Raw genomic sequence first — 43,975 nt, 5'->3', positions numbered from 1 at the left:
TGTGATCGTAACAGCAAAGAAAGGAACGAACTACACAGGTACAGCAGACGGAACATTTGTCATAGATCACGCTTACACAGCAGTAGCCGAGGTCAATGCATCCTGCGGAGCAGCAGGAGTAAAGGCACACTGGACAGATGAAAACGGTGCAGCATACCTCAAGAATGAAGAGGGAGCATATATTCCTGTAACAGCTGCCCAGCTTGCAATTGCAGTGACCGGAAATCACGACTATGGCACTGAAAATATACAGTGGTACTGGACGAATGACAATCAGGCGGTTGCAATATTTAAATGTGATGATTGCGGCGCAAAGACAACAGTCAATGCTGCTGTGGTGCCGACGAGAGTAGCTAATGGAATGAAGTATACAGCAACTGTGACCTTTGAGGAAGAAGAGTATTCGACATCAAAGACAGTACAGGATACGTATATCACAGCATTCTCCGAGATCACCGACTGGCAGTCTGCAAATACGACAGGCGGAGTTATCTTCAGCTACAGGTATAACTATGAAGGCGATACCGATCCTGTTTACGGATTTCTTTGCTACAGAGACGGTGTACTTGATAAGGATATGACAGTAGGAATGAACGGCGTAGCAAGCGTCATAAAGACGGCTGCAACCGGCACGATCGGAGCAAGTGACAAGGGTACAGGCATCTACCTGAGACCGTATATCCAGATTGGTGAAGAATACGTTTATGGCGAGCAAGTGTTTGTAAAGCACTCTGATTTGATGGATCAGAAGGCGTATGATGAAGCAACAACTGCAATAACAGGTTATGTCATGGCAAACAGCACCGGCGGTGTTATCTTCAATTACAGCAATACATATGGCGGAAATGAAAATGCAGAATATGGCTTCCTGTGCTATAGAGACGGCGTACTGAACAAGGATATGACTGTTGATATGGCTGGTATTGCAAGTGTGAAAAAGACAGCTGCTGAGGGAACGCTTGGAGCAAGCGACAAGGGAAATGGCATTTATCTGAGACCGTATATAAAGATCGGTGACAAGTACAAGTACGGAGATCAGGTATATGTAAAGCATTCCGAGCTTATGGCTCAAAAGGCATTTGATGAAGCGGCATCAAAGATCACGGGCTATACCATTGCAAATAAAAACGGAGGAGTTATCTTTAATTACAGTAATACATATAGCGGAAATGAAAATGCAGAATATGGCTTCCTGTGCTATAGAGACGGCGTAATGAACGAGAACATGACAGTTGGAATGGAAGGCATAGCAAGTATTAAAAAGACAACTGCCGAGGGAACACTCGGAGCAAGCGACAAAGGAAATGGTATTTATCTGAGATCATACATCAAGATCGGTGATAAATACAAGTACGGAGATCAGGTATATGTAAAGCATTCCGAGCTGCTCAAGCAGGAAACGCTGGCGGCAGCAACATCAAAGATAACAGGCTTTAAGGTAGCCAACAGCACCGGCGGTATCATTTTTAGTTACAAGAATACTTATGACGGACCAGAGAATGCAGTCTACGGTTTCCTGTGCTATAGAGACGGAGAACTGGATAAGGATATGACAGTCGGTATGGCTGGCGTAGCAAGCGTCATAAAGACGGCTGCAACCGGCACGATCGGAGCAAGTGACAATGGTACAGGCATCTACCTGAGACCATATATCCAGATCGGTGAAAACTATGTTTACGGTGATCAGGTCTTCGTAAAATTTTAAAATATGAATGCATAAATTCTATTCAAATTCTTTCAGGTAATAGTCAAGCAATACTGTTTGATTTGTTACAATAGATCGATCTATTTTTAAGAAAAGAGGTGTATTATGATGCAGTATGTTGAGGCTGAACTCGAAATAATCCAGTTCGATGCAGAGGATGTGATTACAACAAGTTGTCCTTCTCATATAGAGGGCGGTTGTGATTTCTTTTAATCTTAGCATTTGAACACGACGGAGGCTGTACGGCTATTATGGCTGTGCAGCCTTTTGCCAGTATTATATTAAAGGTGATAAAATGAAGATAATAAAAAACGGTGACAGCAGAGTCATCAATATAATTAACAAGAAAAAATTGAACATTGAGACGAATTACCGCCTTTCACTTTATACATATCTTTACGCAGAAAATGGAATACTTCTGATTTATAATACATTGACCTTTGAAGTCATGGAACTGACAGAGCGGGAGTGGAATTCGGTTCAGCAAATTAAGGACCTATCTATCGGATATGACTTTATCGTTTCTAACAGACTGGAACAGCTTGTAATGTCACGATATATAGTTGAGACCGATTATGATGAAATCAAGCACTATCAGGAAACAGTATTTCTTCTCAAAACAATGGCTGGGCAAAAAAAGGGAATCAGCAGTTATGTTATTTTACCGACCACAGGCTGTAATGCTCGTTGTGTTTATTGCTACGAAGAAGGATATGCTGTTAAAACGATGACAATCGAAACGGCAGACCGGCTTGTTGACTTTATCTGTGAAACAAGGTATAATGATACAGTAAAACTGCGTTGGTTCGGTGGAGAGCCGCTTGCTAACGCTGGTATTATACGATATATATGTAATGCATTGCGTGAGCGTGGAGTGTCGTATGAGTCGAGCATGGTCACGAATGCAAGTCTGCTAACGAAGGAACTGGCACATGAAGCAAATGAACTTTGGAATCTGAAAAAGGTGCAGGTCTCGCTTGACGGTGCGAAAGAGGACTATACTTCGCGTAAGAATTACTACAATCCCGAAAAGCACAACTATGATGTTGTTATGAAAGCAATACATTATCTCGCTGATGAGGGCATAAAAATTAGTCTGCGTGTTAATGTGGATTTTGACAATATTGAAAGGATTCCGGATTTTCTTCATAAGATAAAAGTCGAATTTGGTGACATGAAGAATATCTCGCTGTATATTGCTCCGCTGTTTCAGGAACAGCACGGAGAACGCTGTATTGAACTTTACAAAAGGATATTTGAACTGACCGAATTTCAAAATCAGCTTGATATTCCAAAAAGTTCAAAAGGCGAACATAATGCTGTTCGTCTGAGAATGAATTTCTGTATGGCTGACAGTATCGGAAAATGTGTAGTTATCACTCCCGACGGTGTTTTCAATAACTGCGAACACCTTCCCGAAGCTCAGACATGGGGGAATATATTCGACGGAGTAACAGACAAAGCAAAGTTTGATGAACTGAGTTCAGCTTCCAAAGTCGATGAAAAGTGCGCGAAGTGTCCTTTTCTGCCTGAATGTACTCCATTTTTAAAAAACGGTTGCCCAGGTTGGTTTGAGAAATGCTATGAATATCATTGTCTGAAAACTGAACACGCTATGCATAATCTGTTAAAGGGAGTGAATACGGAAACAGAAGATGATGACGAAGAAATATAAAATTGCAGACAAGGTCATCGAAGTGACCTCTATATACGAGAAAGTCCATGATTACTGTAAGGACTATGAAACCGATGAACAGGCTGATTTTTCTGTGATGACAACTGACGAAGATATTGTCTACGAAAAACATAAAACAGATTCGGAGTATGCATATGAAGGATTAGCATTACCTAATTTTTCCAAAGGAACTCTTGAAGAAACAGCTGTTTATCGAAAAATCGGAGAAAAGATGCCGAACTATGGTACGGTAATATTCCACGGTTCGGTCATAGCAGTTGACGGACAGGGATTCCTGTTTACGGCTAAGTCTGGTACAGGTAAGTCCACGCATACGGCTCTGTGGCGCGAATACCTCGGAGATAAGGCGATAATGATCAATGATGACAAGCCCATGCTGAAAATCACAGACAGCGAAGTTATCGCCTATGGTACGCCGTATAACGGCAAGCACAGGCTCGGCTGCAATATGTCAGTACCGCTGAAAGCGATATGTATACTTACCCGCGGCGAGAAAAACAGTATCGTCCGCATTGATAAATCAGAAGCCTATGCAATGCTTTTGCAGCAGGTCTACCGTCCACAGGATCCTCTGCAAATGGCTAAAACTCTCAAACTTGTGGACAAGCTGGCAGCGAGTGTTGAGCTATACAAGCTCGGCTGCAATATGGATATTGAAGCGGCGGAAGTCGCATATAACGCAATGAAAGGATAATCATTATGAAACTTAATAATGCATTTCTAACTCACGACGACGGTGACCAGAAGCTCCTCGTTTCTACCGGAGCAAGCAAGTTTTCAGGGCTTGTCCGCAGCAATGAAACAGCCGGATTTATCATAAGCTGCCTTGAAAAGGATACCACAGAGGCTGAGATAGTTGCTAAAATGCAGAAGAAGTACGACGGTCCAAAAGATGCTATGGAGCGCGACGTGAAGAAAGTTATCGCACAGCTTAGAAAAATCGGAGCTATAGATGGCTAATTCAACATTTGAAGAACAGCTTGCCAAAAATGGCAAGCTCATCTATACAAACAAAGGTGACAGCATGATGCCGCTCATAAAACAGGATAGGGATCTGCTCATCATAGAGCCCGTTCACGGCAGACTGAAAAAGTATGATGTTCCGCTGTATAAGCGGGACAGCGGACAGTATGTGCTTCACCGTATCCTCAAAGTTCGCAAAAACGATTATGTTATCTGCGGTGACAACCGCTGGGTCAAGGAGTATGGTATCCGTGACAGGCATATCATTGGTGTGCTGACTGCGGTTGTCCGAAACGGCAAGGAAATCTCTGTAAACGACTGGAAGTATAAGCTGTATGTGCATTTATGGTGTGATTTTTTCCCTGTTCGAGAACTTGTTCTAAAAGCAAAGGCTTTTCCAAGATGGTGGAAGAGAAAAGTAAAATGATGAAGAATAACGCAATAAAGTGGCTCTATTCGGTCACTGGCAGAAAAAAGTGGAACATTTTGTGGCTGATGATAGTGAATGCACTTCACGGCGGCAGCGGAGTTCTTTACGCATTACTGCTGAGAAATATCGTTGACAGTGCAGTTGACGGCGACAGGAGCGGTTTCAAGCTAAATGTCCTCTTGATAATACTCCTTGTGTTAGTACAGGTCGCAATGAGGACGATCATTCGCTGGCTGGAGGAGCTTTCCCGTGCCTCCCTTGAAAACCTTTTCAAGCAGAGGCTTCTGAATAATATCCTCACCAAAGACTTTGGAACCGTCAGCTCAGTGCATTCAGGCGAGTGGCTGAATCGTCTCACAAACGATACGGTAGTTGTCTCCCAAAACAGTGTTGAGATACTTCCCGGACTTGCGGGAATGATAGTAAAAATGGTCAGTGCAATGGTAATGATGATATTCCTTGATTACCGCTTTGCATTTGTGCTGCTTCCAGTGGGAATAGTTCTGTTCTTCGCCACATACGGCTTCCGAAAGGTATTGAAAAAGCTCCATAAGAATATACAGGAGCGTGACGGAAAGCTTCGTGTATATTTGCAGGAACGCCTCGGAAGCATGATGATGATACGCTCATTTGCAGCTGAAAAACAGATCGAAGCTGAGGCGCTTGACAAGATGTGCGACCACAAGGGCTCGCGCATGAAGCGCGTCCGTTTCTCGAATTTCTGCAATATCGGTTTCCAGACAGGTATGCAGGGAATGTATGTGGGCGGCGTTATTTACTGCGGCTATGGCATTCTAACGGGAGCTATCAGCTACGGAACACTCACCGCGATAACTCAGCTCATCTCTCAGATCCAGTCGCCATTTGCCAATATAACGGGCTATTTGCCTAAGTTTTATGCCATGACGGCGAGTGCAGAGCGCCTTATGGAGATAGAGGCTTTCGAGAACGACAGCGATGTTCAGCCTATGGATATTGATGAAACTCTCGATTATTACCGCAGCAGCTTCAAAGCAATGGGACTTGATAACGCAGAGTTTGCCTACTATCCGTCAGGCGACAGCGTTTGTCAGCTCACTAAAGAGGCTATGCCTGTTGTTCTCAGGGATATAAGCGTTGAGATAGGCAAGGGACAGTATGTTGCGTTCACAGGTCATAGTGGCTGCGGCAAAAGTACCGTTCTTAAGCTGCTCATGTGTATTTATAAGCTTGACGGCGGCAGGCGTTACATAACCGATAGATCTGGAAGTACAGAGGAACTTTCAGCGAAGTTTCACCGTCTGTTCGCTTATGTTCCCCAGGGCAATCAGCTCATGAGCGGAACGATACGCGATGTGGTTTGCTTCGCCGATAAGAGCGGACTTCATGATGACGAGCGTATAAATGAAGCACTGAAAATAGCCTGCGCTTATGAGTTCGTCAGCGAGCTTGATGACGGAGCAGATACTCTTCTCGGTGAGCGAGGAACAGGTCTTTCCGAAGGACAAATGCAGCGTATAGCCATAGCAAGGGCTATATATTCAAAATGTCCAATCCTGCTTCTTGACGAAGCGACTTCTGCTCTTGATGAGGCTACCGAAAGAAAAGTCCTTGAAAATCTCAAAAATATGACAGATAAAACAGTAGTAATAGTTACACATCGCCCTGCCGCTTTAGAGATTTGCGACAGGATAATGCGATTTACCGAAAACGGAGTGATAGAAAATGGAAAAGCGTGAATTTCGCAAGAACGCGGCTGATATGATATATCTTACCGCCTGCGTGATCAATAATAAAAAGCCCAGACAGGAGCGTATCGACAACCTTGATCTGCCGAAGCTGTTTGAGGTGTGCCAGAAGCATATTCTCACAGCTTGTGTTGCTTATGCACTTGAGTCAGTAGGCATTAAGGATAACGACTTCACACAGGCAAAGGAAAAAGCTATCCGTAAGAATATCCTCCTTGACGCTGAACGCGGAAATATACTCCGCAAGCTCGAAGCTGAAAAGATTTGGTATATGCCGCTTAAAGGCTCTTTGCTTCATGACTGGTATCCCAAGCTTGGTATGCGTCAGATGGCTGATAATGATATTCTTGTTGACAGCGAGAAAATGACTAAGGTACGCGATATTTTTCTTGAATCAAGATATATCTGTGAGCATTTCGGGCAAGGAAATCACGATGTTTATTTCAAAGAGCCTGTCCTCAATTTTGAGATGCACAGTAGTTTGTTCAGTTCAGCTCATATAGGGAATTTGTATGGTTACTTTAATAACGTTAAGGCTCGCTTAATAAAGGATAAGACTAACGATTACGGATATCACTTCAGTGACGAAGACTTCTATCTGTTCATGCTGGCACATGAGTACAAGCACTTTACAGGCGGCGGAACAGGTGTAAGATCACTTGTAGATACGTACATATTTCTGTGTAAGTTCAAAAGCTCTCTTGATTGGGGTTATCTCAATGCAGAACTTGATAAACTGGGTATCGCAGACTTTGAGCGCAGCAATCGTGAGCTTGCAATAAAAGTATTCACGTTGAAGCAGCTTACGCTTGAAGATAAAAGGCTCCTTGACTACTATGTTATGTCAGAAACTTATGGTAATATAGATAATGTAGTTCGAAATGGAGTAAAGTATCGTGGAAAAGGTTCGAAGATTCGGTACTTGATATATCGTTTCTTCCCACCAATCAGCTTCCTTGAAGGCTCTGTTCCGTGGGTGAAAAAGAGTAAGCTGCTTATACCGGTGGCATATATTTACAGATTCTTCCGTGGTGCGACTGTCAACAGAAAAAAGGTTGGCAGCGAGTTCAAACAACTTGGAAATCAATAAAGCATATGCATGATAATGATATAAAGCGCTGTTTGTTGCAGTGCCTTTTTATAATTCATCAGAACTTGACAAACATTAAATAGTATGATAGAATACAATCAATAAGTAATATAAATACATCCAAAAGTAATTACATATAAAGAAGGGTTAGCATGGAACATCTATTAGTCAGCCATTGGCATAAGAATACAAGATACGAAATACAGAGCATAAACGGCACTGAGTACATCGTTCCCTGCGAATACGGCTCGGTTTATGACCCAATCAAAAGCGAAAATGAAATGATGACCGACGCTTTGAACCTCGGCAATTACCTGACCGAGAACGACCTCGGACAGAATGAAATGGTTCTTGATTTTGTTCACAAATACGGATTACTCGGTATAATGCCTGACATTGCAGGCTCGGACATAGGCAAAAATGAACGTGTCATCGTTCGTGACAATATCTTTACCGATAGCGGAATCATAGAGGTGAATGAGTTTTCAAAGACATTCTTTCCTCTCGATAACATCGACATAATGGCTAAATCCAACCAGAAAGGTAAGCTCAGACTGTACTACCGAAGCCCGATATACTCGACAATGTTCCTGCGAAAGTATAAATACTGCGAGCCGCTTGAATGGCTGAAGAAATACTTCAAGTATCTGTACAGCTTTATAAAAGGGAAGGAATTCAAGCTGACGGAGTTCATGCCTCCTCGTCTGACCTACAAGATAGATGACAGGAATGGTCTGAACCTGCTGTGCGAGTACGATTCACTCAAGGCAATGATAGACTTAGCCTTCGCAAAAGCAGTAACCGACGATAAGAAGCCGCTCCGCACCTGCAAGCACTGCGGAAAGCTGTTCTACGCAGCCGACATACGCAGCGAGTTCTGCTCCGCAAGATGCCGCAATCAATATAACGTATATAAATCAAGAGCAAAGCATTGACGCTTTGCTCTTTTTCTTTTCAAAATTTTTGAGGATGCCTTGACAAATAAAAATGGCGTGCTATAATATAATTGAGAACAAGTAATAGTATATATCGGATATACAATTACAATTAATATAAAGCAGAGCAGAGTTCAATTGGTAACGCTGCTCATTCTTCTCAAAATTGCGTAATATGATATGTTGTATGATATATTACACATAAATACTACAAAGGGGTGACCTGAAATGAACAAGTAAAATAAAACAGTAACTTGACAATTGAATATGGGATCAGGAGTTACGTTGTTTCCGATGGTGGGGCGGTGAGCCGTACCAGCCCGAAGATGCGCGATGACGCGAAAGCCGAGCGGTAACATCTTCGGTTTCACACAGCGCAGGCGTGAAGGAGCGATGAAAGTCGGGAACGGATACTTACACTCAGCCACAGTCCGAGCGTGATAAGACCGTCGCAGGCAATGGGGGTGTGCCGGGGCAGCCGAGCATTTAAGTTGCCTATGAGTCCGATGTGCAGTCGGGCGGCTTCTGATTCGGTCAGGCAAGAGCGCGGCGGATACCACTGTGAAGCCGCAGCAGGTCCGTGATGTTTCGCGCGCTTTTGTACTGACCCGTTCGTGATGTGTCTGATCTATGTGCCAAAAACAGTCCAAATTGTAAAAAAGATACTGCTCCCACATTTTCATTCCGAAACGCTCATTTTTATCGAAAAACCATTCAAAATTGTCAACATAATAGTTTTGAGTGAAAGCACTTGCAAAGCTCTATTCTATGTGCTTTGTAGTCAATGACAGATCTTAGTGAGAAAAGGTCAGTTCTCGTTAAAACATTATCGCATTTCGGGATAGTAGTTTTAGGAGCGAAAAAGTATGCAAAAACAATGTGTTTTGCATAAAGGATACTGCTCCCACATTTTTCACTTGGGAGAGCAAATATCCGCCCGACACAGCCCACACAATTAGTTCGCACGAGCAGTTGCCCGTAACGAAAAAAGCTGTCGGCTGTGTCTGAGAAAAAAGAAGGAGATGGTTTTATAGGAAACGAATTAACGATCTACAACAGCGAGTACATTATGACAACTCCGCTGGAAAAGCAGGACTACATCATCTACAAAATGATGTACCCTGGGTTGTATATCCTTGCAGGAGCACCGAAGATAGGTAAGTCATGGTTTGCACTGGACTTGTGTATGTCGGTAGCAAATGGAGAGCAGTTTCTCAAGCACGATACGAATAAAGGTCAGGTATTGTATCTGAGTCTTGAGGACAACCTCCTGCGCTTGCAGAACAGGATATACGAGCTCACAGATGAGCCCTGTGAGAACTTGAACTTCGCAATCGAAGCGAAATCCATTGGCAACGGTCTGGAAGAAGAACTTGAAAAAAGCAAACAGGAACTTCCGAATCTTAAAGTTATAGTTATCGACACTCTGCAAAAGGTTCGCAGCAATACCGATGTCAACTACGGCTCTGACTACAAGGAGCTATCTGTACTGAGAGCGCTCGCGGATAAGCTGAAAGTCGCAATACTTGTCGTACACCATACGCGCAAGTGTTATGACAGCGATCCGTTCAATATGGTATCGGGCTCGACTGGAATCATAGGCAGCGTTGACGGAATCATGGTGATGATCGAAGAGCGTCGCGGCAGCGGTAAGGCAAAGCTGCACTGTGCAGGTCGTGACATTGAACACCTTGAATTGAATCTGGAGTTTGCAAATCACAGGTGGAATGTTGCTGATGTTGTGCCTGAGCGCAAGCCGGACCTTTTCTCTTTTGCCATACATGATCTCATGGTCGATGAAAAACATTTCACAGGTTCGGCGACTGAACTCTGCAAGCTTATGTACAAACACTTCAATCGTGAGTATGTCGCAAACTGGATGACGAGAAATCTTGTTCAGCACACCGAAGAATTAAAAGTGTACGGTGTGCAATTCAGTATGCGCAGAAGTCATGGCTCGCGAATACTTGAACTCGTTTATGACGAATCGGGTGACAGTAAAAACGGAACCCTGCTGTGGGTAGAAATTGCTGACCATGCCGGCACCCGAAACTCGGAAAACGTCTATTTACCTTTGTTTGAGGCGGGTGACGGTAAAAATGCGGGTGACGGCATAGGTGTCTCAGGGTGACGGTATAACGGTCTCGGGTGACGGTAAAGCCACGCACAAAACACGCCGTTTTTGCCGCCGACACACAAATCGGATAGTTATCCCACCTGCGACGGTGAAAGCGGTTGTCGCGCAGCGTCGAGCGAGTGTGGCGATTCCGTCACGATTCGTTACTGATTTATCCGCAGAGGAGAAAAGTAGCGGTGGTGACAAAAAATCTTCCCTTCTGGGAAGGCAAGCATAGCAGCTGGCATTCCGCCTGCCGCCTTGCTTGTCGGGGCGAACCCCGAACCCCCTTTAAATCATAGGCATATACAAACAAAAGTCAGGAGGTAGATAACATGAGAAAACGAAACACAACCATAGCGATACGCTGCACAGAGGAAGAAAGCAGACGTATCCATGAGCTTGCCGAGCGGCACGGACTGCGGCTCAATGACTTCGTAATTAGGAGTGCTCTCGGCAAGAAAATCGTTGTTGCAACAGGCATTGACGAGATAGTTCGGCAACAGAAAGCTATCGGGCGCAACCTGAATCAGATAGCTACGCTTGCCAACATGGACAGGCTGACTGCCGTGAACTTCCAGCCGCTCCTTGATGAGCACAGAAAGTTCACGGAGATGATTGGTCAGCTGCTTCGGGAGGTGAAATAGTGGCGACGGTAACAGCGATAAGCACTAAGCACGGCGGCGGTGGCAAGAAAAGTCTCGACTACATCTGCCGCGACGACAAGACCGAGGGCAAGAAATATGTGACAGCTCTCAACTGTTCGTTGCCCACAGCTTATCAGGAATTCAAAAACACCCGTGAGATGTACGGCAAAACTGGCGGCATTCGCTACTATCACTTCGTACAATCTCACCCGAGCGGCTATGAGATAGAACCAGCACTTGCTCATAAAATAGCAGTTGAGTTTGCAGAGCGTGCCTTCAAAGGTCACGAAGTTGTGGTGGCAACCCATACCGACGCCGACCATATACACTCGCACTTCATACTAAACGCAGTCAACGCCGACACAGGTTTGAAGTACCACTCGAACAAGTTCACACTGCAAGAACTGCGTCAGTTGTCGGACGAGATCTGTATGAAATATGGAGTGACAACTCTTACACAGCCCGAGCTTGGAAAGCAGACTCACGGTGTGACCACTGGCGAATACAGGTGTGCAATGCGCAGAGAAAGCTGGAAGATGGATCTCATCAATACCATTGACGCAGTCATGAAAAGAGCAAAGTCGAAGAAACAATTCCGCTTCTACATGAAGCAGTACGGCTACGATGTGAAATGGGAAGACAGTCGAAAGTACATCACATACACCTGTCCCAACGGCAGACGCTGCCGTGACAATAAGCTTCACGAAGCAAAATACAGAAAGGAGAACATGGTGTATGAGTTCGAAATACGAAGAAATGAGAGCAGCCTCCAAGCAGAACTTGCAGGAGGCTTCGGACGCACCGACAATGGTGTACGTCCCCGACAGCAACTGGCAAGCGACTATTGCACAGCTGAAATTGCTGACGGACTTATCAATAGAAACGAAGGCGAGAGCCGACGAGACTATGACATACGAGCAGATGAAACAGCACCTGCGAAATCAGAAAGTGATATTCGACCAGGTGCTGGAGAGTGCAGAGAAGGTAAGAGAGCTGACGTCGCAGAACGTGACGGCAGAGGTATCGAAGCTGAATCAGGCGGCGAAGGACTTGTCCTCACAGGCTGGGAAGCTGAACGAGCAGACCTTATCGCAGCTGAAATGCTCCGACGAGCAGAACAGGAAGCGCGGCTTCAGACTTCTCACAGCAGTGGCAGCGATAGAGCTTCTGCACCTGATTTCGTCAGCGGCATTGCTGCTGTGGCTACGCTGATAGAGGACGAGCCTGCCGACGATACCGAATACGCTCGGGAACACGTTGACCGAAAGTCTCTCGCAAAAGAGCTCCGTAAAAAGGAAGAGCTCGGTATGCACATGGGCTAAGTGACGGCTCGCTATAATAGGAAGTCATCGGTAGGTGTACCTTGAATCAGGGTACACTCAAGTATCAATTAATATACCTGAGTCGGCAAGCCGCAGACTCAGCAAAGGGGTGTCTAAAACGGACTGAGCTTATTAGGTGTTGTCAAAATGGCAGCACCTTTACAAAAATATACTTCAAAGGAGTAATGAAAAATGAACAATTATAATTTCACAGGAAACATGAACAAGACAAATAGAAGGAGTATGATCGAATGGCTGAAAAAGAGAATGAAAAGCTTTATTATTCAGAAAACAAGATCTCAGTTGACGGGAAGACTTTTGACGTGACGTTCACGTTCCCTCTTCCCGAAGATGTGAGCGAAACAGCTTATGATAAGATGAAAGAACTAATAAATAAGGAGAAAGCAGGCTAAAAAAGTTCTGGACTTTCAGACCGAATAGTGGTATACTATGTGTGTATCCTATTCGGTTTGATTCCGGAATCAGCTTCGGAACAGGAGGATATATGAAAACAGAATCAAACGCGAATAAAATAACAGCACTGTACTGCCGCCTCAGTCAGGAGGACTTGCGTGCAGGAGAGTCGCTGTCAATTGAAAATCAAAGATTGATGTTAAAGGACTACGCCGACAAAAACGGCTTCTGCAACTGCCAATACTATATTGACGACGGTTACAGCGGAGTCAGCGATAACCGTCCCGACTATCTCAGAATGCTGAAAGACGTTGAGAACGAACTCGTTGGAACAGTTATCGTGAAAGATCAGAGCCGACTTTCAAGAAATTACCTTGAGGCAGGCCGGCTCATGGATCTGGTATTCCCTGCTCACGACGTAAGGTTTATCGCTATTACGGACGGCGTTGACAGCGCACTGGGGAACAGTGACTGGTCGGGATTGAAGAACTACTTCAACGACTTTTACGCCCGAGATACGTCAAAGAAGGTGCGAGCTGTACAGCACGCTAAAGGCGAGCGCGGAGAGCGAGTGGGAGCAATCATCGCCTACGGATATATGAAGGATCCCGACGATCCGAAGCATATAGTCCCCGATCCCGAGACAGCACCTGTCATCAAACGTATCTTTGAGATGTACGCAAGCGGCAAGGGCGTCAAGAAGATATGTGCCGAGCTTGAAAAAGACGAAGTGCTGTCGCCAAGCGTTTACGCTTTCCGAAAAACAGGCAGCCGTGCCGGAAATCCAAAGCTTGACAAGCCATACGCTTGGACGATAAGAACGGTGCGCAATATGCTTTCCAATCAGATATATTGCGGAGATACGGTCAATTTCAAGACTTACACTAAGTCCTATAAGCTGAAAAAGCGTATCAAGAACTCGCCTGAGAATATGAGGATATTCCTTAACACGCACGAAGCAATCATTGACAGAGTTACATTTGATCTTGTCCAGAAGCACTTCGCAGGAAGAAAACGCGCTGATAAGCGCGGCGATATGGATAAGTACGCAGGCTACCTCTACTGCGCCGAGTGTGGAGCAAGACTGTATCTTCATCACGGAAAAACTCCAAAGTATAACACTTTCAGGTGCAGCCGATACGAAAGCCGAAAGAGTGATTGTACTGCACATTATATAAAGGAATCGCTTATCGATGACGTTGTGCTTCAATCTTTGAAGAAGGTCACTAAATTTGCAAGGGAGCATTCTGAGGAATTCTATGAAATGGCAATGAGCAACGGTGAAGCAGAATCTAAAGAAAAGCTCAAAGAAACTGAAAATTTGCGAAACGAGTACGAATCAAGGATAGCACAGCTTGAAAATGCGATCAGCACACTCTATATGGACAGAGTTACAGGCAGATTAACTCCCGAGCGCTACGACAGTCTTGCAGGTGGCTATGAGAAAGAACAGGCTGAACTGAAAGCAAAGCTTCATGAGCTTGATTCTAGGGCAAACGCCATAAATGCCCGTGAGAAATGTGTTCGTGACTTTATCGCCAGCGCCAAGAAGATCGTAAATGTCACAAAGGTAACTCCGTCAATACTCAGAGCCTTCATCAGCTGCATTGAAGTTTACGAAAAGCCTGAGAAGTATTCGAGGACTTGTACAAATCGTATCAATATCCGCTTCTCGTTTACTACGACAAAGGCTTTCGAGGTTGATGGTATAATGATTGGAAACGAAAAGATACCGACTGCGGTATAAAGTGAATCTCCGAGGGATAACTCCCTCGGAGACCAAATACATACAAATTGTTTGTTAAGGGAATGTTTAGAAGTGAAGGCGTCCCTTAAATGGGACGTCGAGGACGCCGTCCCCTACAATCTAATAGCTAACGGCTAAGGGCAATTGGCTGTTTTTTTCACATTCAAGTCCGAATTGTGATAGAAATTACACATAAAATTCTCAAAAACATTACATTTGCCGCAAATTAATATCACAAAGGGCTAATATAATATAATCACAGGCTGAGGGAGAACCTCAGAAAAATAATTGAAAAGGAACGTGAATAATATGAGTGAGTATAACTACAATTACAATAACCAGCAGAACCCAAACAATAACGGTGAGAATTATAACGGCTTCAGTACCGACAGCACTGAGGCTCCCAAAAAGAAAAAGCACACAGGTCTGAAGGTAACTGCCTTCATCATGGCTATGGCTTTAGTATCAGGCGGCTCAATCGGTGCTTACCGCTACTTTGCAGGCGAGAGCCTCTCAGGTGATTCAGTCATCGAGGAACTTGAAGACGACGCAGAGTCCACCACAAAGGAAGCTACAAAGGAACTCCTCGCTTCAAAGGCAGTAAGCCTTATCAAGCCACAGGAGGTCGGCGGAAACGCTCTCTCAAATGAGGAGATAGTTGAAAAGGTACTCCCCTCTGTAGTAGGTATCGAATCAACATTCACCACTGAGCAGACCATAAGCAGCGGTCTCGACGGCTTTGAGGACTTCTTTGATTTCGGTTTCGGCTTCGGAAACGGTTTCGGCAACGGCTTCGGCGGCAATGGCAGAAGCAGTGAGCCTGTAACAAGAGAATACAAGGGCACAGGTACAGGTGTTATAATCTCAGAAAACGGATACATCGTCACAAACGCTCACGTTATCTACGACGGCGAATACGGCGGAGAAAAAGCAGACAGCGTTTCAGTAGTTCTCGACGATGACAAGACATACGACGCTGAGATAATCGGTTATGATACAGACTGCGACCTCGCTGTTCTGAAAATAGACGCAACAGGTCTTACAGCCGCTGAATTCGGCAACAGCGACGAGCTCAGACTTGGCGAATCAGTTATCGCTATCGGCAATCCTCTCGGCTTTGAGCTCATGGACACCGTTACAGGCGGTATGATATCAGGTCTTAACAGAAACATCACTATCAATGACAAGGCTATGAACCTTATCCAGACCGATGCCGCTATCAATTCAGGAAACTCAGGCGGTCCGCTTATCAACAAGTATGGTCAGGTAATCGGTATCAACTCCTCTAAGATGTCATCTTCATATTCATCATCGGGAGCTTCTATCGAGGGTATCGGCTTCGCTATCCCATCAAACCTCACCTCGTCTATCATTGACGACCTTATGAAGTTCGGCTACGTAACAGGCAAGCCGCAGCTTGGTATCAGCGCTCAGACTGTATCCGAGACTGCCGCAAAGATGTACGACTGGCCGACAGGTATCTATGTTTATGCCGTAAACAAGGGCAGTGCCGCTGAAAAGGCAGGTCTCCGCAAGGGCGATATCATCACTGAGGTCGACGGTGAAAAGGTTGCTTCAAGCGAGGAGCTCATAGCTCAGCTCAACAAGCACTCCGCAGGCGAAGAGATCGAGATAACCTTTGTAAGAGACGACGAGGACAAGACCGTCAAGGTAACTCTCGATGAAAAGGTAGTCGATCAGTCAAAGGACGATGAGTCTGAAAAGAGCAAGTCAAAGAATAGCAGCAAGAACGAGGAAAAGTCCGAGGAAGAGGACGAAGACGAGGCTGACGAAAAGGACGACGAGGACGAAAAGAAGTCCGAGAAGAAGAGCAAGTCCGACAAGGCTGAAAAAGCCGAAAAAGCTGAAAAGTCTGACAAGTCCGACGAGGCTGAGGACGAGGAAAAATAAGCGCTTACCATTACTCCTTCATAATAAAATAACAGCAAAAAAGCTCCCTGTATAGGGAGCTTTGCTGTTATATACAATAAATCACCATATATTTCGGGGCGATGTGGGTGACTTCCTGCTGTGCAGGGAGATGTCCGCAGGACAGAGGGTACGGGTGCCTGTTAGGCATCGCCCCCCTACAAATGATACTTCTTAATAAAACATATGGGCGGCAATAAATGCCGCCCATTTTGCTTATTTCTTGAAAGCTGCGATAGACTGCTCTATCTTAGCCATTTTCTCCTCTGCCTTTGCAAGCTTAGCCTTTTCAGCGTCAATGAGCTGAGCAGGAGCCTTTGCGATAAAGCCCTGATTATTGAGCTTTCCGCTGAGGAAGTCTATATCCTTCTGAACCTTTGCCTTTTCCTTTTCGAGACGTGCTATTTCCTTCTCCTTGTCAACCAGCTCGTCCATAGGAATAAAGATACGAGCTGAATCTGTAACTGCATTTGCAGAATCGGGGATATCGAACTTGTCGCCTGTCTCAACTGCGGAAGCGGAAGCAAGCTTCTCGAAGAATACTGCACAGGAGTTGAAGAGCTCCTTGTCGGCAGTCTCGATGAAGAGCTTAGCCTTTACCGACGGCGGTACGTTCATTTCTGTACGTGTATTTCTTACAGCCTTGATAGCTGAGATTATCTTCTCGAAAGCCTTTTCCTCGGCTGTAAAGTCGATAGAAGCGTCGTATGTCGGGTAAGTTTCGAGGATTATCATGGACTTCTCGTTGTTGAGAACCTGCCATATCTCCTCAGTGATGAACGGCATGAATGGATGGAGAAGCTTCAGCATACCCTGCATAGCCCATACAAGAACTGCCTGAGCCTTAGCCATTGTCTCGCCGCCTGCCTGTATACGGGGCTTTGTGAGCTCGATGTACCAGTCGCAGAATACGTCCCAGATAAAGTCGTATATCTTCTGTGAAGCAACGCCAAGCTCGTACTTGTCGAGATTCTCGCCTACTTCCTTTGCAAGCTGATTGAACTTGTTTACAAGCCACTTGTCCTCTAATTCAAGCTCTGTTGGAAGTCCCTTGAACTCGAAGTCCTCGGGAAGGTTCATCATGATGAAACGTGAAGCGTTCCAGAGCTTGTTTGCGAAGTTACGGGCAGCCTTTACCTTGTCGTCGATATAACGCATATCATTTCCGGGTGAGTTACCTGTTGCGAGCATGAATCTGAGTGCGTCAGCGCCGTACTCGTTGATAACTTCAAGAGGATCGATACCGTTGCCAAGTGACTTGGACATCTTGCGTCCCTGTGCGTCACGAACCAGACCGTGGATAAGAACTGTATCGAAAGGTACCTTACCCATGTTCTCCAGACCGCTGAACATCATTCTGATAACCCAGAAGAAGATGATATCATAACCTGTTACGAGAGTATTTGTTGGGTAGAAGTACTTGAGGTCCTCTGTGTTCTCAGGCCAGCCCAGTGTTGAGAAAGGCCAGAGTGCAGAGCTGAACCATGTATCGAGAGTGTCGGGATCCTGTCTCATAGGCTTGCCGCACTTGGGACAAACCGCACTGCTCTCCTTTGTAACTACCATTTCACCGCACTCGTCGCAGTAGAATGCAGGTATCTGATGTCCCCACCATATCTGACGGGAGATACACCAGTCCTTGATATTTTCGAGCCAGTGGAAGTATATCTTGTCGAAACGCTCGGGAACGAACTTTGTATCTCCGTTCTTTACAGCCTTGATAGCAGGCTCAGCGAGAGGCTTCATCTTAACGAACCACTGAGTTGATACCTTTGGCTCAACTGTAGTTCCGCAGCGGTAGCAGGTACCTACGTTATGGCTGTACTCCTCTATCTTAACAAGAGCGCCTTCCTTTTCGAGGTCCTCAACTATCTTCTTTCTTGCCTCGTAGCGGTCCATGCCTGCGTATGCAGGATAATCGTCAACGATAGTAGCATCGTCGTTCATTACGTTGATAACTGGCAGCTTGTGGCGGAGACCTACCTCGAAGTCGTTAGGATCGTGCGCAGGAGTTATCTTAACTACACCTGTACCGAAGTCCATTTCAACATAATCGTCAGCAACGATAGGGATCTCTCTGTGAACGATTGGCAGTATAACTGTCTTGCCAACAAGGTCTGTGTAGCGCTCGTCCTTTGGATTTACGGCAACAGCTGTATCGCCGAGGAGAGTCTCGGGACGTGTGGTAGCCAGTTCAAGGTAGCCGTCGGAGTCCTTTATCTTATAGCGGAGGTGCCAGAAATGACCTGCCTGATCCTCGTAGGTTACCTCAGCGTCGGAAAGTGATGTGCGGCACTTGGGGCACCAGTTGATTATACGCTCGCCTCTGTAAATGAGACCTTTTTCATAGTACTTGATGAAAACTTCCTTGACAGCCTTAGAGCAGCCCTCGTCCATGGTGAAGCGCTCTCTTGACCAGTCGCATGAGGAGCCCAGCTTCTTGAGCTGCTCAACGATACGTCCGCCGTACTGCTTCTTCCACTCCCATGCACGCTTCATGAAGCCCTCTCTGCCGAGGTCCTCCTTGGTAACGCCTTCCTTGCGCATAGCCTCAACTATCTTAGCCTCGGTAGCGATAGCAGCGTGGTCTGTACCGGGAAGCCAAAGTGCGCTGTAGCCGCTCATTCTCTTCCAGCGGATAAGGATATCCTGTAATGTCTCATCGAGGGCGTGTCCCATATGGAGCTGTCCTGTGATGTTCGGAGGGGGGATAACTATAGTGTAGGGCGTTTTCTTCGGATCAGCCTCTGCACGGAAACAGCCCTTGTCGTTCCATGCGGCGTAGATACGGTCCTCAAAATCCTTTGGATCGTAAGCCTTTGCAAGTTCCTTTGCCATTTTCATTCTCCTTTTTGTGACAGTCAGCCGCCGTCACCGTATTTTTGTCGGTCAGAGCAAATAATAAAGCCCTGAACCGTTAAGGTTCAGGGCGAACTAAGTCCGTGTTACCACCTGAATTCGGGAATATCTCCCGCACTCTGCGAAGCCGCTAAGCTTCTTCCCCTGTAACGTGAGGAACACGCCGCATACTACTGAGCATAAGCCGTTGGCACGCGAAGCTCCGAAGCTACTTCCGCAAGCCCCTCATACTGCCTTTCACCATGCGGCAGCTCTCTGAAAATCGGGTATCTCACGTACTCCTCTTCATCATCGCCTTTGAATACTTTTCTATTATACATGATTATATTGCGTTTGTCAAGACCGATTTAGCCGTTAGACTTTAGCTGTTAGAACTAAGAGCTAAGAACTAAGATTTTGTAGGGGCTGCTTTAGGCTGCTCCCCTTAACTGAAAAAGCGGGCTACCGAGCCGTAAAGTAACGGCTCATATTTGGTAACCTGCGATTCCGCCAAAGGGGGCTCCCCTTGGCAGTCCGCATTTTACGCAACAAATATAAATAACATATTGTAGGGGACGACGTCCTCGGCGTCCCACAATTGCAATGAAACTGACGGGCTGTCGGGGACGCCAGCCCCTACATTCGGTCATTTGAAGTCGTTTTGTCAGGCGCGGACTGCCAAAGGCAGCCCCTACATTCTCCATTCTCAATTCAGCGACGTTCCCTACAAAAAAACGCAAATTTTCTCATTTTCCCCTTGCAGTCCGCCCGAAACTGTGATATAATATATGTATCTATGTTTGAAAGGATTTGAAACTATGATAATACTTGACGAACTCAGAGTCGAAATGACGGGCTACCGCAAGGAAATGGCGGAGCTTGCCGACGTTCTGAATATAGAAGCCGCCAAGAAGCGCGTTGCGGAGCTTGGCGAGGAAACTGCAAAGGAGGGCTTCTGGGACGACCTCGAAAACTCCCAGAAAGTGCTCAAGGAGCAGAAGTCTCTCGAAAAGAAGATCGAAAAATACAACCAGCTCAACGAAAATCTTGAGGATATCATCACTCTTATCGAGCTCTCTATCGAAGCTGATGACGAGAGCGATATCGAGGAGATTAAGAAGGAGTCCGACGTATTCAAGACCAAGCTTGAGGACGAAAAGCTGGCTACTCTCCTTACAGGCGAGTACGACAACTCCAACGCTATCCTCACATTCCACGCAGGCGCAGGCGGAACAGAGGCTCAGGACTGGGCAGAAATGCTCTACCGTATGTACAACCGCTGGGCTGAGCGCCACGATTTCAAGGTGGAGCTTCTCGACTACCTCGACGGCGACGACGCAGGTATGAAATCCGCTTCTATCCTTATCGAGGGCGACAACGCCTACGGCTATATGAAGTCCGAGTCGGGCGTTCACAGACTTGTACGTATATCGCCATTTGACGCTTCGGGCAGACGTCACACATCATTTGCGGCTCTCGAAGTTATGCCCGAAATCGACGATTCTATCGAAGTTGATATCCGTCCCGAGGACATCGAAATGGAGGTTTACCGTTCAAGCGGTGCAGGCGGTCAGAAGGTAAACAAGACCAGCTCTGCTGTACGTCTTATCCATAAGCCCACAGGTATCGTTGTTTCCTGTCAGACTCAGCGAAGCCAGTACCAGAACAAGGACTACGCTATGAAGATGCTCCGTTCAAAGCTCATCGAGATAAAGGAGCGTGAGCACCTTGAAAAGATCGAGGATATCAAGGGCGTTCAGAACCAGATAGCATGGGGCTCACAGATACGTTCATATGTATTCATGCCCTACACTCTTGTAAAGGATCACCGCACAGGCTTTGAAAACGGCAATATCCAGGCTGTTATGGACGGAGACCTTGACGGCTTCATCAATGCTTATCTGAAGTCACTCTCTCACGGAACACTTGAAAAGTAATGCATAATGCGTAATTGATAGGCTCACATACAAACATGAAGAAATTTGCAAAGGTCATTTCAGTTATGGCAGTTATAGCGGTAATCGCCGTAACTACCATAAGATTTATTGCACCGTCATTGTTTTTCGGATATATGTACCCGTTTAACAGGATAAAAGGTAATGTTTCAATTTCTGTTGACGGAAAGGATATATCTCTTTCTGACTGTGAGATAAGCTGTTCAAAAAGCGGAAAATCCGAAAAAGTCCATGTAAACGGCAGCAAAATAAAAAACCGCGCAGGCGGATACGGCAAATATCTTTATACCGTAAGGTGTGATGATGCGGAGTTCCCGTTTTATATCTATCAGGCAAACAGCTGGAACTGCGAGGATTTCGACGTATCATTCAGCGTTGATACCGCAAAGCAGACCGTATCATGCACGGGCTGGAGCAGAGGTTTTAAAGAAAACGGCTCAAAGGAAGAAAAGAAAAGCCTCGATGAGACTGTAAGCTTAGAAGACACTGACGGAATTTGCATCGACGGAGTTTGACAAGTATAAAAAATTTCAGGGACGCCAGCGGCGTCCCTTTTCTATGCACTAAGCACTAAAAACTGATAACTCATTCAAAAAACACTATTCCAAAGCGGCGTTTCGCCGCTTTTCAGCATTTCAAGCATATCGCGGAGCTCTGCAAGCTCCGCCGTCATCTCGTCCTCTTCATTTTCGGCAAGGTGAACTATCCGAGAGCAAAGTCGGTCTATCTCAACAAGCTTGTCATATTTCAGCAGTACCGAAGCCCATTCACGGAAATGCTCCCACTCGTCGTTGATTTCCCGAGCTTTTTCAGCAGCTCCCGATATATCGCCGTTTTCTTCAAGTCCGCATATAACGTCTATCTGCGACAGCATGGCGTCACAGCGGCGGTTCACCCACAAGCTCGAAAATATGCTGACTCCGATGAGAAGCAGCAGGATCGCTCCGCTTATTTTAACTCTTGTCATTTTTTCTCCCCCAAGGTCACTATCATCGGCGGAGTTCCCTGCTTATCGGCTATAAAGCAGCTCCCCGAGCTGTCGGCAGTCATGATAAAAACGTCATTCAGACTCATTTTATTTGCGGAAAGCAGCATTTCCACCGCAGCTTTGCTCAGCTTAACGGACTCCATAGCCTGCGGTATGAACTTCCCGTCGGCAATTATCAGCACAGGCGGCTCGGAGCACTCCGCGGCTATCTTCATATCCTTTCTCGTGGGAGTATCCAGCGTCTGCTTCTTCATAACGGAAACGCTGCCTGTAGTCTCCACGATAGCGTACTGGACCTCGCCTATATCGAAGATATCCTTGCTTCTCAGCGCCATAAGCAGGTCATCTACGGAAAAGCGCAGCTCCCGCATGATATCGCGCTCAATGCAGCCATTCCTGATGATTATCTTCGGACTTCCCGAGATAAGTCGGCGAAGCTCAGGCAGCCTGAGATTTATCCACGACACCATGACCTCAAAGCACACCAGCGACAAAATAGGCGTAACACCGACGATTATGGGGATATTCACGTCCTCGATAGGCAGTGTTGCGATATTGGAAACAAGGATAGTAATGACCAGCTCCGAGGGCTGGAGCTCCCCAAGCTGCCGCTTACCCATAAGTCTCACGGCGAATATGACAAGAACGTACAGGATAACCGAACGAATCAGTATAACGCACATAAAAACAGCTCCTTTCAGGGTATTATCCCTCAAAAGGAGCTGTTTATTCTTTATTCAGCAAAACGCTTGTTGTATTCCTGATAAGCTTTTACAATTATCTCCGCACAGAGATCGTCGCCAAGTTCGGCGCTGTTGAGGCAAAGCGAATACTGATCCTTATCCTGCCATGTCCTGCCCGTATTAACGTTATAGAAAGTCTCACGGCGCTTGTCAGCCTTTTTCATCACTGACTCAGCTTTTCTCTCTTCAACTTCGTATTCCTCTATGGCACGTTTTATGCGCGACTCAGCGTCGGCGTAGATATATACGCTGAAGCAGCCCTTATCCTCAAGGATATAATTTCCGCATCTGCCTACCAGAACGAAGCTGTTTTCCTGCTCTGCTATCTCGTTAATGATACGGCTCTCCATAATGAAGACCTTATCTGAAAGAGGAAGATTCTCCTCCATAGTCCTTGCGGGATTTGCCGAAAGCAGCAGCGAATAAAGGAAGCTTGTGGGTACATTTTCCTCGGCGTTTTCAATATTCTTGATGGCAATACCGCATCTCTCGGCTGTCATTTTCAGTATCTGACGATTGTAGCAGTTGATACCAAGCTTTTCAGCTACAAGATTACCGATGACGCTTCCGCCGCTTCCGTACTGCCTTTCGATTGTAATGATAGGTTTTTTCATCGGTGTTACCTCCAAATAGATAAAATATTATTGAAACTTTGATAAAATAAGCACAATAGTATTATATCACATTTTGCACATATTTCAAGCTGTTATATAATAATAATTGTTTAAAATCATTATTTCTATGTTTTCAACAATTTGCTGTCATCTGATTTGTGCATATTATTAAATAAAAAATCTCCCGTTGCGTAGAACAACGGGAGATAATAAGTTTAATTTACTGCTTGAACTGTGCAGACTTTAATCAAACGCAGCCCTGAGCCTTCATTGCCTCAGCAACCTTGAGGAAGCCTGCAATGTTAGCGCCAGCCATGTAGTTGCCAGCCATGCCGTACTCCTTAGCAGCCTCATCGCAAGCCTTGAAGATAGACTTCATGATGCCGTGGAGCTTCTCGTCAACCTCTTCAAATGTCCAGCTGAGTCTCTCGCTGTTCTGGCTCATCTCAAGACCGGATGTAGCAACACCGCCAGCGTTTGCAGCCTTAGCAGGACCATAGAGAAGACCATTTGAGAGATATGTCTCGATAGCCTCAGGAGTTGAAGGCATATTAGCACCCTCAGCGATAGCAAAAGCACCGTTAGCAACGATAGCCTTAGCGCCGTCACCGTTGATCTCGTTCTGTGTAGCGCAAGGAAGAGCGATGTCAAGCTTGATGCTGCCTGCGTTGCACTTGAGTGTCCAAACGCTGCCCTCGTGGTACTCAGCATTCTTGTGTGAAGTTCTGCCGACATACTCCTTGATTCTGCCGCGCTCAACCTCCTTGATCTGCTTAACGAGATCAAGTTCGATTCCGTCCGGATCGTAGATATAACCGTTTGAGTCAGAAACTGTAACTACCTTAGCGCCGTACTGTGTAGCCTTCTCTGTAGCGTAAATAGCAACGTTACCTGAACCTGAGATAACAACTGTCTGATCCTTGAAGTTCTTGCCGTTAGCCTGGAGCATCTCGTTTGTGAAGTAGCAGAGACCGTAACCTGTAGCCTCTGTTCTTGCGAGTGAACCGCCGTATGTTAAGCCCTTACCTGTGAGAACGCCAACGAACTCGTTGCGGATTCTCTTGTACTGACCGAACATGAAGCCGATCTCTCTTGCGCCTGTTCCGATATCACCAGCAGGAACGTCGCAGTCAGCGCCGATGTGCTTGCAGAGCTCTGTCATGAAGCTCTGGCAGAAACGCATGATCTCTCCGTCGCTCTTACCCTTAGGATCGAAGTCGGAACCGCCCTTGCCGCCGCCCATAGGCAGTGTTGTAAGGCTGTTCTTGAATACCTGCTCAAAGCCGAGGAACTTGATGATTCCGAGGTATACTGATGGGTGAAGTCTGATACCGCCCTTGTAAGGTCCGATAGCAGAGTTGAACTGGATTCTGAAACCTCTGTTTACCTGTACCTTGCCGTTGTCGTCAACCCAAGGAACACGGAATATGATCTGTCTCTCAGGCTCTACGATTCTATCGAAAACGCCTGCGTCGATAAGGTCCTGTCTCTTCTCAGCAACGGGCTGGAGAGTCTCAAGAACCTCTGTAACTGCCTGGATAAACTCAGGCTCGCCTGGATTTCTCTTCTTAACTGTTTCTAAAAGATCGATAAGATACTGATTTTTTAACGCCATTGTTAAAAAACCTCCTTTTCAAAATTCTGCGACTAACGCAGTTCACGAATAATTATAGCACTCTGAGCCGCATTTTGCAATACCTTAAAGCGGTGAAATTTATTTTTTTCTTGTTTTTGTCTCTACTGCACAAAACGCACATCTTTTTTTATTGATTTCTTACAATGTTTTTGTATAAGCCTACAGTTCCGCTCTGTATTTTTTGTAAGATATGGTTTACATAGGCTTCGACAGGCTTCGGCAGACAGGATTTATTTTTTTATATTTTGCTGTTTTTATATTGATTTTTTATGCGTTTTATTATATAATATCTATATTGGATATTTTTCCGATGTAAAGAGAGAAAGACAGCAAGGAGGGAAACGATATGCTCAGAGCCATATGTTCCCGAAAAGAGCTCACCGCCAACAGCTATTACGACTGCGTAAAGGACATAATCGGCTGTCAGCAGGTACAGGAGCTCAGGTCTATCACCCACCATATATCAACGACTCGCTTTCAGCACTGCGTGAATGTCTCGTACTATTCCTACATGGTATGCAGGAAATTCAATCTGAACGCCCGTTCAGCCGCAAGAGCAGGACTTCTCCATGACCTTTTCTACTACGATAGAAAGCAGTACAACTCGGAGAAGACAAAAGGTCAGGCTTCACACAGCGAGAATCACGCCATGCTCGCCTGCGCCAACGCCGCAGAGATAACCAAAATATCCAAGCTTGAGCGTGATATGATAGAGAAGCATATGTGGCCCGTGACCAGACCAATGCCTAAATACAAGGAAACATATATCATTACAATCATCGACAAATACTGTGCCGTCCTCGAATTCTGCGTACCAAAAGTCCAGCGCATAGTTCACAGGAAACCACAGTAATATATATAATGGAGGTATCCTACAATGAAGATCGAAACCAAATGCCTGCACGCAGGCTACACCCCAAAGAATACTGAGCCCAGAGTCGTACCTATAGTACAGAGTACTACATACGTTTACGATTCAACAGACGACGTTGCGGCAGTATTCGATGATCCCACCAAAAGCCTTATCTATTCGCGCTTTGAGAACCCCACAGTTATGGCTGTTGAGGACAAGATAGCCGCTCTCGAGGGCGGTATCGGCGCAATGTGTACCTCCAGCGGTCAGGCAGCTTCACTGCTCTCCCTGCTCAACATCTTAAAGGCAGGCGACAGCTTCATCTCTGCTGCTACCATCTACGGCGGTACTATCAACCTTTTCGCTTACACACTGAAAAAACTCGGCATTGAATGTATTTTCGTTGACGCAGACGCTTCCGAATCTGAGATAAGAGCGGCATTCAAGCCCAACACAAAGGCAGTTTTCGGCGAAACTCTCGCAAACCCTGCCCTCACAGTATTCGATATCGAGAAATTCGCCAAGATAGCTCACGAAAACGGCGTTCCTCTCATCATCGACAACACTTTCCCAACACCTATCCTTTGCAGACCTATCGAGTTCGGAGCTGATATCGTTATCCACTCCACAACAAAGTACATGGACGGTCATGCAGTTCAGGGCGGCGGCGTTATCGTTGATTCGGGAAACTTTGACTGGACAAACGGCAAGTTCCCTGAGTTCACAGAGCCTGACGAGAGCTATCACGGAACTATCTACACAAAGACCTACGGCAAGGCTGCATACATCATCAAGGCAAGAATGCAGCTCATGAGAGACTTTGGCTGCTATCCTTCGGCACAGTCCGCATTCTACCTCAATCTCGGTCTTGAGACTCTCCATATTCGTATGAAGGAGTACTGCGTAAACGCTATGAAGGTAGCTGAATACCTCGAAGCAAACAAGCACGTTGAGTCTGTAAACTACCCCGGACTTGCAAGCAATAAGTACCACGAGCTTGCCAAGAAGTACCTCCCCGACGGTACAAGCGGCGTTATCTCATTCATTATCAAGGGCGGCAGAAGCGCAGCTGTAAAGTTCATGGATTCTCTCAAGCTTGCCTCCAACGAGGTCCACGTTGCTGATATCCGTACCTGCGTGCTCCACCCTGCAAGCGCTACTCACCGTCAGCTCACTGACGAGCAGCTCGTTGCAGCAGGCATCAACGGCGGCCTTGTAAGATTATCGGTTGGACTTGAAAACGTTGAGGATATCCTCGACGACCTCAGACAGGCATTTGCAGCTCTCGACTAAGCACTAAATCTCAGCACTATTCTTTGCAATTATCCCTAAAATACATTCAACTTGCCATGAAAAGAGGTAATTAATATGAGAACTATCATCGTATATTCATCACAGACAGGCTTTACTAAAAAATACGCAGAATGGCTGGCAGAAAAGCTGGGCGCGGAAACAATGACCATAAAGGACGCCCGCAAAAAGGACGATAATTATTTCGCCGCCTATGACGCCATAATCTATGGCGGCTGGGTAGCTGTCGAAAAGATACATAAGGCTGACTGGTTCACCAGCAGAATAGAAAAATGGCACAGCAAGAAGCTCGCTATGTTCTGCGTGGGAGCAAGTCCCACAAAGTACTCGGGAGTGGACAATCTTCTGAAAAAATCACTTACCGACGAGCAGAAAAAGTATGCAAAGGTATTCTACTGCGAGGGCGGACTGGATTACGATAAAATGCCCCTCGGTTCAAAAATGCTCATGAAGACCTTTGCCGCAATGCTCAACGGCAAAAAGGATAAAACTCCTGACGATATCGCAATGGCAGAGCACGTTTCAAAGTCAGGCGATTACACCGACAAGAAATACATCGAGCCAATAGCGGCGTATATCACACAATAGTAATAAAAGGCGTAAAGGTAAAACCTTTACGCCTTTTTCTCAGTCTTTCCTGAAAACTTCTTTGAGCACCATTGCTCCGCCTGCCGCAGTCATGCCGAACATTACTATGAATGTAAAGGCGCTGGAGCGTATCCAGTGGAGATGTGTGGTCATCATTACGCTGAGCAGAACGATTATGATACCGATAGAAAGCACTACCCAGCCGAATATCTTCTTATCCATAAGGAACAGCATTCCTATGCCAATGATTATGGGCAGCATTATCAGTCCGTTCGGAAGTCCGAAGCCGCCTATCCTGAAAAACGAGCCGCTGTAGCCCCACGAGCTTGTGACCTCGATATTCTGGAATATCATGAAAAGTCCGCCGCCCAGCAGAAGAAGTCCTACAAAGAACGACAAAAGCCTGTTTCCCTCGCTCTTGTTTGCAGCACGGGCACTGTCACGAGCCTCAAGAAGCTCTTTATACATTTTATCAAGCTCTTTGTCTTTGTTGTTTTTTGACATAATACCGTCCCCCTAACATCAATATTACAAAATTATTATACATTAAAGTACAGGAATTGTCAAGTATGGCTCAGCTTTTTTATAAATTCTCAATTTATGATTTTCCCTCTTGACAAAACCGAAAACATGATATATAATAAATTGAAAATGATTATCAAATTCAAATATGAGGTGTTATTCAAATGTTCAAGTTCAGCAAATCCCTTTCACTTACAGTATCCGCAGTTCTGGCTGCTTCCGTATTCGCAGGCTGCTCAAACACAAGCGCTGCAAAAAAAGACAGCAAGCTCAGTATAGTCTGCACTACTTTCTCGGAGTACGACTGGACTAAAAATATTATCGGCGACACCGACAGTGCTGAGGTGACATATCTTCTCGGCAGCGGTGTTGACCTCCACAACTATCAGCCCACAGCTCAGGATATACTCACTATCTCAGACTGCGACCTGCTCATGTACGTAGGCGGCGAGTCCGAGGGCTGGGTGACAGATACACTTCAGGACGCAAAAAACAAGGATATGAAGGTGATCAGACTCTTTGACGTCCTCGGACAGAGCATCAAGGAAGAGGAACTCAAGGAGGGCATGGAGCCGGAGGAAGAGGAAGAAGAGGGCGAAGAGGAGAAAGGTCCCGAGTACGACGAGCACGTTTGGCTGTCCGTAAAGAATGCAGAGGTCATCTGCGACGCTATATGCGATTCTGTCTGCGAAAAGGACGCTGATAACGCAGACAAGTACCGTGCAAACCTCGAAGCCTACAAGAACGAGCTGAAAAAGCTGGACGAGGGCTTCACGGAAATGGCTGACAGCGCAAAGACAAAAACAGTGCTTTTCGGCGACAGATTCCCATTCCGCTATCTGGTGGACGACTACAATATCGACTACTACGCAGCATTCGTAGGCTGCTCAGCAGAAACTGCCGCAAGCTTCGAGACTATTGCAAAGCTGGCAGAAAAGGTGGACGAGCTTGACCTCGACACTGTATTTATCATCGAAAACTCCGATGATTCCATTGCCAAGTCCATAATATCAAACTCCAAGAAAAAGGACATCACTATTGAAAAGCTCAATTCGCTCCAGTCCGTAACAAAGAACGACATAAACGGCGGAGCAAGCTATATTTCCCTTATGAATGAAAATCTTGAAACATTGAAGAGGGTGCTTGACTAATGAGCGCATTGCTAAAATGTGAAAACGTTTCCCTTGGCTATGAGGGCGACGTCATTGCAAAAAATCTGAACTTTACCGTCAGCAGCGGCGATTACCTCTGTATAGTCGGTGAGAACGGCTCGGGAAAGAGTACGCTTATAAAGGCTCTTCTCGGACTGAAGCCTCCCGTCAGCGGCAATATCGAGCTTTGCGGCGGCATGGGCAAAAATGAGATAGGATATCTTCCGCAGCAGACTATGGTGCAGAGAGACTTCCCCGCCTCAGTGCGTGAGATAGTTCTCTCGGGCTGTATGAACCGCTGCGGACTTCGTCCGTTTTACAGCAAAGAGGAAAAGAAGCTGGCTCACGACATGATGAGGAGACTTGAAATAGAGCCCCTCACCAAACGCTGCTACAGAGAGCTTTCAGGCGGTCAGCAGCAGCGAGTGCTCCTTGCAAGAGCCCTCTGCGCCGCAAGAAAGATGATACTCCTTGACGAGCCCGTAACAGGACTCGATCCAAAGGCTACCAATGAGATGTACGAGCTTATCGACAGTCTCAACAAAAAGGACGGCATAACCGTCATCATGGTATCCCATGATATGAACGCCGCCGTGAGATATGCTTCCCATATTCTGCATATCGGCGGCAAGCAGCTGTTCTTCGGCACTAAAGAGGACTACATGAACAGCAAGATAGGCCAGGCTTTCCTTTCTGTTATGGGAGGTGAGGACGATGAGTGATATGTTTTCAACGCTGGGCAGATACTTTGAAATGCCTACAGTACGCTATGCTCTTATAGTAGGACTACTCATAGCGCTCTGCTCCTCGCTTTTAGGCGTAACGCTGGTAATGAAGCGCTTTTCATTCATCGGCGACGGACTCTCCCACGTAGCATTCGGCGCTATGGCTGTAGCTACTATCACGGGTGTCACCAACAATATGCTCATAATCATGCCAGTCACTGTATGCTCGGCAGTGCTACTGCTGAGAACAGGCAGCAATACCAAGATAAAAGGCGACGCCGCCATTGCCATGATATCCGTGGGAGCTCTGGCTCTGGGCTATATGCTCATGAATATCGCCTCTCAGAGCGGCAGCGGCAGAACATCGGGCAACGTTACCGCCGATGTGTGCAGTACGCTGTTCGGCTCGACGGCTATACTGACGCTGTCAATTGCCGATGTATGGATATGTGTTGGAATGTCGGTCATAGTTATCGCAATATTCCTCATATTCTACAATAAGATATTCGCAGTTACATTCGACGAGAGCTTTGCAAAGGCTACGGGCATACGCTCAGACCTTTACAATCTGCTCATTGCAGTTGTCATAGCCATGATAATCGTCATCGCTATGAACTTCGTAGGCTCTCTGCTGATATCGGCACTGATAATCTTCCCTGCCCTGTCGGCAATGCGCGTATTCAAGAGCTTCCGCAGCGTTATCATCTGCTCGGTGATAATCTCCCTGCTCTGTGCGTTCTTCGGCATAATAATCTCAATACTTGCAGGAACTCCCGTAGGTTCGACTATAGTTTCGGCAGATATCATCGTTTTCTTCATATTCTGTCTTACATCATTCATACTAAGGAGAGGAAAATAAATGAAAAAGCTTGCAGTTGTTTTATGCCTGTGTGCAGCCATTTTCTCAGGCTGCGGCAACACTCAGAAAAGTGCGGAAAGCTCCGCGGATAACGCAAAAAGCTCCTCCGCCGACGGCATAGACCTTGACCTGACAAAAATGAGCAGCACTATGGTCTACAGCACCGTATACAGCATGATAACGACTCCCGATGACTATATGGGCAAAAAAATCAGGGTAACAGGCAATTTCAACGCCTATCACAACGAAAACACGGATAAAACATACTTCTCCGTTATTATCGCAGACGCCACAGCCTGCTGTCAGCAGGGACTTGAATTCGACCTTGGAAAGGACTATAAGTATCCCGACGATTACCCGTTTGAAAATGCGCTTATCACCGTTACAGGCACTTTCACAACATATAAAGAGGATAATTATACATACTGCCAGCTAAAAAATGCTTCCTATAAGCTCCAATGAGCAAAAAGCACAAAACACTTCTGCTTTTATGCGCGGAAGTGTTTTTCTTTACCATAAATACCCCCATGTCTTGACAAGAGACTTCAAAATGTGCTATCATTAAATTTATACAGTTTAAATGTATTTCAGTATATTATCAAAGAGGAGGTTGCGCTATGGAAACCATTAATGAGATCGCAGCACGTATACGTGAGCTGCGCGAGGTGTGCGACTACACACAGGAAAAGCTTGCACAGGAGCTTGGTCTTACTGCCGAGCAGTACGCAGGCTATGAACAGAACGGTGACTTTCCTATCAGCGTCATCTATGAGATTGCAAACAAATTCGGAGTCGATTTCAATGAGCTCGTCACAGGCGAACCCAGCCGTATCGACACTTATCAGGTTGTCCGCCGCGGCAAGGGCAGAAGCATAAGCCGTTTCCCCGGTTATCGCTTCAAGGATCTCGCTTTCCGCTATGCCGATAAGGTTATGCAGCCGCTTCTTGTTACACTTGAACCGTCGGACGAGCCCGCAAAGCTCGTAAGCCACTCGGGACAGGAGTTCAACCTTGTTCTCAAGGGAACTGTCGCTGTAGTATTCGAGGATCAGGAGATCATCCTCCACGAGGGCGATTCGATATACTTCAACCCGACCTATCTCCACGGACAGCGCTGCGTGGGCGACAGCAAAGCAAGATTTCTCACTATGATCGCTGAATAAAAGCCGCTTTTGGGCAAATAAAAAGGAGTTCTTATAATCATGCTTTTAGACCGATATCTTCCCCGTATCGAATTTGATTCATACGAGGATTTCAAGGAAAATTACCGTGTAAACGTTCCCGAAGACTTCAACTTCGGCTGGGACATCGTTGACGAATGGGCAAAGCAGGAGCCCGAGAAAAAGGCTCTTGTATGGCTCAGTCACGATAAGCAGGAGAGGACGTTCACTTTTACTGATATTTCCAAGCTTTCAAACAAGACCTGCAACTATTTCCGCAGCCTTGGACTGAAAAAGGGCGATGTAGTACTTCTTATACTCCGCCGCCGCTGGGAGTACTGGGTAATAGCTACCGCTCTCCACAAAATGGGCGTTATCCTTATCCCAGGAAACCTGCTCTTTACTACACATGATATCGCTTACCGCGGCAATATGGCAGGTATCTCTGCTATCATCGCCTGCGATGACGAATACATACGCGGTCAGATAGACGGAGCTGCTCCTCAGATAGAGACTCTCCGCAAGAAGATAGCCGTTGCAGAGCCACGCGAGGGCTGGGACTTCTTCGAGGACGAGATCGAAAAGTTCCCCGATACCTTTGAGCGTCCTACAGGCGCCGAGGCTACAAAGGCTACAGATACCATGCTGATATACTTCACATCAGGCTCAACAGGTATGCCTAAAATGGTATGTCACAACTTCGCACATCCGCTTGGTCACATCGTTACCGCTAAGTACTGGCATCAGGTACAGGAGAACAAGCTCCATATGTCAATATCCGACTCAGGCTGGGCTAAGTTCGGCTGGGGCAAGATATACGGACAGTGGATATGCGGCGCTATACAGTTCGCATACGACTTCACAGGCAGATTCAACGCAAAGGATATACTGGAAGTTATCAGCCACTACAAGCTGACAACATTCTGCGCACCGCCTACAATGTACAGATTCATGCTTCAGGAGGATATGACAAAGTATGACCTGTCCTCCATTCAGAACTTCTGCAACGCAGGCGAGCCCCTCAATCCTGAGGTATTCAACCGTATCTACGAGCTCACAGGCAAGAAGATGCGCGAGGGCTTCGGTCAGACAGAGGGTACCGTACTTATCGCAAACTTCCCGTGGATAGATCCTAAGCCCGGCTCAACAGGAAAGCCTTCACCGCTCTACAATATCCACCTGCTCCGTCCCGACGGTACAGAGTGCGACGACGGTGAAGAGGGCAGCATCATGGTATGCGGCATAGACAAGGAGCGTCCTACAGGTCTGTTCTGCGGATACTACAAGAACCCTGAGCTCACCGAGGCTGTTCTCGGCGGCAAGAACTACGACACAGGTGACGTTGCATGGCGCGATTCCAAGGGCTATTACTGGTTCGTGGGAAGAAACGACGACGTTATCAAGTGCTCGGGCTACCGTATCGGACCATTTGAGGTAGAGAGCGCACTTCTCACCCACCCTGCTGTAGTCGAATCCGCTATCACAGGCGCTCCCGATCCTATAAGAGGACAGGTAGTAAAGGCTACAGTCGTTCTGGCAGAGGGCTATACTCCGTCACCCGAGCTCACAAAGGAGCTTCAGGATCATGTTAAGCATGAGACTGCTCCATATAAGTATCCTCGTGTTATCGAGTACGTAAAGGAACTGCCAAAGACTCTGGGCGGCAAGATAAAACGTGCACAGATCCGTCATCAGGACGAGGAAAACTCAGCAAAGTAAATCAGAAACCTACATCAGCCATAAAGTCGCGACTTTATGGCTGTTTCTGGATAAAAAGTGATCAGTTTCAAGTGCTTAGTGATTAGTTAATGTCTGCTGCCGCAGCTATGCGCTGATCACTAACAGCTAATAACTGAAAAAATATTACTCAGGCTTAATATTTTTTTGCATTTACCCCGCTTTTATAAAATACTGTGCGTAAACTATTATTACATTGGGGGTGGCACATATGAATTCTGATGCGCATCAAATCATATCCCAGGTCTATAAGGCTAAAAAAGACAGCCACGCGGCAGACGAGCTCATCGAAGCTTATATGCCATTTATCAAGTCCGAAACAGCCAAATTTCTCAACCGTCCGCCCGACAAGAGCGATGACGAGCTGAGTATAGCTATGTTCGCTTTTTACGAATCTATCCGAAACTACTCCAAACTCCGCGGCTCTTTCCTCAAATTTGCAGCATTGCAGATAAAGAACCGCCTGATAGACAACTACAGAAAAGAAAAAAGAAATAAGGGACAGATATCACTGGACGTTTCCGACGACGACAAGCCGGACCTGAAGGATACAATACGCGACGAACACGATACATACCAAGAAAACGAACTAAGAGAAGCCACAAAACAGGAAATAGACGAGCTTTCAGCTCAGATGCAGGACTTCGGCGTTTCAATGACCGACGTTGCAGAGAATTCTCCGAGACAGCGCCGTACTCTTGAAATATGCCAGAAGGCTGTTCAGTACGCAAGAAATAATCCCGAAATACTGGAGGACTTCCTCAGAACTAAGCGAGTTCCGCTGGCAAAGCTGGCAGAGGGCGCAAAGGTAGAGAGAAAGTCTCTTGAAAGACACAGACGTTATCTTGTGGCAGTGCTTCTCATTTGCACCAACGGCTATGAGATAATGCGAGGTCACATAATGCAGGTACTCAAAGGTGGTGAAAACAAATGAAATATATGGTAATGGAATGTCACGAGGGCTATGCAGTCCTTATGGACGAAGAATCACGCTTCGTACAGGCGGCAAATCTCCGCTATAAAGTCGGACAGACTGTCACCGATCCTGTTCTGATGAACGCCGAGGAGCTCAACCGCGGCAGGATCAGTATGCATATTTCTAAATTTGTTGCAGCCGCAGCCTGCCTGACAATAGCAGTCTCCGCAGGAGCCTTCTACTACTCAAGCAACTACAAGACTCACTCCACTGTGCTCATCTCATCTGAGGCTAATGTGCGCATGGAGCTCAACAAAAAGGGCAAGGTGCTCAATATCAGCACTGAGAATGCAGACAGTGACGAGATAATCAAGAATTATGACGGCAAGGGCAAGGATATGCTCGACGCCGCAAACGATATCATTGATATCGAAAAGGACAAAGGCATCATAGAGAGCGGCGACACCGTCGATATCTATATCAAAGCCGAAACTCCTTCCGAATATAATTCCTACAAGTCAGACCTTATCACAGGTATCCCCGACGTTAAGGTAAAGGTTCAGGAGCTTGACGGCAATAAGCCTCACGAAAAGACTCCTCCCGAGCCGCCGAAGGCTGATCCTGCAAAGGATAACAAAAAACCCGATCCGCCGAAGCCTGCCGATAAGAATACAGCTCCTAAGCCTGACGACAAGGTCGAGCCGCCAAAGCCTGCGGAAGTAACTCCGCCGACACCTGCAGCTCCTCCTGCGGCAAACAATAATAACAGCAACAATAATACAGCTCCGCAGGTAAAACAGCCCGACGCACCTCCTGCTCCTCCTGTTTCACCTGAAGCTCCCGAACCTCCGAAGCCTGCTGATAAGAATACAGCTCCTAAGCCCGATGACAAGGTCGAGCCGCCAAAGCCCGATGAGGGCGCAGCTCCTCCTGCTCCTGCGGCACCCGAGATAAGAATACAGCTTGAAAAGGAAGTATTGGATACTATCAGACTTTCGGAGATAAATCCATACAAAGCTCTTACTCCGCTCCCCGAGCCGCCTGTTCCGCAAGCTCCTTCTCCCGAAGCACCAGCTCCGGAAGCTCCGACTCCCGAGACGGATAAGAATACAGGACCTGCCCGGGAAGCACTGCCCGAAGCAGAAAAAACTATAACCCCTCCACTTCCAATTCCCCTTCCCTAACCTAAAAAATAGGAAACATGAGATCCTTCATAAAACCGTCCGACCTCACATTCCTCTTTATCGGTCGATCAGACGGGAAAAAGAGCACTGCCAAGCACGGCAGTGTTCTTTTTTTATCCCGTTTTTTTGCCATATATCCAATAAAAAACAAACACAAAAAATTTTTTTGGAAATTTTTTCAGAATACCCCACTTTTTTATTTCATGCTCCGTAAACTGTTAACATAAGGCGAACAAATAAAAAGTTCGCACTAAGTCAAATGCTCCCACGGGAGTAAAATAAAAGGACTTATCCGTCCGTAAAAAAGGAGTAATTACAATGAGAAGCAAAAAGATCTTTGCTGCACTCGCTGCAATGTCTATGATGGCATCAGCTGGAAGCTTCAGCGCTTTCGCAGCAGAAACAACAGAAGAAGCAGTAACAACAGTTGCAGCAGCAACTGAGGAAGTAACAGAAGCAGCTGAGGCTGAGAAGCCTGAGGCTCCTGTACTCGAAGACGGCGAAAAGCCAGAGCCTCCTGTAGCTCCCGCTGAGCTTGAGGACGGCGAGAAGCCAGAGCCACCGGCACCTCCAGTAATCGTTGACGTAACTGATCTTATCGAGCAGATCCGCTCATTCATCGAAGCAAACAACATTGAGATCCTCAACGATACAATCATCGAGAACTGGGACCTCATCGAGAAGGTTGACGTACACTTCCATGAGAACGAGAAGCCCACTGCTCCTGTAGTTGAAGGCGAAGCTCCTGAGGCTCCTGAGGCTGTAACAGAGGCTGAGGCTTCTGAGGAAGACGCTAAGAAGCCTGCAAAGCCACTCAGACCTGTTCACCTCGAGCTCACAGATCTCTTCATGCAGTTCAAGGATTCTATTGATATAAGCAAGATCGACTTCATCGAGGACGATGTTAAGGAAAAGATCATGAACGCTAAGGACGTTCACGCTGACGTTCACTTCAAGCACGACAAGCCAGAGGCTCCAGCAGCTCCTGTTGCTCCGGTAATTGATGAGAACGCTGAGAAGCCAGAGCCACCGGCACCTCCAGTAATCGACGAGAACGCTGAGAAGCCAGAGCCTCCTAAGCCTGTTGAGGACGGCGAGAAGCCAGTTCCTCCTACACCTCCAACACCTCCTGCTGAGGCAGAGAAGCCAGAGCCTCCTAAGCCACCAGTTGCTCCTAAGCACGAGCACCTTGGTCCTAAGGAGAGAGAAGCTCTCAAGGCTGCTGAAGCTGCTGCTGCAGTTGAGGCAACAACAGAGGCCGCTACAGAGGCAGCTGCAACTGAGGAATAATCAGTATTTATTGACTGTTCAGCATAAAACTTAACTTGTCTTTGCCTGAAAAGGTATTCCCCAAAAAGACAGGTCACTTCGATCCAATCCCAATCCCCTTTATCCTCTTTTACCCTTGTATCTGCACGCTCGGTAAAAGTGCGGATAACCAAGATGTAAAGAAAGCGCCGCAAAGCACATTTTTGCGGCGCTCTTTTTTTGCCATATCTTGCTGTTTTTTTCCTCTATTATTGATTTCCTGCACGAAATATGCTATAAGCGCAGAGCCTGCGCGCCCGTTTTCGCGGCATAAAAATAATAATACGGGAATTTTTCTCCGCGAATCTTGATATTCATAGGATTGTATGCTATAATAACAGTATAATTTCCGCGTATGACGCATTTAGGAGGATGACCATGAAGGTAAGATTTCACCTGCCCGATTTCGCAAGAATGTTCAAATTCAATGTTGTATTTCTCACTATGCTCGAAAACAGCCCCGAGCTCTTCCGCGAGGGCGTCGAGATAGCTTCGATATACGGCGTGTTCCCCCCCTCATTATGGAACGGCGGACGAGTAGTTCACGGTATGTGCCAGAAGGACTTCGTTAAGGGAGTCACCAACTACTTCAACAAGAAAGGCATACCGCTCCGCTTTACATTTACCAATCCAATGATAGAAAAAAAGCACCTCAGCGATGATTTCTGCAACATGGTAATGCATATAGCTGACAACGGCATGAACGAGTGCATAGTCATGTCCCCTATCCTTGAGGACTACATAAGAAAGACCTATCCCAACTACAAGCTGACAAGCTCCACCTGCAAGCGCATAACCGAGCCCGAAGCTCTCTACAGCGAGGTCTGTAAGGACTACCACATCGTCGTGCTGGACTATGACCTCAACAACAAGTTCGATATACTTGAAAAGATACCCGACAAGAGCAAGTGCGAGATACTGGTGAATGCCTGCTGTAATCCCCAGTGTGCCAACCGCTCGCTCCACTATCAGACAATAGGTCTGGAGCAGATAGCCTACGCAAATCACGTAAGAAAGTACCCGAATGTTCCCTTTGATTCTGCGAAATTTGCCGCTTCTCACCCCGAGGCAAAGGCTATATTCGAGTGCAACTGCGAGCACAGGAGCCTTTTCGACGTAAAGGGACTCAGCAATCACATCACTCCCGACGATATCTGGAACAAGTATGTGCCTATGGGCTTCAATCAGTTCAAGATAGAGGGACGCACCTTTGATATGTTCAATCTTATGGAGCACTACCTCTACTACATGGTAAAGCCCGAATGTATCGACAAGGCTCGTCTTATTTTCCTGCGCAACCTCAGCCTCAACGGAGCTATCATAGTTCCCGATCAGGCTATATAATGAGCTGATAATGCGGCTGGAAGAAATACGCTATTCCCTCTGGCAGATAATCTCGGAGTGCAAAAAAACGCTTTTCGGCTACAGGATAACCGTAATGCTCATAAACAAGGACAGCGTAAAGGTCGGCGATACGGTCTATATTGACACCGACAGGGAAAGCGTACACAGCTATACCGAGGACACTCCTGCTGTAGTGTACAAGCTGGCATGGAGCAACTGGGTGGGGCATTATTACACCAAGGTCAAAGAAATAGCGGCTGACAAGACCATATACAATCCCGATCTCGAAGAGCCGCCGGACACCGTATGGGTTCGGATATGGCTCAAAACCAAAGGAGAAATAAAGGAAAGCGACATCGTTTACGCTTCGCCTGATATAATAAACTAAAAAAAGCTCCGCAATCGCGGAGCTTTTCTCGTCTGTGCATATTATCTGAGTATTCTTCTGAGCTCGGAAAAATCCGCCTCATTGTTCTTCTGCTGAGCCACATCAACAAGCTTCATGGAAACAGCCTTGTACATACTCCTGTCGGTATCGTTTTCCATACATTCAAGGTGCTTTCTGACCATACCGATGTCATTGCGCTCCACGGGACCTGAGAGAGCCTCCACAGGACCTAAGGCAAGGATACGCTTGATATTGTTCATGATAAGAGGCTGAAAAGCCTTCAGCGCCTCTGTCTGCGAGAAGCCGCACTTCTCCATAAGAGCGAGACTCTCTGCCGCAAGTGCGCAGACCAGATTGCTCGAAATCGAGCAGGCTGCGTTGTACTGAGCCTTATTCTCACTGGAGATGACCTTGGTGCCGTTGCCCATTTTGCGCAGAAGCTCGTCCCAAACGCCGATGAACTCGTCACTGCCCTCGATACAGAAAAACGCCTTGCCCAGCTCCTTGAAGGAGTCATACTTGCTGGTAATCGGGAAAAGCGGGTGTATAGAGAAGCCGCTTGCACCGAATCTTGCGATATCGGGGAACGCCTCAGCTACGGACATAGCTCCGCTGCAGTGGCATATCTGCTTGCCGCCGATACCCACAGCCTTGACCTGATCATACACCTCTTTGATAGCGCTGTCGGGGACAGTTAAAAATATCACGTCGCTGTCGCCCACAAGCTCCGCCATATTGTCATATGCGCGGCTCTTGGTAAATCTTGATGCTTCAGTAGCAGACTGAAGCGCTTTGCTGTAGTATCCCGTGATAAAGATACCGTTCTCAGCAAAGTACCTGCCGAGGGAAAAACCTACTTTCCCTGCACCTATAAATCCAATTTTCATTTTAATATCCTCCTGTAACCCTCTAATTTGGTTACCTTTTCTACATTATATCACAGCTTTTTGGAATTTACAAGCATTTTTAGAGCATTTTTTGCACTATTTTGATATAAAAATCAGATGATGACATTTTTTATTCATAAAAGCGGCATTTTCAAAAGCAACTTCATCATTTTTTGACCTTGCAGGTGTACAAAACAAAGTTGTTTTGTGTATTTAGACATTGTTCAATATTAACAATTCAGAAACACAGAATTGCATTTTACTTAAAAATATGATATCATAGTCACAGTTTGCTTTTCTTCTGCGAGTATGCATTACAGAGCGTGACAAATGCATTTGAAAGCTTATTAATTCTACGGAGGGATAAAATGACCGACCAGCAGGCAAGGGAGCTTCTGAAAAGCTCTCCGCAGAAAGCTCACAGGCTTATTTTCGACGAATACTACAACTACGTCTACACAATAGTTTTCAATCGCCTGAGAAGCTATGCTTCACGGGAGGATATCGACGCATGCGTCAGCGATGTTTTCAGCGACGTATTCCTGCACTACAGCACAGATAACGGCTACAGCGGCGATATCAAGGGATTTATAGCGGCTATAGCGCGTAACAGGTCTGTTGATATGTTCCGAAAGCTTCGTGTAAGGTCGGTGAATACAGTCCCTGTGGACGGCGAGGAAGCCTTGCAGCTGCCCTCTGCCGATAAAGTTGACGAGCTTGCCGAAAAAGCCGAGACCTGCCACGCGCTTCTTGACGCGGTAAAGTCTCTCGGAGAGCCCGACAGCTACATAATAATGCAGAAATACTATTACGGAAGGAAATCCGCAGATATCGCCGATAAAGTCGGTCTTAAGCCCGAAGCGGTGAGAAAAAGGCTAAGCCGCGCAATGGATAAGCTGAAAAAGATACTTACGGATATCGGCGAAGGAAGGTGATGTCATGGAAGAGAAAAAAGAATTTGATATTCTCGAAAACACCGAGCAGAGCGTCATTGACAGGCTATCTGAGGAATTTCCGCCCGATGACGCAGAAGAAAAAGAGAAGGTGTTCAGAATGAGTCAGGAAAAATTAAATAAAGCAAACAATACATCAAAATTCACGGAGACCGACGAACAGACCGTCAGCGGCGTTGAGGTCGTCTGCAAACGTCCCCTGTGGAAAAAGTGCCTGAGCATGGCGGCTGCCGCAGCTATACTCATAGGCGGAGCAGCAGGCGGATTCAAGGCATATAAGCATTTCTCAAATACGCCCACTATATCCGATAAGGAGAATATTACAGAGGAGCCTACTACCGAGCAGACAACCACGGAACAGCCGACCACTGAACCGCTTAACAACAGCTGTCCGTTCGATTTTGCGGCTCATGAATTCAGCAGACCTGATCCGGACAGCAAAACAGCTATCTTTGTCAACTTTGGCAAATCTGAAGAAGAAGGCGGCGACGGCAGAACGGGATTCAGCTTACGGGGCGGCAATGTTATCCCCCTTGAAAAGCGTCAGGAGCTTGCTGACTTCTTTAACAGCTTAGAATGGGAAGAGGCAGATGATGAACCTAAGGTGCTCCCCGAGTTTCTGTATACCTATGAACGATTCTGTTTCTACAGCTTATCTGACGATGATTTCATTATACTTAATTTTGACGGTGACCAGAGTACTGTGGTGCTTACAAGCTGCAAGGTAAGGCTTGAAAGTGATTACACAGATGAAAACTATGATCCGTCAGATAAAAATGCTATGAACAGAATGATACAATATGGTGCTGTCGATGAAACTATAGACATCAATGATGTTACAAAGTGCTACAAGATAGATTATGACCTTATCAAAAGCAAGATGAACGAGATTTTCGGTGAAGATTTTATTCGCTCATATAACGAAGAAAAATCTATCCTTAACAGAGAATGGGAAATAGAACTTCCATTTGAATATTATCCTATAACGCTCAACAAGGAAGATAACGACTTCATCTATAATATTCTCAGGAAATGCAAATGGGAAAAACTGGACGATACTTCGTCATTTATTGAAGAAAATATGCAGAACAGCATATCAATAATTGATTTGAGCTGTTATGAAGATAATATACGTTACAGTTTCATTATCATGTCATCTTCAGATATCACCTTTATCGGATATGGAGAATGGCAGCCAAACGATGACGGCATAGAAGAACCTGTATATACATCTTCATGGATAAATAAGGACAATATCAATGCAGTTCAGCAGATAACTGATTATATCAACAGCAAACACTCCGAACTGACTAAGGAAGTCCCCGTTGACCTTTCTTTCATTGACCGTGTTGACTGGCTGTATTCAGCGCTTGACACCAAGCAGTTCGATATCACAGATGATAAAATGCAGAAGCTGAAAGAATGCCTCGGCAGATACGACTGGAAAATGACAGATGATTCCAATTATTTCGGCTATGATATCGGTATAATAGGTACAACAGATAACAATAATGACAGCATAACAGAGCTGCGTATCGGCAAGGCGTGGGACGGAAAGACAATGATATGCTTTGCAGGCTGTGAAGTTACAGACATTGACGGCAAGCTTGCTGTAACAAACATCAGAGAGCCCAAGAGCGAATCTGACTGCCTGAACAGGTTTTACGTCTGCGATGACGAAAACGCATACAGCGAGATTGAAAAAATACTAAGTGAATAACTCACCTGCCGCCCTCCGAATGGAGGGCGGCTTTCCTGTGCCTTGACAAAAGCCGTATTCAGCGATATACTATACTTTGAGCCCATTTAAGGATTATTTAATAATTCCCGTGCTATTATAGAATCACAGAAAGCGAGGGATAAGTTATGTATTTCAGAATACTTAAAAAAGACCTGAAACGTAAAAAGACCATGAATATCATACTCCTGCTGTTCGTGATACTTGCCACAATGTTCGCGGCAAGCAGCGTAAACAACATCACCACCGTTCTGAACGGTCTCGATTATTACTTCGAGAAAGCAGATCTAAGCGACCATTTCATCATAACTCTGGCTGATAACGGCGACGAGATAGAGGATTTCCTTTCGGGAGTTCAAAATGTCAAGGACTTCCGCCGTGAGGATCAGCTTTTCTTCAACGATACCGCTCTTACAAAAAACGGTAAAAAGCTTGCAGACATCGGAAGCACCGCTCTGCTTCTTCCCATTGATAACGGAAAGCTCAATTACTTCGACAAGGACAACGAGATATTAAAAAAAGTCCCCGAGGGATATGCTTACTTTACGGGCTGCTTAGTCAAAGGTGCTGACCTTGACTACGGCGAGAAATTCCAGCTCAATCTCGGCGATACCGAGATAACCCTGAAATATGCAGGACTTGCAAAGGACGCATTTTTAGGCTCGGAGATGTTCAACAATCCCCGTCTTATAGTCAATAATGCGGACTACGATACCCTCATAGCCGACGAAAAGGTAAGAGAAAACAACAGAAGCAGCATTTTCTACGTAAACGGATATAACTCAAAAACTCTCGAATCAGACCTTTCGGATATACCCACTAACACCTTCAGCAAGGGCATATCCATTGTAAGAAC

40 protein-coding genes and 1 other annotated feature (1 of these 41 only partly in view) are annotated in these 43,975 nt (G+C 46.2%); of the genes, 33 read left to right on the top strand and 7 right to left on the bottom strand.

The window, feature by feature from the left end:
* The 14 genes from BT105_RS14975 to BT105_RS04970 all read left to right on the top strand — a co-directional run.
* Positions 1-1,705, top strand: a 1,705-nt coding sequence (locus BT105_RS14975) for a hypothetical protein (protein ID WP_177243931.1), incomplete at its 5' end; no start/stop codon positions are given.
* A gap of 295 nt (positions 1,706-2,000) precedes the next feature.
* The gene (locus BT105_RS05025; RefSeq protein ID WP_072299717.1) at positions 2,001-3,380 is read left to right on the top strand and encodes a radical SAM protein; all 1,380 of its coding nucleotides are present in this window, start codon (positions 2,001-2,003) and stop codon (positions 3,378-3,380) included.
* On the top strand, positions 3,361-4,095 hold the full coding sequence (locus tag BT105_RS05020) for a hypothetical protein (RefSeq protein ID WP_072299716.1): 735 nt from the start codon (positions 3,361-3,363) through the stop codon (positions 4,093-4,095). Before BT105_RS05025 ends, BT105_RS05020 begins: the two co-directional genes overlap by 20 nt.
* 5 nt (positions 4,096-4,100) lie before the next feature.
* Positions 4,101-4,361, top strand: a complete 261-nt coding sequence (locus BT105_RS05015) for a PqqD family protein (protein ID WP_072299715.1) — start codon at positions 4,101-4,103, stop codon at positions 4,359-4,361.
* Entirely contained in the window at positions 4,354-4,791 is a 438-nt protein-coding gene (locus BT105_RS05010) for a S24/S26 family peptidase (RefSeq protein WP_072299714.1), read from the top strand. The genes BT105_RS05015 and BT105_RS05010 overlap by 8 nt, the downstream gene beginning before the upstream one ends.
* Positions 4,788-6,512, top strand: coding sequence for an ABC transporter ATP-binding protein (locus tag BT105_RS05005; RefSeq protein WP_242940085.1), 1,725 nt, complete (start codon positions 4,788-4,790; stop codon positions 6,510-6,512). Before BT105_RS05010 ends, BT105_RS05005 begins: the two co-directional genes overlap by 4 nt.
* Positions 6,499-7,611, top strand: coding sequence for a nucleotidyltransferase domain-containing protein (locus BT105_RS05000; protein WP_072299713.1), 1,113 nt, complete (start codon positions 6,499-6,501; stop codon positions 7,609-7,611). Before BT105_RS05005 ends, BT105_RS05000 begins: the two co-directional genes overlap by 14 nt.
* Before the next feature lie 152 nt (positions 7,612-7,763).
* On the top strand, positions 7,764-8,546 hold the full coding sequence (locus BT105_RS04995; protein ID WP_072299712.1) for a hypothetical protein: 783 nt from the start codon (positions 7,764-7,766) through the stop codon (positions 8,544-8,546).
* 1,000 nt (positions 8,547-9,546) lie between these two features.
* Positions 9,547-10,677, top strand: coding sequence for an AAA family ATPase (locus BT105_RS04990; protein ID WP_143186551.1), 1,131 nt, complete (start codon positions 9,547-9,549; stop codon positions 10,675-10,677).
* A gap of 320 nt (positions 10,678-10,997) precedes the next feature.
* On the top strand, positions 10,998-11,309 hold the full coding sequence (locus tag BT105_RS04985) for a plasmid mobilization protein (protein WP_072299710.1): 312 nt from the start codon (positions 10,998-11,000) through the stop codon (positions 11,307-11,309).
* Positions 11,309-12,631, top strand: a complete 1,323-nt coding sequence (locus tag BT105_RS04980) for a relaxase/mobilization nuclease domain-containing protein (protein WP_072299709.1) — start codon at positions 11,309-11,311, stop codon at positions 12,629-12,631. Before BT105_RS04985 ends, BT105_RS04980 begins: the two co-directional genes overlap by 1 nt.
* A 251-nt stretch (positions 12,632-12,882) precedes the next feature.
* Complete coding sequence (locus BT105_RS14970; protein ID WP_177243930.1) at positions 12,883-13,044, top strand: hypothetical protein; 162 nt, start codon at positions 12,883-12,885, stop codon at positions 13,042-13,044.
* A 92-nt stretch (positions 13,045-13,136) separates the two neighbouring features.
* The gene (locus tag BT105_RS04975; protein WP_072299708.1) at positions 13,137-14,792 is read left to right on the top strand and encodes a recombinase family protein; all 1,656 of its coding nucleotides are present in this window, start codon (positions 13,137-13,139) and stop codon (positions 14,790-14,792) included.
* 309 nt (positions 14,793-15,101) lie between these two features.
* Positions 15,102-16,703, top strand: a complete 1,602-nt coding sequence (locus BT105_RS04970; protein WP_072299707.1) for a S1C family serine protease — start codon at positions 15,102-15,104, stop codon at positions 16,701-16,703.
* A gap of 234 nt (positions 16,704-16,937) precedes the next feature.
* On the opposite strand, the gene BT105_RS04965 is transcribed toward BT105_RS04970, so the two are convergent.
* On the bottom strand, positions 16,938-19,559 hold the full coding sequence (locus tag BT105_RS04965) for a valine--tRNA ligase (RefSeq protein WP_072299706.1): 2,622 nt from the start codon (positions 19,557-19,559) through the stop codon (positions 16,938-16,940).
* An 84-nt stretch (positions 19,560-19,643) separates the two neighbouring features.
* Positions 19,644-19,881: a binding site (T-box leader), on the bottom strand.
* A gap of 496 nt (positions 19,882-20,377) precedes the next feature.
* On the opposite strand from BT105_RS04965, the gene prfB reads away from it, so the two are divergent.
* Both prfB and BT105_RS04955 read left to right on the top strand, forming a co-directional pair.
* Positions 20,378-21,496, top strand: coding sequence for a peptide chain release factor 2 (gene prfB, locus BT105_RS04960; protein ID WP_072299705.1), 1,119 nt, complete (start codon positions 20,378-20,380; stop codon positions 21,494-21,496).
* Between the two features lie 35 nt (positions 21,497-21,531).
* On the top strand, positions 21,532-22,029 hold the full coding sequence (locus tag BT105_RS04955) for a hypothetical protein (RefSeq protein WP_143186550.1): 498 nt from the start codon (positions 21,532-21,534) through the stop codon (positions 22,027-22,029).
* 74 nt (positions 22,030-22,103) lie between these two features.
* On the opposite strand, the gene BT105_RS04950 is transcribed toward BT105_RS04955, so the two are convergent.
* The 4 genes from BT105_RS04950 to gdhA form a co-directional block, all read right to left on the bottom strand.
* Positions 22,104-22,481 carry a DUF4363 family protein gene (locus BT105_RS04950; protein WP_028515798.1) on the bottom strand — a complete coding sequence of 126 codons (378 nt, stop codon included), beginning with the start codon at positions 22,479-22,481 and terminating at the stop codon, positions 22,104-22,106.
* Positions 22,478-23,185: a DUF421 domain-containing protein gene (locus BT105_RS04945; protein WP_072299703.1), complete on the bottom strand. Its 708-nt coding sequence runs from the start codon at positions 23,183-23,185 to the stop codon at positions 22,478-22,480. The genes BT105_RS04950 and BT105_RS04945 overlap by 4 nt, the downstream gene beginning before the upstream one ends.
* A gap of 50 nt (positions 23,186-23,235) precedes the next feature.
* On the bottom strand, positions 23,236-23,859 hold the full coding sequence (locus tag BT105_RS04940; RefSeq protein ID WP_072299702.1) for a cytidylate kinase-like family protein: 624 nt from the start codon (positions 23,857-23,859) through the stop codon (positions 23,236-23,238).
* Positions 23,860-24,106: 247 nt separating this feature from the next.
* On the bottom strand, positions 24,107-25,474 hold the full coding sequence (gene gdhA / locus BT105_RS04935; protein WP_072299701.1) for an NADP-specific glutamate dehydrogenase: 1,368 nt from the start codon (positions 25,472-25,474) through the stop codon (positions 24,107-24,109).
* 367 nt (positions 25,475-25,841) lie between these two features.
* On the opposite strand from gdhA, the gene BT105_RS04930 reads away from it, so the two are divergent.
* The 3 genes from BT105_RS04930 (at position 25,842) to BT105_RS04920 (ending at position 28,247) form a co-directional block, all read left to right on the top strand.
* The gene (locus BT105_RS04930) at positions 25,842-26,348 is read left to right on the top strand and encodes an HD domain-containing protein (protein WP_028515796.1); all 507 of its coding nucleotides are present in this window, start codon (positions 25,842-25,844) and stop codon (positions 26,346-26,348) included.
* Between the two features lie 24 nt (positions 26,349-26,372).
* On the top strand, positions 26,373-27,641 hold the full coding sequence (locus tag BT105_RS04925) for an O-acetylhomoserine aminocarboxypropyltransferase/cysteine synthase family protein (protein ID WP_072299700.1): 1,269 nt from the start codon (positions 26,373-26,375) through the stop codon (positions 27,639-27,641).
* 75 nt (positions 27,642-27,716) lie between these two features.
* Complete coding sequence (locus BT105_RS04920; RefSeq protein ID WP_072299699.1) at positions 27,717-28,247, top strand: flavodoxin domain-containing protein; 531 nt, start codon at positions 27,717-27,719, stop codon at positions 28,245-28,247.
* A gap of 39 nt (positions 28,248-28,286) precedes the next feature.
* Here the strand turns inward: BT105_RS04920 and BT105_RS04915 are convergent, their stop codons facing one another.
* A complete protein-coding gene (locus tag BT105_RS04915; protein WP_072299698.1) occupies positions 28,287-28,751 on the bottom strand; it encodes a hypothetical protein in 465 nt (154 codons plus the stop codon).
* A 182-nt stretch (positions 28,752-28,933) separates the two neighbouring features.
* Here BT105_RS04915 and BT105_RS04910 point away from each other — a divergent pair, with 182 nt between their 5' ends.
* The 11 genes from BT105_RS04910 to BT105_RS04860 all read left to right on the top strand — a co-directional run bounded on the left by BT105_RS04910 (position 28,934) and on the right by BT105_RS04860 (position 39,541).
* The gene (locus BT105_RS04910) at positions 28,934-29,920 is read left to right on the top strand and encodes a metal ABC transporter substrate-binding protein (protein ID WP_072299697.1); all 987 of its coding nucleotides are present in this window, start codon (positions 28,934-28,936) and stop codon (positions 29,918-29,920) included.
* The gene (locus BT105_RS04905; RefSeq protein WP_072299696.1) at positions 29,920-30,642 is read left to right on the top strand and encodes a metal ABC transporter ATP-binding protein; all 723 of its coding nucleotides are present in this window, start codon (positions 29,920-29,922) and stop codon (positions 30,640-30,642) included. Before BT105_RS04910 ends, BT105_RS04905 begins: the two co-directional genes overlap by 1 nt.
* Positions 30,635-31,504, top strand: coding sequence for a metal ABC transporter permease (locus BT105_RS04900; protein WP_242940084.1), 870 nt, complete (start codon positions 30,635-30,637; stop codon positions 31,502-31,504). Before BT105_RS04905 ends, BT105_RS04900 begins: the two co-directional genes overlap by 8 nt.
* Entirely contained in the window at positions 31,505-31,966 is a 462-nt protein-coding gene (locus BT105_RS04895) for a hypothetical protein (RefSeq protein ID WP_081367796.1), read from the top strand.
* Positions 31,967-32,121: 155 nt separating this feature from the next.
* A complete protein-coding gene (locus BT105_RS04890; protein WP_028515789.1) occupies positions 32,122-32,667 on the top strand; it encodes a helix-turn-helix domain-containing protein in 546 nt (181 codons plus the stop codon).
* 39 nt (positions 32,668-32,706) lie between these two features.
* The gene (locus BT105_RS04885; RefSeq protein WP_072299695.1) at positions 32,707-34,383 is read left to right on the top strand and encodes an AMP-binding protein; all 1,677 of its coding nucleotides are present in this window, start codon (positions 32,707-32,709) and stop codon (positions 34,381-34,383) included.
* Positions 34,384-34,612: 229 nt separating this feature from the next.
* On the top strand, positions 34,613-35,335 hold the full coding sequence (locus BT105_RS04880; protein ID WP_072299694.1) for a sigma-70 family RNA polymerase sigma factor: 723 nt from the start codon (positions 34,613-34,615) through the stop codon (positions 35,333-35,335).
* Complete coding sequence (locus BT105_RS04875) at positions 35,332-36,501, top strand: anti-sigma-I factor RsgI family protein (RefSeq protein WP_072299693.1); 1,170 nt, start codon at positions 35,332-35,334, stop codon at positions 36,499-36,501. The genes BT105_RS04880 and BT105_RS04875 overlap by 4 nt, the downstream gene beginning before the upstream one ends.
* A 318-nt stretch (positions 36,502-36,819) precedes the next feature.
* Complete coding sequence (locus BT105_RS04870) at positions 36,820-37,791, top strand: hypothetical protein (RefSeq protein WP_072299692.1); 972 nt, start codon at positions 36,820-36,822, stop codon at positions 37,789-37,791.
* A 396-nt stretch (positions 37,792-38,187) separates the two neighbouring features.
* Entirely contained in the window at positions 38,188-39,153 is a 966-nt protein-coding gene (locus tag BT105_RS04865) for a hypothetical protein (protein ID WP_072299691.1), read from the top strand.
* Positions 39,154-39,163: 10 nt separating this feature from the next.
* The gene (locus BT105_RS04860; RefSeq protein WP_072299690.1) at positions 39,164-39,541 is read left to right on the top strand and encodes a hypothetical protein; all 378 of its coding nucleotides are present in this window, start codon (positions 39,164-39,166) and stop codon (positions 39,539-39,541) included.
* A 41-nt stretch (positions 39,542-39,582) separates the two neighbouring features.
* On the opposite strand, the gene BT105_RS04855 is transcribed toward BT105_RS04860, so the two are convergent.
* Positions 39,583-40,428 (bottom strand): Rossmann-like and DUF2520 domain-containing protein, encoded by an 846-nt coding sequence (locus BT105_RS04855; RefSeq protein ID WP_028515782.1) that lies wholly within the window; start codon positions 40,426-40,428, stop codon positions 39,583-39,585.
* 368 nt (positions 40,429-40,796) lie between these two features.
* Between BT105_RS04855 and BT105_RS04850 the strand changes: the two genes are divergently transcribed.
* The 3 genes from BT105_RS04850 to BT105_RS04840 all read left to right on the top strand — a co-directional run.
* The gene (locus BT105_RS04850; RefSeq protein ID WP_072299689.1) at positions 40,797-41,363 is read left to right on the top strand and encodes an RNA polymerase sigma factor; all 567 of its coding nucleotides are present in this window, start codon (positions 40,797-40,799) and stop codon (positions 41,361-41,363) included.
* 4 nt (positions 41,364-41,367) lie between these two features.
* On the top strand, positions 41,368-43,101 hold the full coding sequence (locus BT105_RS04845) for a hypothetical protein (protein WP_072299688.1): 1,734 nt from the start codon (positions 41,368-41,370) through the stop codon (positions 43,099-43,101).
* A gap of 146 nt (positions 43,102-43,247) precedes the next feature.
* On the top strand, positions 43,248-43,975 hold the 5' end (the start) of the coding sequence (locus tag BT105_RS04840) for an ABC transporter permease (RefSeq protein ID WP_072299687.1). The gene runs 1,639 nt beyond the window's last position; the window shows 728 of its 2,367 coding nt (coding positions 1-728); its start codon is at positions 43,248-43,250; its stop codon lies beyond the right edge, outside the window.

It is taken from the genome of Ruminococcus flavefaciens (genome assembly GCF_900119075.1).
Classification (GTDB): domain Bacteria; phylum Bacillota; class Clostridia; order Oscillospirales; family Ruminococcaceae; genus Ruminococcus; species Ruminococcus flavefaciens_Q.
Note: the sequence above shows the minus strand (reverse complement) of the source record. Positions and strands in the feature narration are given on the sequence as shown.

Excerpts from the sequence above, each read along its gene's own strand:
- BT105_RS05025 (WP_072299717.1), top strand. The coding sequence starts at position 2,001 with ATGAAGATAATAAAAAACGGTGACAGCAGAGTCATCAATATAATTAAC.
- BT105_RS05020 (WP_072299716.1), top strand. The coding sequence starts at position 3,361 with ATGATGACGAAGAAATATAAAATTGCAGACAAGGTCATCGAAGTGACC.
- BT105_RS05015 (WP_072299715.1), top strand. The coding sequence starts at position 4,101 with ATGAAACTTAATAATGCATTTCTAACTCACGACGACGGTGACCAGAAG.
- BT105_RS05010 (WP_072299714.1), top strand. The coding sequence starts at position 4,354 with ATGGCTAATTCAACATTTGAAGAACAGCTTGCCAAAAATGGCAAGCTC.
- BT105_RS05005 (WP_242940085.1), top strand. The coding sequence starts at position 4,788 with ATGATGAAGAATAACGCAATAAAGTGGCTCTATTCGGTCACTGGCAGA.
- BT105_RS05000 (WP_072299713.1), top strand. The coding sequence starts at position 6,499 with ATGGAAAAGCGTGAATTTCGCAAGAACGCGGCTGATATGATATATCTT.
- BT105_RS04995 (WP_072299712.1), top strand. The coding sequence starts at position 7,764 with ATGGAACATCTATTAGTCAGCCATTGGCATAAGAATACAAGATACGAA.
- BT105_RS04985 (WP_072299710.1), top strand. The coding sequence starts at position 10,998 with ATGAGAAAACGAAACACAACCATAGCGATACGCTGCACAGAGGAAGAA.
- BT105_RS14970 (WP_177243930.1), top strand. The coding sequence starts at position 12,883 with ATGGCTGAAAAAGAGAATGAAAAGCTTTATTATTCAGAAAACAAGATC.
- BT105_RS04975 (WP_072299708.1), top strand. The coding sequence starts at position 13,137 with ATGAAAACAGAATCAAACGCGAATAAAATAACAGCACTGTACTGCCGC.
- BT105_RS04970 (WP_072299707.1), top strand. The coding sequence starts at position 15,102 with ATGAGTGAGTATAACTACAATTACAATAACCAGCAGAACCCAAACAAT.
- BT105_RS04965 (WP_072299706.1), bottom strand. The coding sequence starts at position 19,559 with ATGGCAAAGGAACTTGCAAAGGCTTACGATCCAAAGGATTTTGAGGAC.
- prfB (WP_072299705.1), top strand. The coding sequence starts at position 20,378 with ATGATAATACTTGACGAACTCAGAGTCGAAATGACGGGCTACCGCAAG.
- BT105_RS04955 (WP_143186550.1), top strand. The coding sequence starts at position 21,532 with ATGAAGAAATTTGCAAAGGTCATTTCAGTTATGGCAGTTATAGCGGTA.
- BT105_RS04950 (WP_028515798.1), bottom strand. The coding sequence starts at position 22,481 with ATGACAAGAGTTAAAATAAGCGGAGCGATCCTGCTGCTTCTCATCGGA.
- BT105_RS04945 (WP_072299703.1), bottom strand. The coding sequence starts at position 23,185 with ATGTGCGTTATACTGATTCGTTCGGTTATCCTGTACGTTCTTGTCATA.
- BT105_RS04940 (WP_072299702.1), bottom strand. The coding sequence starts at position 23,859 with ATGAAAAAACCTATCATTACAATCGAAAGGCAGTACGGAAGCGGCGGA.
- gdhA (WP_072299701.1), bottom strand. The coding sequence starts at position 25,474 with ATGGCGTTAAAAAATCAGTATCTTATCGATCTTTTAGAAACAGTTAAG.
- BT105_RS04930 (WP_028515796.1), top strand. The coding sequence starts at position 25,842 with ATGCTCAGAGCCATATGTTCCCGAAAAGAGCTCACCGCCAACAGCTAT.
- BT105_RS04925 (WP_072299700.1), top strand. The coding sequence starts at position 26,373 with ATGAAGATCGAAACCAAATGCCTGCACGCAGGCTACACCCCAAAGAAT.
- BT105_RS04920 (WP_072299699.1), top strand. The coding sequence starts at position 27,717 with ATGAGAACTATCATCGTATATTCATCACAGACAGGCTTTACTAAAAAA.
- BT105_RS04915 (WP_072299698.1), bottom strand. The coding sequence starts at position 28,751 with ATGTCAAAAAACAACAAAGACAAAGAGCTTGATAAAATGTATAAAGAG.
- BT105_RS04910 (WP_072299697.1), top strand. The coding sequence starts at position 28,934 with ATGTTCAAGTTCAGCAAATCCCTTTCACTTACAGTATCCGCAGTTCTG.
- BT105_RS04905 (WP_072299696.1), top strand. The coding sequence starts at position 29,920 with ATGAGCGCATTGCTAAAATGTGAAAACGTTTCCCTTGGCTATGAGGGC.
- BT105_RS04900 (WP_242940084.1), top strand. The coding sequence starts at position 30,635 with ATGAGTGATATGTTTTCAACGCTGGGCAGATACTTTGAAATGCCTACA.
- BT105_RS04895 (WP_081367796.1), top strand. The coding sequence starts at position 31,505 with ATGAAAAAGCTTGCAGTTGTTTTATGCCTGTGTGCAGCCATTTTCTCA.
- BT105_RS04890 (WP_028515789.1), top strand. The coding sequence starts at position 32,122 with ATGGAAACCATTAATGAGATCGCAGCACGTATACGTGAGCTGCGCGAG.
- BT105_RS04885 (WP_072299695.1), top strand. The coding sequence starts at position 32,707 with ATGCTTTTAGACCGATATCTTCCCCGTATCGAATTTGATTCATACGAG.
- BT105_RS04880 (WP_072299694.1), top strand. The coding sequence starts at position 34,613 with ATGAATTCTGATGCGCATCAAATCATATCCCAGGTCTATAAGGCTAAA.
- BT105_RS04875 (WP_072299693.1), top strand. The coding sequence starts at position 35,332 with ATGAAATATATGGTAATGGAATGTCACGAGGGCTATGCAGTCCTTATG.
- BT105_RS04870 (WP_072299692.1), top strand. The coding sequence starts at position 36,820 with ATGAGAAGCAAAAAGATCTTTGCTGCACTCGCTGCAATGTCTATGATG.
- BT105_RS04865 (WP_072299691.1), top strand. The coding sequence starts at position 38,188 with ATGAAGGTAAGATTTCACCTGCCCGATTTCGCAAGAATGTTCAAATTC.
- BT105_RS04860 (WP_072299690.1), top strand. The coding sequence starts at position 39,164 with ATGCGGCTGGAAGAAATACGCTATTCCCTCTGGCAGATAATCTCGGAG.
- BT105_RS04855 (WP_028515782.1), bottom strand. The coding sequence starts at position 40,428 with ATGAAAATTGGATTTATAGGTGCAGGGAAAGTAGGTTTTTCCCTCGGC.
- BT105_RS04850 (WP_072299689.1), top strand. The coding sequence starts at position 40,797 with ATGACCGACCAGCAGGCAAGGGAGCTTCTGAAAAGCTCTCCGCAGAAA.
- BT105_RS04845 (WP_072299688.1), top strand. The coding sequence starts at position 41,368 with ATGGAAGAGAAAAAAGAATTTGATATTCTCGAAAACACCGAGCAGAGC.